The following is a 57671-nucleotide window of genomic DNA, read 5'->3' as shown; positions in this document are numbered from 1 at the left end:
CTTTGTACACCAATGAGAAACTGAAGGCGCAACTGCACAGCGGCTGGCAACAGCTCATGGAAAAGGTGATGGTGGTCAACCGCGACGTCGGCGACCGCTTCTTCAACGAGAATCTGGCGTTCGACCTCGACCCGGAGCAAGATCGACTCCGGATGATCATCGGTGGTCGTCAAGGTCCTACCTACACTCAGGGTAGCGGCCATGTTTGTTTCGATCTTGGTGTCGATGATGATCGTATCCAGGCGATTACCATCCAGGACGTCACCGCCTTCATGAGCGAGCGCGACGACGATCGCGTGTGGACAAGCTTGTTGGATCTTCTACGCGAAGTGCGCCGGGTCGAACTCCCCCCTGTCTCACCCGGTGCGGAACGCGCGGCCTTCGCCCGACATCTGTGGCAACTCTTGATCGCCCCATCCCCGCCATAGCAACATACGCCGCACCGTCCGGAGCCGCTGTGAACGGCTCTGCTGCCCCCAGCATCCAACACGCTGACACCATACTGTCAGCAGTCACCCGTCGCGTCGCGTAACGCAGCGGACGCCGGGAGCACTCTTCCCAACACGACCGATCGCCACCGTGTATATTTCCGCCACCATGGCGACCACGACCACGACGATCGAGCCCGTAGCGGCGCCGCCGCGCTTCCTCGGTATCCCCATGCCGGAGGCGCTGTCCGTGCTCGCCGAACCCGACTATCGCACCGTCTGGACCGGCCAGGCGATCTCCATGATCGGCACCTGGATGCAGATGGTCGCCCAGGGGCTGCTGGTCCTCGAACTGTGGGACTCCGAACTCGCGCTCGGCACGATGAACTTCGCGAACGCGCTCCCCAGCCTCATCATCATGCTCTTCGGCGGCGTGCTCGCCGACCGTGGCGACAAGCGGAAGATCCTGCTCGTTACCCAGGTGTTCATGGGCATGCTCGCGGCGATCGTCGGCGTGCTCATCCTCACCGACGCGGTCGAGTTCTGGATGATCCTCGTCGCGACGGTTTGCCTCGGCATCGCCTTCGGCTACGACATGCCCGCCTACCAGGCGCTGATGCCCGAACTCGTGCCGCCCGAGCGGATCAGCCACGTCGTCGCGCTCAACTCGTCGACGTTCCACGGCTCGCGCATGATCGGGCCTGCGATCGCGGGCGGCGTCATCGGCGGCTTCGGCCTAGCCGCGGCGTACTTCATCAACGCCGCGAGCTTCATCGCCGTAGTGTTGAGCCTGATGATCATCCGCTATCGCTCGAAGCCGCGCCCCGCTGGTCCGCAGATGTCGTCGATTGAAGGACTGAAGGCGGGCTTCCGTCACGCGCGCGGCCGCCCGAATCTCATGGTGCTGCTCGCGCTGACCGCGCTCAACACGACATTCATCTTTCCGACGATGGCCGTGCTCGCCCCCGCCTACGTGAAGAACGTGCTCGATGAGGGTTCCGGCGCCCTCGGATTGATGTTCGCGATGTCGGGGCTTGGTTCACTGTTCGGCGCCCTGATCCTCGTCTGGTGGCCGACGCAGGCGCGCAAGGAGCGCATCTGGATGGGCGCGATCGCGGCGCCGATCGCGCTGACGATCATGGCGATCTCGCGCGACCCGGTGGTCTCGATCATCACCGCGGGGTTCCTGTCGCTCGCGTTCTCCATGCAGCTCGGCGTCGTGCAGCAGATGATCCAGGAGTCGACGCCCCGCGACTATCGCGGCCGCGTCATGTCGCTGCACGGCATCACGTTCAACGGCACGATGCCCGTCGCGGCGCTGGGTTCATCCGTGCTCGCCGTCGCGATCGGCCTGCCTGCCGTAATGGCGGTGAGCGCCGCACTCTATCTTGCGCTGGCGTTCTTCATGCTGCGCATTCCGTCGGGCGGCATCGGCGAAGTCGTGAAGGCATCGCAATCCGAGTTCGAGATCGTCGCCGCGTCCGGCGGCTAGAAAAGCTGCCTCCATCTGCCGCATCTGCGGATACCCACGGTCGCTACGTCCCACACCGCATCAATGACGACACGCGAAGCGTGGAGAACACCCGCCCTCGGCTGTTCCGTCGCGCAGCGACGAAAAGGAACCGATCAGGAACGCGCTCGGCGTTCCTCTAACGGCTGAGCGACGCCAACGCCGACTCCGCGAGTCGCTGGACCGCCGCGCGCGACGCCTCCAGCGCTGTCACGTCCTCCGGGTGATGCTCGCGGTGCCGCGATGCCACACCCTCCGCGATGATGGCCAGCCGCCACGCCGCGAACGCCCGGTAGTACCCGAGCGCTGCGACGTCGCGCCCCGTCCGCGCGGCGTACCGTTCCAGCAACTCGTCGAACGGCGGAAATCCCCCGGCCGATGTCGGGTCGTTGGTTAGCGGCAGGGGGCGCGCCGGATCATGCCAGTACACGCTCAGGTGCCCCAGGTCTGCCATGGCATCGCCGAGTGTACACAGCTCCCAGTCGAGCACCGCCGCGATCCGCTGCTCCTCGACGGCGGCGGTGCAATTGCCGAAGCGGTAATCGCCGTGCACGATCGAGACGCCGCGCTGGACGGGCACGTCCGCCGACAGCCGCCGCTCGACCTCATCGATGACGGGCAGGTCGCGCGTCCGTGAGCCCGCCCACTGCTTCGACCAGCGGCGCAGTTGCCGCTCGATATACCCGTCCTGACGCGAGAGGTCCGCGAGTCCGACCTCGACGATGTCGACCGCGTGCAAGTCGGCAAGCACGTCGATCAGGTGATACGCGAGGCTGCGTTTCGTAGCATCGTCCAGCGCCGGAGCCTTCTCCGGCGAATCGAGCACGACCCCTTCGACGAAGCGCGTCACCGCAAACGGCGCGCCATTCACCGATGCGTCCTCGCACACGGCGACAGGCGGCGGTACCGGCACGCGCGTCCCGGCGAGCGCCGCCACGATCCGGTACTCGCGCGCGACGTCATGCGCCGTCGCGAGCAGATGTCCCAGCGGCGGCCGCCGCACGACGTATCGGTTGCCGGCGGCGTCTTTCGCCTCGTACGTCAGGTTCGAGCGGCCGCCCGTGATCAGCGCGTAGCGAAACGGCGGCGTCGCGTCGGGCACGTGCTCCGCCAGCCACGCGCTCACGCGCGGTTCATCGATCCCTTCAAGCGTGTCGTCGCTCATAACGAGCAGCATCGTAGCGGCTCATCTTATGAGCCGGAACCATCGACAGCGTCGCTTGTCTCTTGCGATGCAGCAGCTTCGCTCGCGGCGGCTGCGAGCGGAAGCCTGACGAACGTGAACAGCCGCTCGCCGCGTTGCAATGGCTTCGTCGGGCCCGCCAGCCGATGCACACCGACGCGAAAGTGGTCCTCATCCGGCGACGAGTCGAACGCGATCCGCTCGAAGCCGCGCGCCTCGAACCAGCGGCAGATGTCCGGCGCGATGTCGTGCTCCGCCGTGCCGCCGCGCGTCCAGATCACCGTCGCGCCCGGCACGCAGAGTCCAGGAAGCTGATCGACGGTCTGCTGGATGTCCGCGTCGCTGATGTTGCCGAAGACGCCGCACGCCACGACGATGTCCGCCGGTACCGCACCCGCGTAGCTGTCGGTGAGCGCCGCGTCAGCGCACCTGACCTCGACGCCGTCGAGACCGGCCGCGCGCGCCGCTGTTTTCGCGTTCTCGGCGAGCCGTGGATCCAGTTCGACGAGCAGCGCTCGCACGTCATCACGCCGCGAATGCCCGGCGAGCACGCTGATGACGTCGCGCCCCTCGCCCGCACACATGCTGACGATGCGGACCGCGCCCGCCCGCTCGTCCAGCGCTCGCCGCAGATGCGCCTGCACGATCCGCAGCCGGCGCGACAATCGCGAGTTTGGATCATCGTACGCGCGGTGCCACTCCACCCAGTCGCGTGGCTCGCGCTCCGCGCGCGTCGGCATATCAGCGCACCGCGCGGAAGTTCAGCACATACGGGTTGGGGTCGACGGTGACGTCCGAGAAGCCGGCGTTCTTGAGGCGCTCGGCAAACCCATCCGGCGGGATCGGCACGCAGATGTCTCCCACGTGCATCTGGCGGAAGCCTTCCCCGTCCAGGCTGTCGCAGCCGGCGAACGTGCCGCCTTTCTTGAGCACGCGGGCCACCTCCGCCAGCAACCTGTCCTGATCGGCCGGCGTCGGCACGTGGTGGAGCATGATGAATGACACCGCGCCGCTGAAGCGACCGTCCGGAAACGGCAGCGACGTCGCATCGGCGTTCACGACCTTGACGTTGGTGTTTGCCATGCGCGCGGAGAGCGCATCGGCGAGGTCCTTGTCGATCTCGACGGCGGTGAGCTTCGGTGTCATCTCGCGGAGCAAATCCGTCGTGCGGCCCGGCCCGGGACCGACTTCAAGCGTGTCGTCACCGAGATCGACGTTTTCCAGCGCCATGGGGACGATCCACTTGCGCAGGGCCGCCGCCCACTCCTCGCTCGAACAGTACTCCAGGTGCACCTTGTTCATGCCATCCCCCGACAGCGACCGCAAACGCCGCACACGCCATGCCCCCATCCATGCGCGATTGCCGTCTGTCGCTTGTGGTCTGTTGTCTGTTGTTTGTTGTCCGTTGTTTCCCGGCGTTTGCTGTTTGCCCGTTTGCCGTTTGCCGTAACCCAGCCTCACCCCAACAACTCCGACACCACCTCATTAATCGCCCGCCCGTCCGCCCGGCCCTTCATGCGCGCGATCGCCGCCGGCATCACCTTGTTCTTGTCCCCGGCGCCGCTCGCCCCCGTCTCGGCGATCACCTTGCGTACTTCCTCGGCGATCTCGTCACGGCTCAGTTGCTCCGGGAGGTACGACGACAGGATCTGCAGTTCGGCGGTCTCGCGGTCGACCAGGTCCTGCCGCCCCGCCTTCGTGAACTCCTCGATGCTCTCCCGCCGCTGCTTCGCCTGCTTCTGGACGACGTCGATCGTCTGCTCGTCGGTGAGGTCTTCGCGGCCGGCCGAAGCGTCCTTCACGTTGACGCGAGCGATCTCCGTGTTGCTGATCGCCGTCAGCAACCCTCGCAGCACGTCGCGACGCAGCGAGTCGGAGGCGCGCATCGCGTCCTTCAAGTCCTCAGCCAGCTTGGCCTTCAGTGCCACCGTTCAACTCTCACGCACGTTTCCAATTCGCGGCCAATCCATGACGCAAAGCGGCATCTCGCAGGGCATCGCATGGTGTCACATTGCGAGTTTCGCGGCCAGAGAGCCTATGAATGTCCCGCCGCGTGCCGACCATTTCCCTGTGACCGATGCACCTGCAGGAGACCAGCTCATGTTCAAGCGCATGCTCGTCCCGATCGATGGCAGCCACGCTTCTGCGTCCGTCGTGCCGTATGCGGCGGACCTGGCGAAGCGCCTCGGCTGCCGCGTCGACCTGCTGCTCGTCGAACCGCCGGCGGGCGCATCGATGCCGCACCCCGAGCACCACCGCCCCGTGCGCGAGAATGGCCGCGCCGCCACCATCGTCACCGGCACCGCGACGACCATCGAAGTGCGGCAGGCGAACGAGCGTTACGTCCAGCGCCACGTCGAAGAGTTCGAAGCGCTCGGCGTCGAGGCGTCGGGCAAGGTCGTCTGCGGCGACCCCGCCGAGGAGATCCTCAACGCCGCCCTCGCACTGCGCTCCGATGTCGTCGCCATGGCGACGCGTAAGCTCAGCAATTTCCAACGTCGCGACACCGGCAGCATCGCCGAAGAAGTCCTCTGGCGCTCGAAGCTCCCGGTGATGCTCGTCGCGCACGGTTAACGCCGAACCACTTGTCGCCGGTTCTCTGTTGTCTGTTGTTTGTCATCTGTTGTCCGCCGCGGCGCGACCAGCCACCAGCCACCAATCACCAGCCTCCGAATCCACCGGGAACAACCGTCGGTCTTCCGTCGTCTGGATGACGGTAAAGCGTCCGGCTTTGCGCCGCGGGCACAGGCATCATGCGGGTGTTCACGGCTACGTCTTCGGGGCGGCAACGCCTGCAGACGTACCGGACAGATCGGTGGGGCGCCGCAAGCGTCCTGGAGCCGCCAGCGAGTTGCCCTGCTGCCGGTGGCTCCTGATTGAAGCGCCCGACGGAGACGCCCGGCGCCCCACCGCATTGAAGAACCGAGAACCTCGAACCAAGAACCTGGATCATCGCACCCAAGTTCTGGGTTCCAAGTGTTCTTCGTGCATCTTGACGGGGATCTCTCTCCGTCCTACGCTGCAATCGAACGTATGACCTAGTTTGAACACGCCCGGAGGCCGCGCCCCTGGCCCGCACCCCGACCGAAGATCGCCTCCGCAAAGTCCTCGAGCTCGAACGCTCGAAGCGCTACGCCGACCGCGCCGTCACCTCCGGCCTCGATGCGTTTCTCCGCAACATCACCACCCACGAGGCGTCCCAACTCAGCAGCGACGTCTACGCGCGCGTGCAGGTGCTGCCGGTTCACGGCTATCGCTCGCTGACGCCAGCGCGCAGAAAAGACTGGCTCGATGCGACGCTCGCCCTGCTGCGGGCGCAGGCGAACGGAAACGGCGTCACTCGCACGTCACAAGCGGCGCCTGCCCCTGCCGCGAAGAAGACGGCACCCCGCAAGCCGCCGCAGCCGAAGCTCACGCCGGGGCCGCTGGCGAAACGCTTCGCGCCCGGCGAACTCGAAGGTCTCGGCGTTGAAGCGCCGATCTACGCGCTCAAGCGCGTGTCGTTTCCGCTCGCCGTGAAGTTCGACAAGCTCGGCGTGGGCACCGTGCGCGACCTGCTGCTGCTCTTCCCGCGCCGCCACGTCGACTACGGCGAACCGGTGAAGGTGTCGGAACTCGAGCCCGGCCGCGAACAGACCGTCCGCGTGCACGTGTGGGGCGCCAACGAGCGTCAGATGGGCTTCCGCATGCGCTCGACCGAAGCGCAGGTCGGCGACTCGTCCGGCATGGTGAAATGCGTCTGGTTCAACCAGCCGTGGATCGCGAAGCAACTGCCGGTCAACGCCGAGATCGTCGTCTCCGGCCGCGTCTCCGTGCGCGATGGCCGTCCCGAGTTCGACAACCCGGAGTGGGAGCTGTGGAGCAACGACCTCATGCACACCGGCCGCCTGGTGCCGATTTATCCGCTGACGCAGGGGCTGCAGAACCGCACCGTCCGTCGCGTCATGCGCGAGGCGCTCGACGCATACATCGACAAGCTCCCTGATCCGCTGCCAGAAGACATGCGCGGGCGCCTCGACCTTACCGGCATCGCGCCCGCCGTCTCGCAGATGCACTACCCGACGGACCGCGCAGCGCTCGAGCGTGCCCGCCGCCGCCTCGCGTTCGAAGAGCTGCTGCCCATCCAGCTCACTATGCTGCTGCGCCGGCGCCTGTTCCAGAAGTCCGCGCCCGCCGAGCCGATGCCGCTGTCTGCGGGCGCCGAGCGCGCGTTCAAGGAGAGCCTGCCCTTCACGCTCACCGGCGCCCAGGAACGCGTCCTCTTCGACGTGCTGAACGACGCCCGCAAGCCGCTTCCGATGAGCCGCCTCGTGCAGGGCGATGTCGGCAGCGGCAAGACCGTCATCGCCGCCGCTGCGCTCGTCGCCGCCATCGAAAACGGTCGCCAGGCCGTCATGATGGCGCCGACGGAGATCCTCGCAGAGCAGCACTTTCGCACGCTCAAGGATCTGTTCAACGCCAACGGCCTCGACAAGAACGTCGCGACGGCGCACCCGTCGTTTCTGTCCCTCCCCGTGCGCATCGCGCTGCTCACCGGCAGCGTCGCGGCGAAGGAGCGACAACGCCTCTACGCCGAGCTCGAGCGCGGCGAGATCGACATCGCATGCGGCACGCACGCGCTGATCCAGGGCGACGTGCGCTTCAACGATCTCGGCATCGCGGTTGTCGATGAGCAGCACAGGTTCGGCGTCATGCAACGCGCCGCCCTGCGCGAAAAAGGCTCGCAGAACGCCCACACGCCGCACATGCTCGTCATGACCGCGACGCCGATCCCGCGCACGCTCGCGCTCACGCTCTACGGCGACCTCGATATCTCCGTCGTCGACGAGTTGCCGCCGGGACGGCAGCGCATCAAGACGACGTGGCTGACGCCGAACGAGCGCGCCGACGCCGAGGCATTCGTCCGCGACCAGGTCGAACAGGGCCGCCAGGCGTTCGTCATCTGCCCCCTCGTCGAAGAGTCGGAGACGCTCGACGTGAAGGCGGCGAGCGCCGAGTACGAGCGCCTGCGCCGCGATGTCTTCCCGGACCTGCGCGTCGAACTGGTGCACGGGCGCATGTCCGGCAAGCAGAAAGACGCCGTCATGCGACGCTTCCGCGTCCGCGAAGCCGACATCCTCGTGTCCACCGCGGTCATCGAAGTCGGCATCGACATCCCGAACGCCACCGTCATGCTGATCGAAGGCGCGGACCGCTTCGGACTCGCGCAACTACACCAGTTCCGCGGCCGCGTCGGACGCGGCGCCGATCAGAGTTACTGCCTGCTCCTCAGCGAAGAGCCCAGCGAAGAGGCGCAGCGCCGCCTGCAACTCATGGAGCAGACCAGCGACGGCTTCCGCCTCGCCGAGGCCGACATGGAGATGCGCGGCCCGGGCCAGTTCTTCGGCACCAAGCAGTCAGGCCTGCCCGGCCTGCGCGTCGCCCGCCTGAGCGATGTGAAGCTCATCGAACTCACGCGCGCCGAAGCGGAGCGCATGCTCGACGCCGACCCCGGCCTCAAGCTCGAAGGGCACGCATCACTCAACCGCGCCGTCGCCCGCCTGATCGACTCGATCGTGGATGAGGAGCACTGAGCGAAAAATGACGAACAGGAGTCCGTAGACTCCTGTTCACCCGCCGTGGCCGGAGCGACGACGGGGTAGCTATAAAATAGTATCGTCAGGGGGGGCAGATGTCAAGCGCTTATACAATTCTCGGATGAAGCGCGTAGGCGTCTTCATCGACGGCCACAACGTTCGCTTTCGGCTCCGCGAATGCGGTTGGGAAGAGCTGTACGACGTCGGTCAGCTAGCGCGATCCGTCGCGGGTCCGCGGCAACTCGTTCGCGTCGAATTTGCCATCCGTTCGCGAGCAGCTCGGTGATGACAGATATGCGAGAGAACGCGCCTACCTGGATCGTGTGAGTCGGGACGACGCCGTAATCGTTCCTCCGGGTGCTTACATGACGAAGCGTGTTCGCAACGGCGTGAGCATCTGGCTCAAGAAGCAGACCGACGTCTTGCTCGCGAGTGGCATGCTTTTCTGCGCTGCTCGGCAAACGATTGACGTGGCGATACTTGCGACTGCTGACGCTGACCTTGTACCGGCTATAGCCAGATGTCGAAACCTCGGCGTCAAGGTTGAACTGGTCCGATTTCGAGGCGCAGTCCCAAGGATCTACGAACTCGAGAAGATCGCCTCATCGTCGATCCGCGCGCGGCCGTCTTACTTTGTTCGGTATCGAGCGCCGGTAACGTGAGCCAGGACCGACGCGAGGCGAACCTCGCTACGGTCCCCAAACCGGACTCGTCCCGTCCGTCAACAACAGCGGCCAGCCACCGCCCGGCGCGGCGATGAAGATATAGCCGCTGCTGCCGCCGCCATGCGACGAGAACGTCGCATAGCCGTCCGGCCCGGCGGAGGCGTTCGACGTCGCGATCGCGGGCACCAGCGACTGCGCCCCGGACGCCAGGTCCCACACCCAGATGCCGTTCGCGCCCGTCTCGCCCGAGTCGAAGCTGTACAGCACGCTGCCGCCGTCGCGGCTCCACGCGGCCGCCCACATGTTCCAACTGCCGCACTTGCCACCGATCTTGTCGCTCGCCTTCGGCACGCGCGCACCGGCGACGATGTCCCGCCGGTCGAGGTCGTACACCGCGTACTGCGGCTGCCCCTGCGCGCTGCCGGCGTGGAACATGATCCGGTCTTCCACCGGCGACCAGATCGGGCTCGCGTAATACGTATCCGCCGGCGCTTCGACGCGCGCGATCTCGTTGCCCTCCAGGTCCCAGACCATGAAGCGCGGCCCGGGGTCGTCCCCGTTCTCCCAGTCCGAGTAGGTGACCAGCAACTTCGTGCCGTCATGGTTGAACGATAGCGGCGCCTGCAGCCACGACCGCTGCGTGCCGTAGACGCGACGCTCGCCCGTGGCGGCGTTGACGACGGCCGGTACGCCATTCAGCCCGCTCATCCCTTCGACGCGGGCGTCGGCGACGGTGCCGAAGGTCACGCCATCCGGCGACCACGCGACGCCATACGCGTTCTCGATCACGGTCTCCGCCGCGCCATCAACAGGCAGGATGTGTATGTCCCACGCCGTCGGATCTGATCCGTCGAGCCGCGGCAACGAGAACGTCAGCGAGCCGCCGTCCGGGGACCAGCCGACGTCGCTCGGATGCTCGTTCGCGCGTCCCGCCCGCACCAGCCGCTGGCCGCTGCCATCGGTGTTCATCACCCAGATCGATGTGTTGTAGGCGGCGTCCTGTCGGAGGAACGCGATCATCCCGCGCCCCGCCAGTTCCGGCAGCGTCCGCGCGCGAATGTCGACGTCGCCGGCGTACTCCAGGTAGTCCTCCGCCACCCAGCCCGCGCCTGCGATGAACCACCACCAGTGCCCATCGGCGTTCTGCGCCTCGCCGCTGACGTAACCCTCAAAGCCATGCGGCAGGCAGGCGTTCACGATCACCCATTCGCTCGCCAGCGAAGGCTGGTTGCGCGCGTTCAGGCAGTCGCCTTCGCCGGCGTTCACGCGCACCCACGCGCCCTCGCCGAAGTCGCCGCGACGGGCCTGCGGTCCCGGCGTCGACGTTGCCGTCGGCGTCGATGTGGGTCGCTCGGTCGCGGTGCTCTGCGGGTTCAAGGCGTCGGCCGTGTTCTCCGCCGCGATCGCCGTATCCATCTCGCTCCAGAACGGGCTGCGCGTCGCCGTATCATCAGCCTCAATCGTCGCCGTCGCGTCGGGATCGAGCACCTGCGCCTGCCCCGTGAATGCGTACACCGCGAAGCCAAGCGCGACCGGCGCAATCAGCAGCAGACCGATGGGGAATCGTCGCTCGGACATCTCTCGCACCTCCACCGCCTCGAGTGTCGGCGCACCGCCGCCCCGCTACCCGACGCCCGATCTACGCAACCCCGCCGCAAGCCAGACAACAGCGATCAATCAGCACGAACGCCTTGTCTGCCGCGAACGTCATCCTGAACGAAGTGAAGGATCCCGTCCCGGAAACAATCCGAGCCCCTCGCAGCAACGTGGCATTACACGCCCCGCCAAGCGCCGTAACGAGCCAGGCCATCGAACCTCGCCGCGGCCTTCGACCTCCGACATCCCGCCTCACAACAAAAGGGCGCGCACCTCGCGGCGCGCGCCCTTCGCGTGATCTGCTGCGACCGGGGAAACTACACCTCCCGGTATTCGCCCTCCACGGTCCCCTCTTCCGCCGTCGCTTCGCCTTCCGGCGCGCCCTCTTGCGCGCCATCGGCGCCCGCCTGCGAGCCGTAGACCGCCTGCCCGATCTGCTGCATCGCCGCCGATAGCTCCTCGACGGCGCTGCGGATCGTCGACGCATCGCCCGACTGAAGTTGGCTGCGGACTGCCGCGATTTTGCCCTCGACCTCGGACTTCAGCCCTCCGTCGATCTTGTCCGCGTTCTCGCGCAGCGTCTTCTCGGCCGTGTACGCCAGGCTGTCCGCCTGGTTGCGGATCTCGATCTCGTCGCGGCGCTTGCGGTCCTCCTCGGCGTGCAGTTCGGCTTCCTGCCGCAGCTTCTCGACCTCTTCGTTCGAGAGCCCGCCGCCGGCCGTGATCGTGATCTTCTGCTCCTTGCCCGTCGCCTTGTCGCGCGCCGACACGTTGAGAATGCCGTTCGCGTCCAGGTCGAACGTCACCTCGACCTGCGGCACGCCGCGCGGGGACGGCAGAATGCCGTCGAGGATGAAGCGGCCCAGCGACTTGTTGTCCGTCGCCATCGCCCGCTCGCCCTGCAGCACGTGGATCTCGACGCTCGGCTGGTTGTCCGCGGCCGTCGAAAACACCTGGCTCTTGCTCGTCGGGATCGTCGTGTTGCGCTGGATCAGCGGCGTCGCCACGCCGCCCAGCGTCTCGATGCCGAGCGTCAGCGGCGTCACGTCGAGCAGCAGCACGTCGCGCACTTCGCCCTTGAGCACGCCCGCCTGGATCGCCGCGCCGATCCCGACGACCTCGTCCGGGTTCACACCCTTGTGCGGCTCCTTGCCGAAGAACGCCTTCACCTTCTCCTGCACGAGCGGCATGCGCGTCTGACCGCCGACCAGCACCACTTCATCAACCTGCGACGCGGTGACGCCCGCGTCCTGCAGTGCCTTCTTCACCGGCTCCAGCGTCCCTTCGACGAGTTCGCCGACGAGCTGCTCGAGCTTCGCGCGCGTGATGTTGATCGCCATGTGCTTGGGGCCGGCCGCATCCGCCGTGATGAACGGCAGGTTCACCTCGGTCTGCTGCGCCGTCGAAAGCTCGATCTTCGCCTTCTCCGCCGCCTCCTTCAGACGCTGCAGCGCCATCCGGTCCTGCTTCAGGTCAATTCCCTGCTCGCGCTTGAACTCCGTCACCAGGAAGTCGATGATCCGCTGGTCGAAGTCGTCGCCGCCCAGGTGCGTGTCGCCGTTGGTCGACTTCACCTGGAACGTGCCTTCGCCCAGCTCCAGGATCGAGATGTCGAACGTGCCGCCGCCCAGGTCGTATACGGCGATCAGCTCTTCGGTCTTCTTGTCCAACCCGTACGCGAGCGCCGCCGCCGTCGGCTCGTTGATGATGCGCAACACCTCGAGGCCGGCGATCTTGCCCGCGTCCTTCGTCGCCTGGCGCTGCTGGTCGTTGAAGTACGCCGGGACGGTGATCACCGCCTCCGTGACGGTTTCGCCCAGGTACGCCTCCGCGTCCGACTTCAGCTTCTGCAGGATCATGCCGGAGATCTCCGGCGGCGAATACGCGCGGCCCCCCATCTGCACCTGCGCGTCGCCGTTCGGCGCCCGCTCGATCTTGTAGCCCAGCAGGCTCAGGTCGCGCTGCACCTCGGCGTCTTCGAACTTGCGCCCCATCAGGCGCTTCACCGAGTACACCGTGTTGTCCGGGTTCGTCACCGCCTGCCGCTTGGCGACGGTGCCGACCAGCCGCTCGCCCGTCTTGCTGATCGCGACGACGGACGGCGTGATGCGCGCGCCCTCGGTGTTCGTGATGACGACCGGGTCGCCGCCCTCCATCACCGCCACGACGCTGTTCGTCGTCCCCAGGTCAATCCCGATTACTTTTGCCATCGTTCTTTCTCCTTCTCGATCGTTTCGTCCGGCCGGCTCTCCTGCCGCGCCGCGTTATCGGTCCTCTTGCTGCGGCACGCCGCCGCCCGTCCCGACGATCACCATCGCCGGGCGGATCACCCGGTCGCCGAGCTTGTAGCCGCGCTGCGCCACCGACACGACTTTGCCTTCTTCGCCCGGCACTTGGGCCACAGCTTCGTGCAGCGACGGGTCGAACGTGTGGCCGTCCGCCTCGATCTCCGACACGCCGGCCATCTCCAGCAGCGCCTGGAACTTGCGATAGATCAGCCGCATGCCGTCGACCCACGTCAGCCCGGCAAGATGCGTGTCGACGTTGTGCAGCGCGCGTTCCAGGTCATCGACGAGCGGCAGCAGGTTGATGATCAGGGAGGCGTTCGCGAAACGCGCCGTCTCGCTGCGCTCCTCCTCCACCCGGCGCTTGAAGTTCTGATAATCCGCGGCCGCGCGTTGCCAGCTCTGCATGTACGACTGCGCTTTGGCGCGCTCTTCTTCCAGTTGCGCCTTCAACGCCTCCGGGTCGTCCGGCAATGCCGCCGCGTCCGATGTCGCTTCATTCTCGCGTTCCGTGGTCATAGGCTGTCTCCTTCATCTTGTGTGGTCTATCTGTGAGGCGCCGCCCGAAACGCTGGACGCCAGCGCTATTCGGCGGGCTCTTCCGGCTGGCGTTCTTCGTCATCGCCGTAGAACGTCTGCAGCATTTCGCTCATCACGCCGGCCATGAAGCGCACCGTCGAGATCGTCTCCGAGTAGTGCATGCGCGTCGGCCCGACGACGGCCATCGCGCCCTGCACGCCGCCCTGCTTGCCGTACGGCGCCACGACGACGCTGTAGTCGCGCATCGCGTCCTCTTCGTGTTCCGCGCCGATCATCACCGTCACGCCGTCCGTCGAAAGTTCGCGAAACGGGATGATCTTCGGCAGGTTGCGCTGCTCGAGCACATCCAGCAGGTTGATCATCTTCTCGCTCGTCGCGAACTCCGGCTTCTTCATCACGTTGCGCACGCCTTCGAGGTACGCCTCGTCGTAACCGCTCGTGTCCGACGACGCCATGATCTCGCGCACGGCATTCGCGACGTGCCACTCGAGCTGCGTCAGCTGCACCTGCGACCGCGCGATCTCCGCCGCCGAGTGGCCCACAAACGCCTGCGTCAGGTGGTTCGCGATCGCCGTCAGTTCGTCCTGTTCGATCGGATCCGGAAATATCAGTACCTGCTGCTTCAGGCGCGCCTGCTGCAACACCAGCACCAGCAGCGCCGCCGTGTCCTGGATGCTCACCATCTCCAGCCGCTTGAGGCGCGCTTCAGGCGACCGCGGCAACGTCACCACCGCCGCGTTCTCGACCGCCCGCGCCAGGACCGCTGCCGCCAGGTGGATCCACTCGTCTTCCTCGCGGCCCGCCTGGTGGAACTGGTGCCGGATCATCTGCTTCGCATCGAGCGAGAGGTCGCGCTCCTTCATGAGCGCCTCGACGTAGTAGCGGTATCCCTTGTCCGATGGCACCCGCCCCGCCGACGTGTGGGGATGGCTGATGAAGCCCTCTTCTTCCAGGCGCGCCATCTCGTTGCGGATCGTCGCCGAAGAGAAGCCCAGCCGGTGCTTGCGGACGATCGCGTCCGACCCGACGGGCACGGCGCTATCGACGTATTCGCTGATGATCAGGCTCAAGAGCCTGGCTCTACGTTCAGTCAGCATGGCTCTCAGCTTCGATTTAGCACTCTCCCGGTTAGAGTGCTAATGCGAAAAGTGTAACCCTGCGCCGGAGGCGGGTCAAGGTTCCAGCCGCCGGTGCGACGCTCCGAGATTCCGGCGTCTTCGGCCGGCCTACGTGCTGGCGAGCTCGCCGCGCAGGTGGCGCGGGCGACCCGGCGGAAGCGCGCGTCTACGGCAATCTTCCTGCGCCACGATGAGCGCTACGCGCGCGCCGCGGCCGACGGGCGGAGGCGTCATGTCCGCAAGGCGGATCTCATTCGGCGGCCCTTCCCGGCGTTACTCGTGCTGGCGCTTGAAGAACTGGTACACGAGGTAGTCGACGGCGGGTGGGTCCGCGCGGATCTGCGCGAGCACGCTTGTGACGTCGCCGTGGTGGCCGCGCTCGTGCAGCAGGATGTGCGCGAGGAGGTCTGCTTTGCTCACCTGCATGGCCGGCGGCCCGTCCCACATCGGTTCCGTAAGGGGGTGGAGCTGCTTCGCCGGTCTCGTCGATGACGCGGCGGAGCCAGCCGCGGACCTTCTGCCGATGCGCCTCTATCTCGTCCCACGTGACAATCGCCTCAGGGATGACGTTGAGCGGGTCGTCGATGCCGAGCTGACGACGAAGCCCGTCATCCCAGGCCAGGGCGAGGTGACACAGCACTTGCCGTAGCGACGCCCATCCCGTGCCGGGCTGCTCGCGCGTCAAAGCTTCGGACGGCAGTTTGCGGACGGCGTTGCCGCAGGACGCCCACGTAAACGCGGTGTACTGGAACAGTTCGTCGAGCGCTTCGCGGTTCACCGGCGCCTTGCGCGATCTATACCAGGCGAGCCGTCGTGGCATCGGTACGCGGCGAGGGGCAATCGCTGCGTGGTCAGCCGCGACAAGCTGCGCGGAGCCTCACTTTCGACAGCTATCGTGATCTCGGGGGCGTTCGCGCGGCCTCCGGTACGCAATCGGATTGCATTGATCACGGGCGGGCGTTCCGAACCAATGGCTTAGCGCTTCGTCGTTGCATTGCGCCGCACTATGAACGCGGTGGCTGCGAGAGCACCAAGTCCGAGCACGACCAGCGTGGCGATCAACTGGGCGCCCGACGTCCGGCCGTCCTGCACGTCGTAAACGCCGGTCCTCGGCAGCGCACCGGGGGAGCGCACAGGCGTAGCGGTCCGCTCTCCGCCGAGCACGATGTTGACGCGGGTCGGCGTCGCGACGGCCGGCCCGGTGGTGCGGCTCGCCGCGGGGACGACGCCGGTGCGCGTTGTAGTCGCGGAGCGTGGCGTGGACGTGGCGCCACCCGCCGTGCCCGTCGCGCCGGGCGTGGCGGTCCGCGTGGCCGTCGACGTGTTCGTGGCGACGGCAGTCGACGTCCGAGTCGGCGTGCTGGAGGGCACGAAGGTGGCGGACGGCGTCGGCGTTTCGGACGCCTGTGGCGTGTGCGACGGCGAAGGCGTTGTCGTGGACGTGCGCGTCGGCGTCGCGGTCTGGGTCGCTGTAGGCGTTGCGGTGGCGGTCGCCGTGTGCGTGTTCGTAGCGGTTGGCGTCCGCGTCGAAGTCGCCGTTGGCGTATTAGCAGCGGTTGGCGTCTGCGTCTCAGTGGCCGTCCGGGTGTTGGTGGCTGTGGCGACGGCTGTGCGTGTCACGGTGACGACCACGGTGCGCGTGACGCCGGGGGTGCGGGTCACAGTGACGACCGTCGTGCGCGTCGCGTCAGGCGTGCGGGTTGCCGCGACGACCGTGGAGGTCGCGGTCCGCGTGTTGGTGGCGGTCGGGACGGCGGTCTTCGTCGCGGTTGGCGTGAAGGTACGCGTGCGCGTGGCTGTCGGCGCGGCGGTGCGGGTTGCCGTCGCGGTGCGGGTGTTGGTGGCGGTCGGGACGGCGGTCTTCGTCGCGGTTGGCGTGAAGGTACGCGTGCGCGTGGCTGTCGGCGCGGCGGTGCGGGTTGCCGTCGCGGTGCGGGTGTTGGTGGCGGTCGGGACGGCGGTCTTCGTCGCCGTCCGCGTCGCGGTTTCAGGCGCGCGCGTTGCCGTAATGGCCGCGGTGTGCGTAGCGCGCGGCGTGCGCGTTGCAGCGATCGCTGTCGATGTAGCGGTCTGTGTGTTGGTGGCGGTGGGCACAGCGGTGCGGGTCGCGGTAGCGGTGCGCGCTTCCGGTGTCGCCGTCGCGGTAGGCGTCCTGGTGGCGGCGGGTGTGCGACTGGCGGTTGCGGTGCGCGTGGCTGTCCGTGTGGGTGAAGGCGTTCTGGTTGGTGTGCGCGTCGCCGTTGCGGTGGGCGTGTGGGTCGCCGTCGGGACGGCGGTGTTGGTGGCGGTGGCGATGGCGGTGTTGGTCGGCGTGGGCGTGTGGGTCGCCGCCGGGACGGCGGTGTTGGTGGCGGTGGCGATGGCGGTGTCGGTCGGCGTGGGCGTGCGGGTCGCCGTCGGGACGGCGGTGTTGCTGGCGGTGGCGATGGCGGTGTCGGTCGGCGTGGGCGTGCGGGTCGCCGTCGGGACGGCGGTGTTGGTGGCGGTGGCGATGACGGTGTCGGTCGGCGTCCGGCTCGCCGTTGCGGACGGCGACGGGGTCGCTGTGGACGGAATTACGGGCGTGGTCCCCGGTGGAGGAGTCTGCGAAGGAACCGGCTTTTGGCACGTGCTTCCATTGCGTCCGTACACGAACTGCAGATCCTTGATATCGATGTCGTCGTCGGTGAACGACGGTTCAAGATCGTAGTAGGGCTGGTACCAGAGGTTTCCGGGTCGCGCCAGATATCGGACGGAGATCAGTTGATCATCGATCACGTTGACGATGCAGTCCTTGTTCAGATCGCCCTCGAGGGCGCGCACGGCGATTAAAGCATCGCCCACGGATCCGGCATCGAGCGCATCGCCGGACGCGTCGAAGAGACGGACACCGGTTCGCACATTGTCAAGAACGGTGAGAACGCCGTTCTCCCTCGTTGGGCGCAGCATGAGCGAACTATCGGGGTAGACGCTCAATATGGCGATGACGCCTTCGCCAGTCGGACCAGCGGGAGGATCGCCGTCGAGCGCGCACGAGAAGACGAACCGGTTACTCGCAAGGCTCGTCTTTGTACAGGTCGTGTCGAGTCCAGAGCTCTGGAGGAATGGGCCCTCAGCAACGTCCACGTCGACGACGCCGGAGTGATAGGCCACTTCGACTTCGAACGACGCAAGTCCCGGTTCAGTCACTATGGCGATCCTCTCCTCAATGACGAGTTGAGGGCCGCCGATAAAGAGGTTTGCTGACGAAGGTGACTTGAACACCGCGACAACATTAGCTGCACTCAGCTTCAATTGTGCCGGCAGCGTCATAAAGACAAGTAGCAGTACGGCGGCCGTCGCTGCACCGGATAGAGGGCGGAAGAGTTCTCGAGGCGCGTACGTCCAGAACAAGGCGATCGCTGCGATCAAGGCAGCCGTCGCCGCGATCGTGAGCAACGCCGCGCGATAAGGATGCCGCGTAGGTTCGGATCGAATTGCCGGATTCAAGTCGATGTCAGCGTCGGCGGAGAGCGGCGGCATGACGAGTTTCATTTGTCCGGCGGCGTCCTTGGCAGCGATAGCGCCAGGAGGTTTGATTCCGGGGCCGGGAGTTCCAGCGCCATGCGAACGGATCAATCCACCGGCGGTCGTTGATCCGGAACCCGCAGCCGGAATGGTCACGGTGGTGTCACCCGAGACCGTGAATGGCAGCGGCGCGCCCAGCGGATCGCTAAGACCGCCGGTCAGCGGATCAACCGCGATCAACATTGGGCGCGTCGAAGGCTTTAACACGCGAAATCTGACGGTCGCGAGGACGCCTGCTCCCGCGGGACCCGGCGGGTTAGGCCCGGTCGTGACGCATCCCACCCGCACGCTTATCGAATCGATGGCGGGGTCGAGACAGGTGGCGATCCTTCCGGAGCTTTCCAAGAAGGGACCGTCCGTAAATTGGACAAATTCAAGTACGCCGAACTCGACCTCACCCAGCTCATTGAAGGCCGTACGCAGCAGGACTTCGTACGAACCAATGTTTGCGCTGTTGGAGATCAACACATCTACGTAGAATTCTGTGCCCACCGGGGCAGTGAGGCTCACCGGCGCTACACCAACCTGCGACACGCCGCCGGGCGTAGCGGTCGGCGTAGGTGTGCCGGGTGTGGGAGTTGACGTGGGAGTGGGGCAGGTGCCTGGACACGGATCGATCGTGACGGTGCCGGATTCAATGACTCCGATTGACGCCGGGTTGGCCGCGACGTCCGCCAGGATCGGAGCGCTGAGCGTGAGGTCAGACGTGCCTGTCTGGATGCCGGTGAAGGTGAACGTAACGAGGACGCCTGTCCCGGATGCGCCAGGAGCAACCGAGCCGAGAGTTGCGCAGCCAAAGCGGACGCTTCCGGCACCATCTGAAAACGATGGACAACTCACTTCGCGCCCGGTACTACCCAGAAACGGACCGTCGACCGCCGAGACCAAGGAGATCAAAGCAGAATCGTAGAGCAGGCCGATCTCGTAGGCGCCCAGGTTGACCACGTTCTCCACAACGACATCGACCGCAAAACTCAGTGAGGCCAACTCGTTCTGGGACACAGGGCTGACGCGAAGCGCGAGCGGAACGGTCGTGGTGGGTGTAGGAGTCGTGGTGGGCGTAGGCGTAACAGTGAACGTGGGCGTCGGCGTGTCGGTGGGACATGGTCCGGCGCAGGGGGTGCTCGTCGACGTCTCGGTCGCGGTATTGGTGGGCGTCGGTGATGGTGTTGAAGTTGGCGTGGATGTCGGCGACGGACAGACACCCAGGCACGGCAAGATCGTCCGCGTTCCATCGACGGCGGCTGCGGGGATCACTCGTCCAGACGGATCCGTCAGGGTCACGTCCTGAAGATCGAGGATCGAAAAACCCTCTTCAACAGCGGAGAACTCGACGAACGCAAGGATGCCGTTGCCGGAAGCACCGGCGATGGGTGTATCCCCAAGCGTCACGCACGTGAACCGGACGAGCCCGTCTGAGAGCACCGGGACAAGGCAATTCACGGCTCTACCCGAGCTAGAGAGGAATGACCCTGGGACCGCTCCGGTTGCGCTCATAACCTCCGGGTCGTAGGCCAGCTGAAATTCGAAGGCGCCGAGATTTGCGCCGGCCTGCATTGCAACGGCGGCGGTAAACAACGCGCCCTTTGCGTGCGAGTCATCCTGTGGGAGGAAGCAGACGGTCGCGCCGCTTGGGCCGCAGTTGATCACGGGCGTGCTTGTCGGGCTCGGCGTCGGCGTATCCGTGGGACAGCTGCCGCCAGGACATGGGGTGTTCGTTGGCGTGGGGGTGGACGTCGGTCCATCGCTGACTTCAACACTCGCGCTGAATCCGGTAGCGGGGATATCGTCGCCCAACTCATTCGCGAGCGACGGCGCGAGAATTAGGGCACTGGTGCCCAAGGCGACTGCGTCCCAATTGATCGTCGCGAGCAGGCCCGCACCGTTCGGGCCGGCGGGCGTTGTCCCTGTCGTCACGCAGCCGAAGCGAAACTGCAGGATCGTGCCGGATACGAGGGTAGAGGATGGCGCCGGACAGAAGACGCTCCTGCCCGTGCTTCCCAGAAATGTACTGTTAATCGCGGTCGTCGGACTTACGACGGCGCTGTCATAGTTGACGATCGCCTCGTACGCACCGAGATTCGGGACCTGTTCAACGGTGATGTCCGTGCTGAACGTCCCAGGCAGCGAGATGACCTGGTTCGTAGGAAGAATTCGCTGTATCGGTCCTGCAACGCTTGCTGTAGCCGTCGCTGTCGGGGTTGCCTCCTCCAGCACCATGACCGTCTCGCCCGCGTCGTGATCTTGCAGCAATGGCGTCACGAGCAGGATCGACGCGAAACCCGCTACTTCATTCGTCTCCTCATTTGCTCCGCCGGGGTTGATGACGATGGTGTCGCCCGTCGTGAAACCCGCCGTATCGGCGACGGCGATCTCTGTTGCGCCTGCCTGTACGGATGCTGTCAGCGTCGTCTGTCCAGCGGGTTGCGGCGTGGCAGTGTCCGTCGGCGTTTCGGTGGCGGTCGGTGTTTCGGTCTCGGTGGCCGTTGGCGTTTCGGTGCCGTCAGGCGTGGCGGTCGGCGTGGGCGTGTCGGTGGCGGTCGGGACGGCGGTCGCCGTTTCGGTAGCGGCGGGCGTCTCGGTCTCGGTGGGCGTTGGCGTCGGCGTTTCGGTGCCGTCAGGCGTGGCGGTCGGCGTGGGCGTGTCGGTGGCGGTCGGGACGGCGGTCGCCGTTTCGGTAGCGGCGGGCGTCTCGGTCTCGGTGGGCGTTGGCGTCGGCGTTTCGGTGCCGTCAGGCGTGGCGGTCGGCGTGGGCGTGTCAGTGGCGGTTGGGACGGCGGTCGGCGTTTCGGTTTCAGTAGGCGTTGGCGTCGGGGTATCCGTCGCGACTGCCGTCTCGGTCGGCGTAGGCGTGTCGGTGGCGGTCGGGACGGCGGTCGCTGTTTCGGTGGCGGTAGGCGTTGGCGTCGGGGTATCCGTCGCGACTGCCGTCTCGGTCGGCGTGGGCGTGTCGGTGGCGGTCGGGACGGCGGTCGCTGTTTCGGTGGCGGTAGGCGTTGGCGTCGGGGTATCCGTCGCGACTGCCGTCTCGGTCGGCGTGGGCGTGTCGGTGGCGGTCGGGACGGCGGTCGCTGTTTCGGTGGCGGTCGGCGTTTCGGTTTCCGTAGGCGTTGGCGTTGCGGTATCCGTCGCGACTGCCGTCTCGGTTGGCGTCGGCGTGTCGGTGGCCGTCGGGACGGCGGTCGCCGTTTCGGTGGCGGTCGGCGTTTCGGTTTCAGTAGGTGTTGGCGTCGGGGTATCCGTCGCGACTGCCGTCTCGGTTGGCGTCGGCGTGTCAGTGGCGGTTGGGACGGCGGTCGCCGTTTCGGTGGCGGTCGGCGTTTCGGTTTCCGTAGGCGTTGGCGTCGGGGTATCCGTCGCGACTGCCGTTTCGGTTGGCGTCGGCGTGTCAGAGGCGGTCGGGACGGTGGTCGCCGTTTCGGTGGGCGTCGCCGTATGGGTCGGCGTTGGAATCGATGAATAAAAGATACGCACCGCAATCCAGTCGAGGTGGAAATCGCGGGCGGGATCGTCGCTACTGGCGGTGACGCGCACGCTGAGGCTTTCGAGTTCCTGCGGCGACCATGATCGTCCCCATGTGTCGGCGGGACCGCCGAGGATGTCGGTGCGCTCACTTGTATCTTCGAGTGACGTGGCCTGAGTTGACGTCCAGCTCGCGCCACCATCCCAGGACAGATCGATCGTCAGGTTGCTCGTCCCGTCAACCGAATCCATCCACCAGTCGGCGCGGATCTCGACACCTTCGACGAGCGTTGAGGATGGCAAGGCGATGGGATAGCCGAAGTAGAGATGGCTGTCGCCCGCACCATCGATGTTGGACGCGGCGATACCGTCATCCATGAAGGCGTTCTCGGGATTGGCTTCGAACCCATCGCCGCTTCCTACGGACTCGAGTGAAGGACTGAGAAGACCTGTATCGTCAGGCGATGCTTTGAGGGAGGACGTTGAGGTGAAGAGCAGCCAAGCGAGCGCCGTCGCGGCGGCGAGCAGCAGGGCGGCCGGAAGCATCCGCCGCGTTGCGCGCGACGAGCGCGCCAACATGGCGCCAGCGAGTCGCCAAAGCATCGATCCGAATAGCAACCGTCAACTACCCCACCAGCTTCCTTGCTAATGCCGAGTCCTAAGAAGCAGAACGTGATTCACCCACGGTGATTGCGAACCGCGGGCTCTCGGAAAAAAAGGGAAGCCTTCTGGCTCCCCCTGAAGAACAACGTTGTGCGGCGGGACCTGTGAAACAGGCTAGCCAAACGTACTTGAGGGCAGCCATTCTGTCAATAGACACGCGGCCCATCCCAATGCCCCGGCCTATGGATGACTGCGTTCACAGCGCCGGGGTTTCTTTACGTTTGGGCGGACGAACTTGACGCGTCTGGGTTAGAATCGAGCGGGTTCGGCGCAGATCCCCGGCCGGCGTTTCGGGCCGGCGCGGCGTTTTCTGCAACGCCTCCTTCAGGTTGTACGTTTCTGGCTTTGTTCGGGATCGGTACGCCGGCCGCCTGGCAGTTGGGAGAACGCATGCCCGCGAAGACGGTTGTCTTCACGTTGACGCTCATGGTGCTGGCGGCGCTCGCGCTGGTGCCTGCGCGCGCGCCTCACGAGGTTGAGGCCGCGGCCGGCACGTGGACAGGCACGTTCTACAACAACCTGACCGTCAACGGGACCGTGCGTCACACGGCGGACTACGGGGCGGATCTAGACGAGTTCTTCTCCGGATCGCCCGGCGGAACGACCACCGCGGACAACTGGAGCGCGAAGTTCGAGCGCGCCGATAGCTATGCGAACGCCATGTATCGGATTACGGTCACCGCCGACGATGGCGTGCGCGTGTACGACGACGGCGTGCTCATTCTCGACGCGTGGGTCGACCAGGGGCCGACGACGTACTTCGTCGACCGGCAGCTCAGTGGCGCGAACACGATCAAGGTTGAACTTTACGACGTCGTGAACGCCGCGACGATCATCGCGACGATTCAAGACGTGAACACGATCCCGCAGGGATGGCAGGCGGAGTACTTTGACGACGCGAACCTCGTAGGCACGCCGGAACGCACGCGCAACGACGGCGAGGCGATCGCATTCATCTGGAACGACACGGCACCGGGATCGCCGTTTCCCGGCGTTATCGCAAACAACACGTTCAGCGTGCGGTGGACGCGCACGATGGCGTTCCAGGAAGGCGTCTATCAGTTCAACGCACTGAGCGACGATGGCGTGCGCGTGTACGTCGACAGTGAGCTGATCCTCGACTACTGGATCGACCAGGGGCCCACAGAGCATTCGGCCAATAAACAGATGACGGCCGGGAATCATACGGTCGTCGTCGAGTACTACGAGAACGCGGGCGGGGCGCAGATATTTTTCGATTTCGAGTTCCGTCCGGACCTGGGCGGCTTCGTGGAGGACGTCGTCGTCGACAACTTGCCGGCGTTCATTCCCACGGTCTTTGAGTTCGCGCCCGACGGCCGCATCTTCATCGCCTACCGGTACGACGAGGTGAAGGTGTGGGACGGGACGACGCTCCACAACTACTACACGGTGCCGGACGTCAACGACGTACAGGACCGCGGGCTGCTGGGCATGACGCTCGACCCGGACTTCGCGACGAACGGCTGGGTGTACCTGGCGTACACGCACGAACACAATGAGAACGACCCGAACGGTCCGAAGACGAACAAGGTGATGCGCGTCCGCGCCAACACGCCGTCCGGAAACGTGGCAAACCCCGCGACGCGGGAAGTGCTGCTGGGCACGTTCGCGACGACGGCGGCCGACCCCTCGTGCGACGAGATGAGCGGTGGCGAGCGCGTCTGGCCGGAAAACATCGACTGCATTCCGGTCGATCACTTCAGCCACGCCATCGGCAATCTGCGGTTCGGTCCCGACGAGATGCTCTACGTCACGACCGGCGACGGCGCCAGTTACGTGACCGTCGACTCGCGCGCCGTTCGCGTCCAGGACGTTACGAGCCTTGCTGGCAAGATCCTGCGCGTGAACCCGGACACGGGCGACGGGTTGGCGGACAACCCGTTCTGGACGGGCGACGCGAACGATAACGAGTCGAAGGTGTGGGCGATGGGCCTGCGTAACGCGTTCCGCTTCAATTTCCAGCCGGGCACGAACGTCATCTTCAGCGGTGACGTCGGGTGGAACGACTGGGAAGAGATCAACGTCATCAACGCCGGCGACAACCTTGGCTGGCCATGCTACGAGGGTCCCTTCGAGCAGGACGGGTACGCCGCGTTCTCGGAATGCCAGGACCTTTACGACCTCGGCACGGCAGAGTTGCCGCTCCACGCGTACGAGCACCCGCCGAGTTCAGCCGTCGTCGGCGGTCAGTTCACCGGCGTGAACGGCTACAGCGCGGCGTTTCAGAATACGTATTTCTTCGGCGACTATGCGCGCGACGAGATCAGCGTGCTCAAGGTCGACGCGTCGAACAACATGATCCCGGGAAGTGACGACGTTTTCACGAGCAACGGGGCCGGACCGGTGCAGATCGAAGTTGGCCCCGGCGGTGACGTCTACTACCTGGCGCTTGACGGCGGGGAGATCCGGCGGATCCGCTTCATCGGTGACAACCGGCCGCCGGTGGCCGTCGCCGGTGGTTCGCCCACCTCAGGCGATGCGCCGCTGACGGTGAACTTCACGAGCGCCGGATCCGGCGATCCCGATGGCGGGCAGGCGATCACCTACGATTGGGACTTCGGCGATGGCGCGACATCGACCTTGCCGAACCCGTCGCACGAGTACACGGACGACGGCGACTACACCGCGACGCTGACCGTCACCGACCCGCTCAACCTGACTGACAGCGCCATCGTGGACATTTCGGTCGGCAACAACGCCCCGACGGCGGACATCGTGACGCCGACTGATGGCGGCCGCTACGACGTCGGCGACATCATCGCGTTCAGCGGTACGGGCACGGACCCGGAGGACGGCACGCTGTCCGGCACCGGCCTGCAGTGGACGGTCCTCCTTGAGCACTGCAGCGAGGTGGAGTTCATCAACTGCCACAATCACCTCGAGTCTCAGCCGACCGGCAGCGGCGGTCAGATCGGCGCCGACGACCACGGCGACTTCACGTTCTACACGATCACGTTGACCGTGTCGGACAGCGGCGGCTTGCAGGACAGCGAATCGATCTCGATCACGCCAAACCGCGTCGACCTCACGCTCACGTCGAACCGGACGGGAATCCAGATCACCGTCGATGGCACGACGCAGACGGTACCGTTCACGCGCAGCGTGCCGCGGAACTCGGAGCACACGCTGTTGGCACCGTCGCCGCAGAATCCGGGCGGCGGCAACGTCTATTTCAGTGCGTGGTCGGGCGTACACGGATCGTGCACGCCGCCGATTGTCGGCTGCGTCATCATCACGGCGGGCGCGACCGCGACGTATAACGCGACGTTCGTCGATCCAACGCCGACGGCTACGGCCACTCGGACTCATACGGCGACGGCGTCAGCAACGCGCACGGCGACGGTTACACCGTCGCCGACGCGCACGAACACGCCGGTGCCGACCGCGACGAACACGCCAGTGCCGACGGCGACCAACACGTCGCAGCCGACCGCGACGAACACGTCTGTGCCCATCGCGACCGCCACGCCATCGCCGACGCACACGGCCGTCGCCACCGCGACGGATACGCAGACACCAACGGCGACGGCGACGGACACGGCCGTGCCGACGGCGACGGACACTCCGACCGCGACCAACACCGCGGTACCGACCTTCACACCGACGCCGACGGTGGTGGAGCACACACCGACGCCCACCGTGACGAGCACGCCGGCGCCCGACACGGACGGCGACGGCATCGGCGACGATGTGGACAATTGCGTGCTGGTGGAGAACGCCGACCAGGCGAACTTCGACGCGTTGCCACACGACAATGGCCCGGCGACGGCATCAATCGACACGACGGTGGCGAATGCGGATGCGCTCGGTGACGCCTGCGACCTGGACGACGACAACGATCTGCTCCCGGATGACGCCGAGGACCCACTGGTGTGCGGCGCCTTCACGGGGCTGGCGGCCGGACACCCGAGCCCGGCGCGCGGGGACCTGACGAATGACGACGACGGTGACGGCGACCCGGCGCCGGAAGACGGCTTCGACACAGGAGACAACGGGCCTTCGTGGGATACGGATGGCGACGGCGCGCTCGATGGTTACGAGTGCGCACAGGGGACAAACCCGCGCGATCACACGTCGGTGCCGGCGGAGCCTGCCGACGAAGATCTCGACGACGACGGCGACGGGCTGCTCAACGGATGGGAGCGGCGTGGCTGGGGCACGGATCCGGCGCTGGTGGACACGGACGGGGATGGCATCGGCGACTGCCAGGAAGTGCTGGACGTCGACGGCACGGGGACGGTGAATTCGACCGGTGACCTGTTGATCTATGCGAAGGCGATGTTCAACTTCCCGGTGAAGACGATGCTGTACGACCTTGACAAGAACGGCAATGTGAACACGACGGGCGACTTCCTGCAGATGGCGCGCCGGATCTTCAGCTTTGTCCCCTGTCTCTAGGAGCCGGCTGAGGCTTCGGAGACGGCCGCTTCCAGCCGCTCGCGTGCGATCGTCGAGAGTTCCTGCGTGAGCGCCAAATCGAGGACCGTGACATCGGCCCTTGCTCCGTGGACGAGTTCCGTGACGAATTGACCGGCGTGTGACAGCACGACGTGGGACGTCTGCGACAGGCCATCGGCGTAGGTGACCGCGACGTGGAAGGCGACCGCACCATCAGCGCTCGCATCGGGAAGCGGAGCGAGCGTCCACTCCGATGTGGTGCCGCGATCGTCTCGTTGGGACCAGCGGCGGCACTCGGTTGCGATGTCACTCATCTGCTCCATGAAGCGGGTGGCGCCGTCATCGGCGAAGGCGCGCACGGCGGTGATGACGAAGGGGCCCTGGGCGGTGCGCTGAAAGCCCGCCTGGACGCTGGCGGCCGGGGTGGCAGCGAGTTGCTGATTGCAGTAGCCGAAGATCGGTTCGCCGGGCTCGGCGGCGGGCGGCGCGAGGGCGGCGTTCTCGCTCCAGTCATCGGGCAGGTCGGCGAGGGCGAGTGCGGAGCGTTCGAGCACGGGTTGCAGGGCGGCGGCGTCGAAGTCGTTGTCGTCGCCTTTGCAGGCGATGGCGAGTGAGGCAAGCGCCATGACCACGCAGAGGCGCAGGCGCATCCTACTGACCCAGCGGCACCTGGCCGGTGTTGGCGCGACGCCGGCGGTAGAGCGACAGGCCCGCGATCGCTACGACGCCGACGAGCACGACGGCACCGCCGATCGCCGCCCACATGGCCCAGCCGCCATCGTTGTCTTCGGCGGGGATGACGATCTCCCCAGGCTCCCACGTCGTGTCGATGGGGTCGCCCTCCGGGGTGGCGAGTTGGGCGCGGGTGAAGTCGAGCGTCGTGCTGCCGCTTTCGTTCGCCGTGAAGAAGATGCTGGCGAGCAAGCCGCTGCCTTCGGCGCCATCGGGCGGTTCTTCTCCCAGGGTGACGCAGTAATAGCGGAGCGCGTTGGCGTCGATGACGGTTTCGGGACAGAACACCTCGCGGTCCGACGACGCGAGGAATTCGCCGATCTGGACGGTGTTGTCCTCGGTGGGATGTACGACTTCGCCATCGAAGTTCATGACGAACTGAAAGGCGCCGAGGTTCGACACGTTCTCGACGGAGACATCGATGCGAATGACGCGCTCACCGTCGCGGTCGACTTCTTCGGTGGTGGTTGTGATGGATGCGGCGCCCTCCTGTGCCGCGAGGGCGGAGGCTGTGAGCAGGGCGGAGCAGGCGATGGCAGCGAAGATGAGAAGCAGATTGGCGAGGCGGTTCATGTTACTCCACGGGGCACAGCGAAGGGGGACCGTCCCTCCCCTGTCCGCGGCGCATTATCCACACTGTGGCGGGGCGGGGCAAACGGCGAGTTGCGGGCGCGCTGCGCGACGTGACTTGACGCGGTGCGACGAAGGGCGTTGCAATCTGTTGACAGTGCGGGGCGCTCCCACGCTATACTTGCGCGCCGGATACCCGCATCTGGTGACCGACCCCCGCCGCAAGAAGGTTGACGAGACGAGCATAGCCCGCCCGCGTTTTGTTGTGTACGCGTAATGTCAGGGATGCTACTACGTTCGACGAGTATGGGTTCGGGAATGAGAGGCGGCAGGCATGTCTAGGCGTAAGCGCGTTGTCATCGGCATTCTCCCGTTGGCGGTGCTGGGGGCGATCCTGGTGCTCGCGATCGCCCGCATGGGTGAAGCGCAGGGTCCGCTGACCATGAGCATTGACGCGGACCCGACGAACGGCACGCGTCCCTGCGACCCGATAGACCCGATCGCTACCGTGCCACTGAACACGACCCACACGGTGGCCATATGCCTTGAGCACTATCTCACCGAGTTTGGTTCGCCGAATGCCTTCGACTCGCGTATGAGCTACAGCGTGCTGAACACGGCGCCTGAAACGCCGGACGCGGCGCCGGCGTTGAATGACAACCCGGACGCGAACGACGGCGCGGGCCCGAACTCGCTCGGGATCAACTGGGACTGCACGAGCTTCGGACAGTCCTTCCCGAAGGGAGATAATCCCAACACCGTGGGGGTCCGGGACGCGACGATCTTTTGCCAGGGGCTCAATGGTACCATCGAGCTTGCAGCAGAACCCGGACTCCTTGCCACGATCACGTTCCAGTCGGGGAGTGTGCCAGGTATCGACCCCTTGACGTTCATCGCTGGAACAAACATCTACTCGCTGGACTGCCCAGCCTTTGGCGGCGACGGCACGCTGACCTGCACCGGCGCGACGATCACGAAGGGGGCGCCGGCGACCGCCACGGCGACGAACACCGTCGCGGCGGCGACGAACACTTCGAGCCCGACGGCGACGCGCACGAATACGCCGAGCCCGACGGCGACGCGGACCAGCACGGCGACGCCAACCGCGACGAACACGGTGGCGGCGACGGCGACGTTCACATCGACTCCGACCGCGACCAATACCGCGATCGCGACGGCGACGAACACGGTGAGTCCGACTGCCACGAATACCGTGGCGCCGACGGCGACGTTTACGCCGACTGCGACCGCCACCAATACGGCGATCGCGACAGCGACGAATACGGTGATTCCGACGGCGACCAGCACGGTCGTGGGGGAAGCGACCGCAACGGCGAGTCCGACCGAAACGGCAGTGCCGACATCGACGAATACGCCGACGCCAACGCCGACGAGTGAGGCCACGGAGACGGCGGTGCCGACATCGACGAATACGCCGACGCCAACGCCGACGAGTGAGGCGACGGAGACGGCGGTGCCGACATCGACCAACACGCCGACGCCTACGCCAACGACGGAGGCGACGGAAACCGCGGTGCCAACATCTACCAACACGCCGACGCCGACCAATACGGCGCAGGCGACGAACACGGCGATTCCTACATCGACGAACACCGTGATACCGACGGCGACGAACACCGTGATACCGACATCGACGAACACGGCGATTCCGACGGCGACGAACACGGTGGCCGCGACGGCGACGAACACGACGGTGGCGGCGACAGCGACGGCGACCCGCACCGCGACGGTGACGCGCACGGCGACCGCGGTGCGCACAGTGACGCGGACGCGCACGCCGGAGATGACGCGCACGGCGGTGGTAACGCGCACGCCGGAGGTGACGCGCACGCCGGAAGCCGAGTGCCTGACGTTCGGCGAGAAGATCAGCCTGGCGATCGGCATCATCCTGCGCTTCGGCAGCGAAGAGGGTGAGCGGCGTTACAAGGCGAAGTACGACGTGAACGACGACGGCGTCATCGACTTCGATGACCTGCGGCAGGTGCTGGAGACGCCCACCTGCAAGAAACACAAGAAGCACCACCACTGGTGGTAATGAGCAACGGTGATTAGAGAAGAGGGCCGCGCGCATGCGGCCCTCTTTGTTGTGTGACGAGCAACCGGCGCGGGCGGACGCTGCGTTGCATAGGAAGAGGGCCGCAGCCATGCGCGCATGACGGCGGAAAACGCGACGTTGGCCGCATTGACGGCCCCGTTGTCGGCTGGGCGCCCATGGGTTAGACTGCGGCTCCCGCTCAACATTGGCACTATGGCACTGGAGCAACTGCATGCGGCTCTTGATTGGCTTCGGCGCCGTTTCGTCGGTCGTGGTCGCGGCGCTGGTCATGTTGACGGCATCGGCGTATGTCGAGCGCGAGAGCCGCGCCGAAGCGGCGACGACCGTGAACGTGTCAACCGTCGACTACGTGTTCGCGCCAAAGGTCGTGACGATCCAGGCGGGGGACACGGTGCGGTGGCTGAGCAATAATCTGGCGGGCGGCGACATCAGCAACCACACCACGACGTCTGACCCGGGCGTGGTGCCGGCATGGCATGGCGAGCTGCCGCCACCCGGTACGGAGTACAGCGTCACGTTCAACACGCCGGGCACGTACACGTACCACTGCGAGATCCACCCCGTGACGATGAAGGGCACGGTGATCGTCGCGGCGCCGACGGCGACGCGCACGCCGACGAGGACGGCTACGCCGAGCATCACGCCGACGGCGACGGCGACACCGGTTCCGAACGCCAACCCCTCGGTGACGGCGCAGGTGGACCCGATCGGCGGGCCGGACCCGCTCGACGTGACGCTGGACTGGTCCGCTTCGGACGCTGACCTGGAGCCGCTGGACGCGAACATCAACTGGGGTGACGCGAGCAGTGAGTCGACCGTCGTGGCGCCGCCGTACGCGCCGCAGAGCAGCCTTCACACCTTCACGGCGCCGGGCTCGTATCAGATCACGCTTGACGTCATCGACGGGGCAGGCGTCAAGGCGACGGTGAAACGCACGGTGTTGGTGGGGCCGGATACCGACGGGGACCAGGTTCCCGATGCATACGACAACTGCCCGCTGGTGGTGAATACAGGCCAGCAGAACGCGGACAACAGGCTGGACAACGGTCCGAACTTACATGGTGATGATCTCACCGTGCCCAACGCGCTCTCCGATAGCGAGGGCGACGCGTGTGAGACGGACGGAGACATCGATAACGATGGCCTGCCGGATGCCGACGAGAGTCCGCTCGCGAACTGCGGCGCGTTCGACGCCATCGTGGCGGCACATCCTTCGCCGGGGGGCGGCGACGTGACGAACGACGACGACGGGGACGGCGATCCGGCGCTGCCGATGGGCACAGACGCCGGCGACAACGGCCCGTCGTGGGACACGGACAACGACGGCGTCATGGATGGCTACGAGTGCGGGCAGGGGGCGAACCCGCGGGACCGGCTGAGCAAGCCGGTGGCGCTCCCGGACGACCACCTCGACTCGGACGGCGATGGGCTGCCGAACGGGTGGGAGCGCCGGGGCTGGGGCACGAGCATCTCATCGACGGACAGCGACGGTGACGGGCTGGGAGACTGCCGGGAAGCGGTAGACGTCGACGGGAACGGGGCGGTGAACTCGACGGGAGACTTCCAGTCGGTGGCGCGGGCGGTGTTCAGCTCGGCGGGAGCGACGCAGGCGTTCGACATTGACAGGAACGGGACCCTGAACTCCACGGGGGACGTCATCGAGTTCGCGCGCCGGGTGTTCCAGCAGCAGGACTGTGTGTGAGGCGCCACGGATGCGCTTCCCGCCGGCAAGCGTGGGCTCCGGGATTTGCAGACACGACGGGGGGTCTTCTTTCCATAATCAGGAGCGCGTCAATGACGAGATTCTTGGGGGCGCGTTTGTAATGGTATTGACATTGCGGCCCCCTGGGCCGCAGAATCGCCCGCAGGTTCCCCGCCGCAGCAGACCGTAGTTGAGGATGCCCTTCGGCCGGAGTGATCTCCGGAAGATGAAGGGTGCATGGGGGGCCAATTTGCTCGGTTCTCACCGGGTCAGGAGCGTCGTTGCGGCGATAGTCGTGTGCGCCGCGACGTTCGTCGTGTATTCGATCGCCTCCGTGGAGAACGATCCTTCGGTGACGACGGACGCGCCGTTCTACGTCCCGTTCAGCACGGTGTATGTCACCGGCACGAACATGGACCCGAACGTCTCCTATGACATCGTCACGGTACGGCCGGACGGCAGCGTCGTCAGCGGCGACGCAGCGCACAATCCGATCCCGCCGGCACCGTACGACAGCGTGGTCGCCGACGAGAACGGCACGTTCAACTACGAATACCTGCTCACTGATCTGGAGGGGTTCTACGACGTCAACGTCTACCGCTCCTCGGACACGAGCCACGCGACGCTGATTGCGACGACGACGTTCGAGGATGCGATCGTGGTAAACCTCGACCAGTGCTCGAACGGTTCGCCGAAGTTCCTGGATCTGCACTGTGACTGGCAGAACGGCAACCTGAACGGCGGCAACTCGACGTACGCGGAAGGCGACTCGGTGCCGTTCCGCTACGAGATCAAGGGTCTTCCGAACACGCCGGGCACGCACACGTTCGTGATCGCCTACGACTTCTCGCGGAACGGGATCAAGGCGTACGACTTCCTGACGAAGTACAACGTCACGCAGACGGGCGCCGACCCGTGCTCGGGGAGCGCCGCAGCCCCGGACCTGTGCCCTGGCCTACCGTTGAATCCGCCGCAGTGCTTCGCGTTCCCGAGCGACCCGTTCCTGGCGCCGGCGCTCAGTGTCGCGGGTGCGGAGACCAACTCCGGGCTCACGCGCTGCCTGGGGATTTACGGCGGAACGATCACCGCGATCAGCGTGCCGACGCACACGCCGGCGGTCTTCGACAACAGTAATTCGATGGCCGAAATACTCGTGACGTACACGAACGCCGGTTCGAAGGTGGTGTTCGTGTGGGGTGGGCACCTGGCGTACAGCGGTTACTGGGGCGCCGGTCAGGGCGCCGGGAGCCATTCGGGCTCTTCGTTCCATATGTTTGCGGAGAAGCCCGACGGGCAAGGCGGCAAGCAACAGGACCGCAGCATTCAGCTCAGCGCGATTTCGACACCGACGCCGAACCCGACGAACACCGCGACGCGCACGCCGACGAAGACGCCGAGTCCGACGAAGACGGCGACGGCCACGGCGACCAAGACGCCGACGCCGGTGACGCCAACCGCCACAAAGACGGCGACCGCGACGCATACCCACACGCCGACGAACACCGTATCGCCGACGCACACGCCAACGGCGACGAATACCCACACGCCGACGAATACGCACACGCCGACGCCGACGAATACGCACACGCCAACGCCGACGAATACGCACACGCCGACACCGACGAATACGCACACGCCGACACCGACGAACACGCACACGCCGACACCTACGGATACGCACACGCCGACCGCCACGGCGACATTCGCGCCAACGCACACGCAGACGCCGGTGCCGACGGCGACGAACACGGCGACGGCGACGCATACGGCGGAGGCGACGGCGACGAATACGGCCGTGCCGACGGCGACGGTGACTCAGACGCCGGGTACGCCGACGGCAACCGGGACGCCGGTCGGGGACGGTGACGTGAGCCTGAACAAGGACGCTGACCCGTCGGACCCGGACATCGATGACGTGGTGAATCTGTGGCTTTGTGAGCCGCCGTATGACGGCACGTTCGCGGAACCGAATCCGCCGGGTTCATTCACGATGGGATCAGCGCCCTGCGAGAACAACGGCGAAGGCCGGCTGCTTCTGGCGGAGGTGCTGGTGAACGTGACGGACCCCGAGGGTCTGGGGGCGTTCGAATTCCAGGTGAAGTTCGACCGCGAGGTCTTTGACATTGAAGTGTCGTCGACGGGCTTCCTGTACAGCACGGGGCGGATCGCCGGCATTGGCGGCTGCGATTACAGCGTGATCAACGAGAACGCGATCCTGTTCGGCTGCGTCTCGAAGGATGATCCGAACACGCCGGGCGTGGGCCTGGGTCCGATGGGTGCGGGCGTCGTCGCGGTGCTGGAGATCGTTCCGGAACCGGACATGAAGTACAGGCTGCACCCGGGACAAGAGAACGGGGTGACGCGCGTGATCCTGGACGAGAACTGTGAGGCGGCGGACATCTACGGCGACCCGCTGGCGTCGGCTTTCGGCGTGCCGTTGCCGGGGATTGTGACCGGCGGGCTGATCGAGGAGTGCGGCGACGTCAGCGTGACGGTGCGCATCCTGGAGGGTGACCTGAACCTCGACTGCAGCGTGAGCCTGTTGGACGACCAGGGCATCGCATGGCGGTATGGTGCGTTCTTCGGGAGCACGCGGTATGACCCGTGGTACGACCTGGAACCGGCGCTCAAGGACTTCGACATTGATGTGAAGGACGTTCAGAAAGTATTCGGGCGCAACGGCAGCACGTGCGAGGATCCGATTCCAGAACAGCCGCCGGTGAACGGCCTGTCTAATACATCGCCGTAGTTCCCGGTCGACTACGACCCCCGAGTCGCCTTCACTTCCGTTTATGTTCGTGCCTGTGGCATACTGCGGCACATTTATGCGACTGCTTCTTATGTCCTTGCTCTTTGGCGCCGTGTTCGTGCAGGCTTCGTGCACCGACGATGGCGATGACGACCCTGACGACGGCGGGGACACCCGAACGACGGTCGCCCGCGCGGACCCTACGGTGATCGGTCAGGATGTCAGTTTCCCATCGAAGGGGTACAGCGCGCGGATCCCGCAGGGCTGGACATTCGACCCGAACGCCATCGTCTTCGGTAATCTTTCGTCTGACCTGTTCCTGGCGCCGGCGGGAGCGGACCCCGTCCAAGCGAGCATCGCGGTCACCTGCGAAACGATCCCGGCAGCTCTTTCGCTGCAGGAGTACGTGGAAGCAAAAACGGCTACGCTTGAGGAGCTGACCGGAAGCGAGCTTACTCCGAGGACGGTTCAGGTATCGGGACAGGAGGCTTCGCAGGTCGAGTACGGCCAGACGCGCGAAGACATTACGCTCTCGAGACGGGATGTGATCACGGTCGAGGACGAGTGCGCGTGGTCGATCTCGCTTTCCGCGCCGGGCGGTCAGCTCGCCGATTATGAGGACGTATTCAACTCCTTCCTCGCAGAGTTCGTGTTCACCTAGGTCAAACACCTCTCAGCTTCTTCAGGAGGACAGGGCATGAAGGCTTGGCGGCTCATCGCACTCGCGTTGGTGCTGGGGATGCTCGGCGCGATCCCGGCGGCGCGCTCCGACGCGCAGGAGGAGCCGGTCATCTTCATCAGCATTGACGCGAATATCGATAACGGCGCGTGCAGGACGGACGGCGGTCAGCCGAGCATCGACAGCGTGACGGAAGTGGCCTCGGGCGCGACGTACGAGGTAGGCGTCTGCATCTCCGGCCACCAGATAGCGCCGAACGCGATCGAGATCCGCGTGCTCTACGACCCAGAGGCGACCGAGGTGCCGGAAATCGAAGACCAGGCACCGGCACTGGACGACAACCCCGATGCGAACGATGGAGATGGTGGAACGGAAGGTGTGCGGCTGGGTGAGGGGTGGGACTGTTCGATCCCGCCGGCGGAGGTCTTTCCGAAGGGGGAGGATCCGAATACGCCGGAGACCGACGCCTTCATCTTTTGCTTGACGTCGTTCGTGACGCCAGACACGGACCTGACCGCATCGCCGGGACTGCTCGCGACACTGACACTTCGGGCAACGAGCGATGGCGTGGAGACGTTGGAGCTTGGACCGCGTACAAACGTGTTTGGTGTGAACTGCCCGACACCAGGGCAAGTGATGTGTGAGAACGCCACGATCTACGTCGGAGAGGATGTGCCGCCCGAGGCGATCGCGACGGAGACGGCGGCAGCGGTAGCGGAGGCGGAGACGGCGGTCGCAGGCGGGTCGGCGACGGCGGTCGTCAGCGGTGGTACGGAAACTCCCGACAGTCAATCGACGAGCGCGGCTGCGACGAGCGTGGCGCAGCGGGGAGCGGCGACGGCGGGCGCTTCGCCTGACGGGCGACCGACTTCGAGCGGCGACGACGCTGCAGATGGTGAAGATGACTCTGACTCCGAGTCGGACACCGACTGGGTCGTGCTGGTGCTGATCCTCGTGGGCATCGGCGCGGTAGCCGTCGCGGGTGTGCTCGGCTACCGCTTCTGGATGCGCCGGGGCTCCTGACCTAGAGGCAGGGCCCCGGCCCGAAGACTACGTTGGCGATCAACGCCAGGTCGCCCGTGGAGTTGACCGATCCGTTCTTGTCCAGGTCGAAGTCACCGCTCTTGGTCGGCGGCGATGGGAAGAAGATTGCCTTCGCGACCGCTTCAAAGTCGCCGGTCGAGTTGATGGTGCCGTTACCGGTGACGTCGAATGCCTCCCGGCAGTCGCCCAGCCCGTCGCCGTCAGTATCAACCTTCGATGGGTCGGTGCCCCAGCCGCGGCGTTCCATGCCGTTGGTGAGGCCATCGCCGTCGTCGTCCAGCCCGTCTCCAGGTGCGGCCGGCGGCTTCAGCAAGGGGTTGGCGGGGTTGGCCCCGTGGCTGCACTCATAGCCATCGAGGACGCCGTCCCCGTCAGAGTCCCATGATGGTCCATCATCGGAGAGGTCGTTGTCTCCCCCAATCGGCCCGACCGGGTCACCGTTCCCGTCATCGTCGTACGTGACATCGAGCGTTGGGAAGCCGGGGTCGGTGGGTGGGAAGCCGCAGCCGGATACTTCCTGGAGATCGGGCAGGCCGTCGTTGTCGGCGTCGCTGTCGCAGGCATCGCCGAGGGCGTCCTGGTTCGGCACGGTGCCGTCATTGCCGGCGACGCCGGGACCGTTATCTATAGGAAGAAGAAGCGTGTTCGTCTGCAAGGGGTTGTAGACGGACGGGCAGTTATCCGTCGCATCGCCGATGCCGTCCAGATCGCCATCGCCGGGCACGAACGGCTGCGGCGGCGGACAGGAGTTGGGCAGGAACACGGCGGCGAAGAAGAACGGGAGGTCGCCGGTGGAGTTCAGGGTGCCGGACTTATCGCGGTCCATGACGCCGCTCTTGGTCGGTGGGCTAAGAATGAAGACTGCTTCAGCGACGTAGGTCATGTCGCCGGTGGAGTTGACGATGCCGTTTCCATCGATGTCGGCGATCTCGTGGCAGTCGCTGAGGCCGTCGCCGTCGCTGTCGGTCAGATGAGGCAGCGTGCCCCAGCCTGCGCGCTCGGAGCGGTTGGAGATGCCGTCGCCGTCATCGTCGTTGTTGTCGCCGGCTTGCGCGGCGGGCTTGAGCAGCGGGTTGTTGGGGTTGCTGCCCAGGCGGCATTCTTCGCCGTCGAGGACGCCATCTCCGTCGGTGTCCCAGGAGGGGCCGTCGTCGGAGAGGTCGGAGTCCGTGCCCAACGGGGGCACGGGGTCGCCGTCGCCGTCATCGTCGTAGGTATCGTCGAGCACCGTGGTGCCGGGATCGGTCGGACCGAAGCCGCAGCCGATCAGTTCGAGCAGATCATGCAGGCCGTCGTTGTCGCGGTCGGCATCGCAGGCGTCACCGATGTTGTCGTCATTGGGTACGGTGATGTCGTCGTTCGGGGTCGGCCCGTTGTCGATGGGTGAGATGGGCATGTTCTCCTGGCCGGGGTTCGCCACATCGATGCAGTTGTCGTCCACATCGAGCACACCGTCGCCGTCGATGTCGGAGAGGGAGGCGGGCGTCGATGTGCTCGTGGGTGTCGCCGTGTTTGTCGGGGTGGGCGAAGGCGTGCTCGTCGGCGGCGTGGAGCCCTTGGTGATGGTTGCGCCGGTGCAGACGAGGTCGCCGAGGTTGCAGTCCAGTGCGTAAATGTTCGTGCCCGAGATGAAGGCCAGGGAGTCGATGCCGTTGGTATTGCCGGACTGGAACGTGATCGTAGCGAGCAGGCCGGGCTCTGCTTCGAGCTCCAGGCTTCCTCCGTTGCAGAAGATCGTCGCGTCACGGGTACCCACGGTGTTCGGGTTGTCTCCCTTCGGGAACGACTGTCCGAAGCTGGTGCAATCCCAACTGGTGCCAAGTGAGTTGGGGCCAGCGCCGTCGTTGGCGTTGGGGTTGTCGTTCAGCGCCGGCGCCGCGTCGGCGACTTCCGGCGCGGTGTTCAGCGTGGTGTAGCTGACGCGCGCGTCGAACGCGTTCGGCGAACCGAAGTCCGTGAAGTAGTTGCTCAGGCAGACCGCCACTGTGTGCGTGGTGTTGAGGGGGACGGTGGTGGTGGCGTCGATCGGGTCGCAGGGCCCGGAGCCGTTGGCGGGGTCGGCATCGAGGCTCAGCTCGAGCGGCGGAGCGCCGGCGCGCGCGCCTTCACGGGCGACGAGCCATGCCGAGCCAACCGCGAGCACGGATACGACGAGCACCGCGATCTTGATGTGTTGTGATGTGAGCCTCATCATCGCCTCCTGCGCAGACGCCCGGAGGCAATCTCCCGGCGGTGCGGCGATTATAGGCCCGTGCCGATGGGATGAGAACCCCTAATCTGCCATTGGCTCGCCGGGGATGAACATGGCGCCGTCCCAGCGGTAGATCCGCCGGTACGGGCTGCCGGGCGCGTACGGATCCGTGGACGCGAGACCTTCGATGACGATCTCGCTGATGCCGTCGTCCTCCAGATCCTGGACTGAAGCGGCGACGCCCCATGGCTCGAGATCGTCCGGCATTTTGGGGATGAGGTCGGCGTACAGGTCCTGGCCGCGGCGGCCGCCGACGGCGTAGACCGTCGGGAAGCACTTCGCGTCGATGCACTGGTGCGTGACGAAGACGATCTCGCCGGAGCCATCGCCGTTGATGTCGCCGGTGCTGAGCAGCGAGCGCTTCGTGTCGCGTTGGGGCACGAGCGCGCCGTAGTGTGGCAGCGTCTCGAAGGCGATGCGCATCTCTTCGTCGGGGACGGCATCGTAGACGACAACATCGGTGGCGAGCAGGAGGTCGCCCTCCATCATGCTGACGACGATGACCATCTCGTCTTCGGGATCATCATCGGTGTTGGCGTGCGTGCAGCGGGGGGCTTCGCCGATCTCCGGCATGTCCCATGCCTGGAGGATGGCGTCGGGACAGGCATCGATGGTGGCGCCGGTGTCCTTCATGTACGTGAGGATGACCTTGCCGAGATCGGTGAAGCCGCTGAAGTCGGTCTTGAGCGGAGGGATTTCGACCTGGCTCTCGGTGTCATCGCTGCCGCAGCCGGCGGTGAGCGCGGCGGCCGCCAACAGCAGGACGAGCGCGCGGCGGATCATTCGTCGCCGCCCTGGGCGATGGGCTGCTGCACGAGATGGTAATCGACATCGAGGAAGGTGCCGCGGGTGTCGCTGAAGCGGACGATGCACTGCTCGATGGCCGCTGAGTCCGGCGTCGAGAGCTCGAACGAAGAGACGGCGGCGGGAGCGAGCACGGGGGTGTTGAGGGCCTGCGTCCGCTCATCGACGAGCTGGCCGCCGTTATCGATGAAGGAGGCGACGGCTTCGAGGCTTTCGAGCGGCGTGTCGGTCATGTTGCGGACGGTGCCGGTGACGGTGACGTTGCGGGTCTCCTGGTTGGAGGCGCAGCGCTGGGTGACGATCTGGAGGTCGTAGGCGATAGCGGTTGGCTGGGGCTCGGGTTCATCGTCGTCGCCGCCGCAGGCGAAAGAGGCGGCGGCGAGCGCGAGGGCGCAGGCGGCGAAAGCGAGTGGTCGGAACATCGAAAACCCATCCCCAATTTTACGCCGCGCAACCGCGTTCGAGACGGGCTGGATACCACATGGCACGGCAGGCGGTCAAACGGCGAGCGGGCGGCGGGTGACCGGGATCCGAACATATCAAATCCGTCTCTAATCCGCGGCGAAATATCGGCTTTTTAGATCCTTGACGGATAGGCGGTACCTGTTGACATCGTCCCGTAACAGTGCTGTAATAACGCCCGTCCCCGCCATTACGTCTGATTGCCATCGAGTGCCTGCGCGCTGCGAGCGTAGCGGGGTGTGCATTGCACGCTGTTTCCCCCCGTCTGCCCTTCGGCGACTGATCCGTGAGTGTGTCCGACAAGGAGGTACAGGGCTGAAGCAAACCTAAACAACCGCAAGACGGGAGTCCCACGAACGGACAATGCAGGAGGTTCTACCTTGCGATTCTTTAAACTGGCGTCGGTCTTCGGACTGTTCGCTATCGCCATAGCGGCGGGGCTGAGCGTTTCGGAACGCTCCTTCGCCGACCATGGGCCGGGAGTTCAGACGTTCACCATCGACGGTGGAAACTGTCTGAACGACACCCTGCCCTTTACGGAGGCCCAGGCAGAGGCCGGCACCATCGCGGTGCCGCTGGTCCCGGTCTGCGGCGCTGAGACCAAGACGATTGGCAGCAGCCCGGGCATTACGGCGTACAACACGATCGGCCTGGGCACGCGCGCCGGCCTGCCGTTGACGTACACCGGCCCCGGCTGGGTCGTCGACAACGATGCAGCGATCGTCGATAATTCGATTTCCGGCGACATCATCAGCTTCATCGACCTCTTCTGCGACTCCACGGTCGATGCGTTTGCCTCGCCAGGCGGCACGGGCAGCACCGGCGAGGACTACAGGGAGCAGACGACGGCGTGGTCCACGACGAGCGGGCCGCCCGACGTGACGATCAACGGCAAGAACGTGCAGGGCTTCGCCGACGAGACATTCCTCGACACGGCGATCCCGAGCACGAGCGTGTACGACAAGATCGTGCGCTTCCGCGCGGACGCGACGACGGTGTGGATCGGCGGCGACGGCGGCATCAGCAACCAGCTGGGCACGATCACGCCGATCAACCTGATCACCATGCACCCGCAGTTCTCTCCGGCGGGGACGCAGGTGAGCCTGGCGCTGCTCGGCGGCGCTCCCTCACCGCCCGGCACGCAGTTGCTGTGCCTGGACACGCCGCAGGCGAGCATCACGCACACCGATGGCGCCTACACGGCGAACCCGGCGGCAAACGGCCTGTACGCGCGGTGGACGGCGATTATCAGCGCCGGCGACCCGCACACGGGCGACGCGCACGCCAAGGTGATCACGAACTGCAAGGCGATCGGCATTTCCTTCACGGACGCCGACGGTGACTGTCTCTCGCCCACGTCGAACGCGGGCGCGAGCGCGACGGACGCCGCTGACGGCGACCCGGACCAGGACGACGACGGCCTGCTGGACGGCGTCGAGGTTGCGTGGGGCACGAGCCCGACCGACTCCGACTCGGACAACGACGGCCGCTCGGACTGGGAAGAGATGCTGGGCCCGAACCAGTTCCTGACCGACCCGACGGACACGCAGTCGGTGCTGCCCGGAGACACGGACGGCGACGGCGACGCGGACGGCGGCTTCTGCCTGGACGCGGGCGTCGATGGCATTCCGGACTCGCCGGACTCCAACGGCGACGGCACGCTCGGCGACCTGCACAGCACGAACTTCGACACGAGCGGCGATGGCAGCAGCCACGTCATCTCGGGTGCGCAGCTCGTGGAGTGCGCCGGCGGCGACACGACCGAAGGTGACAACTGCGGCACCGTTTCGAATGGCACGCAGGACAACTTCGACGGCGCAATGCCGAACGGCGACCGGCTCGGCGACGCCTGCGACGGCGACGACGACCAGGACGGCGTCAACGACAAGCTGGACGGCGGCGTACAGCCCATGTACTTCGATGCGCTCGCCGCACCTGTCGGCACCACGGGCGGTGCGAGCCGCTGCCACAAGGACATCCGGCCGCTCAAGAACGTGAACAGCGCATCCAACGCCACCCCGATCGTTGTCGGCGTGACGGGCCACGGTTACTCGAATGGCGACTCGGTGACGATCACCGGCGTCCTGGGTAACACGGCGGCGAACGGCACGTTCGTCATCTCGGCCGTGGGCGCGAACACCTTCACGCTGAATGGGTCCGCCGGCAACGGCGTCTACATCAGCGGGGACGCCGACAAGGCGCAAAAGCAGGCTGACCTGCCGGAGATCGGAGCGTCGCTCGGCGCCCTGGACCCGGACAGCGACGGCGACGGGTACCTGGACGGCGCGGAGTGCGCCCTGGGCACCAACCCGGCCAGCCTGGCGAGCGTACCGGGCTTCCCGGGCGCGAACGACAATGACCGGGACGGCCTGCTTCCGGACGTGGAGCGGTTCTACCGGACGGGCACGTTCAGCGGCACGGCCAACGAGGACGTCGACGGCGACGGCCCGGCCGGCTGCAGCACGGCGACCCCGACGATCTGCGGCACAGAGGACGTCGACAGCGATGGCGACGGACTGAAGGACCGCATGGAAGCGACGATCCTGGGCACGAGCCCGTTCAGCGTCGACAGCGACAATGACGGGATCAACGACCCGAACGAGACGTTCCCGGGCTCCGAGTGCGGCCTGATTGCCTACGGCAACGCGCACGTGAAGGAGTTCTCGGTCACCCGCATGGGCTTCGAGGACCTGACGGTGCCGTGGTGGGACGGCGGTCCGACGGAGTGCGGCGTCACGTGGCGCGGCTTCGTGGACGGCGACGGCGACGGCCTGGTGGACACGGGTGAGCCGACGGGCGCGAACTGCGCGGGCGTCATCACGCGGTCACCAGATCTGGACGTGACGTTCGACGACGACCTGGACGGCAACACCACGGCGGGCACGCTCGGTGGCAACGACCCCGACGGCTCCCCGGGTGGCGACGACCTGGGCGGCGACAACGGCACGGCGACCGACAGTGACGGCGACGGCCAGATCGACGGCGCCGAGTGCAACCCGCCGAACGGCGGCGCTGCCACCAACCCGAACCTCAACACCAGCAGGCTGACGCTTGTGCAGTGCGGCCCTTCGGCAAGCGCTGACACGGACGGCGACGGTCTGCTTGACCGGTGGGAGAACTGCAAGTGGGGCACGAACCCGGCCGTGGCGGACACGGACGGAGACGGCGTGGGCGACTGCAAGGAAGTGCTTGACGTGGACGGCAACAAGAGCGTCCAGACGACGGGTGACTTCCTGGCGATCGCCAACGTGCACTTCAAGAGCGGCACGACCGGCAAGGACGGCGTGTACGACCTTGATGGCAACAACAGCGTCCAATCGACCGGAGACTTCCTGGCATCGGCCGCGAGGATCTTCGGTACGGGTGGCCAGCCCTGCCTCTAGGGCAGGGACACGAAGGCAGCCAGCAGCCCCGCCGTGGGTGGGAGACATCCCATCCACGGCGGGGAACCGCAAAGCGAGGAGGTGACGGCAGAGCACAACAAGCACAGCAGAGGTGGAACAAAACGGAAGCCCTAACCCCGAAGGCACCCCGCCGTATGGAGGTTAAGCAAGGTTATGCTTCATTCATTGAGGCAGTGGACGCTGGTGCGACCGATCATGCTGCTCGCGGTTGCCGCGATCGTCATGGTGACGCTCAGCAGCGTCCATGTAACATCCGGCAAGAACACCGCCGAGGCGGTGGGACAGCTGGAGCTGTACTTGGACGTCGTCAACGACGGCGACGACTGTGACATCGCGGACAGTGCGACGGCCGTATTGGTCGGCCAGCAGCACGATGTCCAGGTCTGCGTGCGGAACTACATTTCGGCGATTACTGCGTTCGACGCGCGCGTTGAGTACGCCGGTGGTGGTGTACCAGCGAACCAGTTGAACACGGCGCCGGAAGTGGCCGACGCGGCACCCGCGGTCGACGACAACCCGGACGCCAACGCGGGCGCAACGGGCGTCGCGATGGGCGGCCTGGGCGCGGGCACGGACTGCACGGGCTTCGGTGCACAGTTCCCGAAGGCGGAGAACGCGAACACTGTGGCGGCCACGGACACGATCATCTTCTGTTCGGGCGCCATGGGTGACGCGGCGCTGGCATTCGAAACGACCGGTTTCCTGCTCGCGACGATCGACATGACCGCCATTGACAACGGTGTCGATGCACTGACGTTCGCGGCGGGCACGAACATCTCCGCGTTCGACTGCGGCACTGTCGACCTGACGTGCACGGGCGCCTTTGTCCAGAAGCTGGACTCGGCCGACCTGAGCATTACGAAGACGTCTAACCCGACAGTTCCCCTGGCGGGGCAACCCCTGACCTACACGGTCACGGTGACAAACGGCGGTCCGGCGGCTGCGCCGAACCCCACGGTTATCGACGACCTGCCGGACGACCAGGTCCTGACGGCATGCGTGATCAACCACCCGGACCTTCCGCCGAACTACGACGGATTCAGCGGTACGCCGCTCTGCAACGTCCTCGATGCTCCCTCTAACCAGTGGACCATCGGTGGCGGCGGGGCGTTGAACCTCGACCCGGGTCAGAGCTTTACGGTTGACCTGACGGTCGACATTCCGCTGGAGGCAGCGGGCAAGACGCACCTCAACGTAGCGGCCGTTATCGACTTCGTGCCGAACGTGCTGCCGCCGCAGGTTGGCGTGCCCGACCCCGACTTCCTGCAGCACCTGATTGACGCAGCTGCGATCTTCCCGAACCCGCTCGACGCGTTGGAGGCGGCGATCTTCAGCTGTCTCAACGAGCGGCTCGCGAACGTCGACCTCAACGGCGACGGCCAGATCTGCGACAACGCTACGGCGCTTCAGCAGACGGTTGCGCCGGCGGACCTGACGGTCACCAAGGAAGCGGACGCGGCTTCGGTCGGCGTCGGCAGCCAGGTGACGTGGACGGTCACGGTTGACAACGACGCGGCCGCATCGACGGCCTCGGCGATTTCGGTCACCGACACCGTTGACATCAACCAGTCGATCGTATCGGCTAGCGGTACGGACTGGACGTGTGCAGCACCGGTCCCGGCGAACCCGGCACCGGGCAACTCTGTCACGTGCACCTACGACCTGACGGTCGCGCCAGGCGCATCTGCCTCGTTTGACGTGGTAGCGGACGTGCTTGACTCGCCCGCGAACATCACGTGCGAGAACACGGCGGTCGCCACGTGGGCGGACCCGGTCGAAGCGACCGGCACCGGCGACGTGTTCTGCCTGCCGCCGGACGTGGCGATGTACAAGGACAAGCACCCGGAGACTCCGGAGCGCGACAACGTGGTCAACCTCTGGATCTGCGAGCCGCCGTACGACGGCGTGTACCAGAACGCGCCGCCTCCGTTCGGCTCGTTCGGACCCGGCTCGACGATTTGCAACGAGAACGGCGAAGGCCGCTTGCTCCTGGCCGAAGTGCTGACGAACATCTTCGACCCGGAGGGCCTTGGTGCGTTTGAGTTCCAGGTCAAGTTCGACCACAAGATCTTCGACATCAACGTGACGCGGACGGACTTCCTCTACAGCACGGGCCGCATCCCCGGCATTGGCGACTGCAACTTCAGCATCGTCAACGAGAATGCGATCCTCTTCGGCTGTGTGTCGAAGGAAGACCCGAACGTGCCAGGCATCGAACTCGGCCCGACGGGCAGTGGTACGGTGGCGATACTCGAAGTGACTCCCGAGAGCGACATGAAATTCCGGCTCCACCCGGGGCAGGAAAACGGTGTTGTTCGCCGGATCCTCGACGAGAACTGTGAAGCAGCCGACATCTTCGGTGACCCGGTCGCCGACGGACTCGGCAACCCGCTTCCTGGTATCGTCACCGGTGGTCTTATCGCGGACTGCGACGACGTCGATGTGACGGTGCGCATCCTCGAAGGCGACCTGAACCTCGACTGCATCGTCGACGTGCTCGACGACCAGGCGATCGCGTGGCGCTACGGTGCCTTCTTCGGCAGCCTGCGCTACGACCCGTGGTACGACCTTGAGCCGGCGTTGAAGGACTTCGACGTCGACATCAAGGACCTGCAGAAGGTATTCGGACGCAACGGTTCGACGTGCTCGCAGTCCGGTCTGCCTGAGGACGGGACATTCCCGGCTCAGCCGCCGGTCGAGGCACTCTCGAACGGTCCGCTCTGATGAGCTTCTGATCTCGGAGGGGAGGCCCTATACTGGGCCTCCCCTCTCGGGGAAAAGACACACGTGGGGAGCTGTGCCTGTTTCGGCGGGCTGGCTCCCCACGCTTGTTCTGAAATGCGTGGCAGTTGGACACGTTTGAAGTTGGATGGTGGTTGGCGAGGAGTGGGTTCCCAACAGATGGTAAAGCTGATGAGACAACACGCCCTGACGTGGTTGGGGTTGGGGATGCTGGCGGCGGCGTTTGTCGTAGGTTCGAGCGCCCGGCACCTGGACGCGGCAGGGACGACGGAGCTGGCGCTGACGCCGGCATCGCAGAACCGATCCGTGGGGGACGAGTTCGAGATTCAATTTTCGGCACAGAACTTTCAGAACATGGGGGCCTTCGAGGTCCGGGTGGGATTTGACCCGGACATCCTGGAGTTTGTAAGCGCTACGCCGACCGACCTGATCACGAGCACGGGGCGGATGAGTTCGTGCTCGAAGTACCTGGGCGACGACTACATTCAGTACGGCTGCAATACGACAGGGAGCGCTGACTCGGGCGTCAACGGCGGCGGCGAAGCAGCGACGTTGCGCTTCAAGGCGATCGGCGCGGGCACGAGTTCGCTGGTGTTCCGAGGGTGGAATCTGGCTTCGCCGCTGGGCGACGATGCCTGGGGCGAAGACAACGATGGCGACGGGCGGTTCAATGAGGATCCGACGGACGGCTTCGACTACGACGACGACGGACAAATGGATGAAGACGGCCCGGAATCGAACCTGATCCGGCTTGCGGAGTCCGTGGTGCGCGTAGTGGGAGAAGGCGAACCAACGCCGCAGAACCTGCCATCGACGCCGACGCCGAACGCGGCGAACCTCACACCAACGGCGATCCCGGGGGCGAACCAGTCCGGCACGCAGCGGGAGTACCTGCCTTCGCAGTCCAACGGCGGGGATGATGACGGGAGCGGCGTTGCGGGCAGTCGCACGGGACGCGTCGCGCCACGGTCGAACTCCGGTTCGAGCACGGGCAGCGCGGACGGCGCGGCAGCGGGGGACAGCGATTTTCCGATTGCGGGACACGGTCCGGGTTCGGGTGACAAGCCGGCGGCGCCGTGGCTTCCGGTTGCAGCACTGAGCATCGTTGGTTCGGCGCTGGTGTTCTTCGGTTGGAGATCATCGAGGAGCGCACGGACAGGCTAGTTTATCCAACCTCTCGCGGATTCGAGAGCCATGCAGGTGGGAGCTAGCAGGGCATCTGATTATGGGTTCATATCGGAGAATTCTGGCGACCACGTTCGTCGTACCGGCGATGGTGGCACTCACGCTGATCGTGGGTTCGGGAGTGCGAGCGGTGCAGCCGCCGGCTTCGGTGGCCACGGGCGATCCGCCGCAACAGATCATCTATCCGCCTGTGGGCGGGATGCGAAACAGCGGCGCGACGGTGAGCAATCCTGTCGGCACGCTCGAGACCGCGATCCTGGTGAGCGATACGAAGCTGTTCCGTGCGGGCGGTCTTGTGCGCATCGACACGGAACTGATGCGGATCACATCGGTAGACGTGACGGCGATCGTCGTGCAGCGGGCGTTTCGCACGCCGGCGATGGGGTGCAACTGGTGTACGACCGGTCCGGCGACGCACGCGATCGGCGCGCAGGTCTTGACGGACTACACGGAGATGCGTCTGAACGCATCGGCGGTGACGCACCTCGAAACCGGCGTGACGTTGGCATCGCCGATCGATGCGGTGACGTCGGAAGCGAGCAGTGCGGTGCTGGGTCAATCGGCGACCGCGGCGAACACGACGTTGATGGTGAGCGACGTATCACCGCTCGAGGGATCGGCGACCGTCGCATTCGAAGGGGTGGCGCACAACTCGACAACGAACGGTTCATTCCTGGGATCCACAGGTCGCGATACGTCGTTTTGCGGGATACAGGGTGCGTCGCCGAACCATGTGTGGTTCGCGTGCACGACAACGGGAGATAACCCGCCGAACGGTCCGAACGGAAACGGACTGCTGGCAACGGTGAGCCTGAACGTGAAGCCTGCTTCGGTCGTGAACCTGGATCTCTTCGACGTGGAGCTGGCACACCCGCAGCCGCCGGACCCGCAATGTCCGCCCGAGGAGTGCCCGCCGCTGATCGCGCAGGAAGTGCTGGACGGCTGGATCGCGGTCGGCGGCGCGACGGCGCCGAGCAGCTCTCCGAGCCCGACGCCCGGGCTGATCTCCGTGTACCTGCAACCGGCGGGACAGATCGCTGGTCTGAACGCGAATGTGAACGTCGAGGTGCGCATTCAGAACGTGACGAACCTTGGCGGTTACCAGTTCAAGCTCAAGTGGGACCCGGCGCCTGAAACGTTGACGACGACAGGCATGCGACGGGGATACCTCACGGACGCCGGGGCACCGTGGGATCGCGGCGTAACGCTCTCGGGCGCGATCGATGACACGCAGACGTCCATGGGGGTTGCGAATGCGAGCGCGCTGCAGCCGGGCTGGACGGCGATGGCAGATAACGAAGAGATGCTGATCGCGAGCGTTGCGGCGCCGAATATCACCGTCGTGCGCGGGTACCGCGGGACGAGCGCGGCGAGCCACGCCAATGGGATCCCCGTATATGCAGGGCCGGAGCGCGTGTTTGTGACGCGCACGATCGGCGCCGCGGTGCCGCACACGGCGCTGGCGGAGCTTGTGGCGCCAAACCGCGTCATCCGCGTGTCGAATGCGGCGCCGCTCGCGGGTCAGAACTCGTTGAAGATCGGCACGGAACAACTCAAACCGGCGCAGAATCTCGCGCGGACGTACCGGTCGAACGTGGGCACGCTATCGACGGGGATGAATGCGTCGGCGACGTCGGCGACCGTGCCGAGTGCGGTGACGGTGGGCAGCGTGATGAGAGTGGATCACGAACTGATGGCGGTCACGGCCAAGAGCGGCAGTTCCGCGACGCTTGTGCGCGGGTTTTGGGGTTCGAGCGCGGTTTCGCATTCGCCGGGCGCCGTCATCGGCGTGATAGGGCCGGAAGCGAACAGCGTGCGCGTGGCGCGCGCGGCGTACGGCACAACGGCGGCGGCCCATGCCACGAACGACCTGGTGTATGACGCGGACGGGCTCGGCGCGTTCGCCTACACGGTGGGAAGCACGTTCCCGGCGACGGGACAATTCGGGGGGAGCCAGGCGCCGCCGACGGTGCTTTCTTCGGCGGTGGACGGCGTTGTGACGACACTGCCGGTGAGCGACATCAAGGCGATCGTCGACAACGACAACGACGGCCTTGTGAACGAAGACCTGCCCGACCTGATTGATAACGACCTGGATCTGTTGAAGGATGAGGATCCGGCGTTCGAAACGGGTTGGACGCTGGTGATCACCAGCGGTGGTTTACGCGAATACGTGCGGCTCGTGTCCGCAACCGGCGACGGCCCGGGCGGCGCACAGGACGTGCTGGAAGTGCAACGCGGTTACGGTACGCCTGCGATCGCGCACAGCGCCAGCGACACGGTGGGTCCGGTGATCCTGGAGATGCCATGGGCGACCGATGGCGGGTGGCTGGGTTCGACGGGGCGCACGTCGTCCTGTGTACGCACGAAGGCTCCCGCGCTCGACTCGATCAATGTGAGCTGCACAACGACCGGAACGGCACTTGGTCCGGCGGGTGCGGGCGTCCTCGCGAACACGCGCATTTCGGTGTCTGAGATGATGCCACGCGTGGGGGCGCGGCCGGCGACACTCTCGGGCGTGACGTTAACGGATGTTACGGGGACATCGATCCCGCTCACTGCGACGAACGGGATCGTGCGGCCGGTGCGCTGTCCCGATTTCGACGGCAACGGCAACGTGAACTCGACGGGGGACTTCCTGAGCCTGGCGAACGTGTTGTTCAAGGGGCAGACGGCGCTGCCTCAGCACGACATGGATTTGAACGGCACGCTGAACTCAACGGGAGACTTGATCTCGGCAGCCTGGATTATCTTCGTGAGCGCGCCGCAGCCCATTCGGTGCGCTCCGCTGGGGTCGTGGTGACGCGGCGAACGTGAACTTGACAAGGCATTGCGGCAGGAAGCCGCTGTGACAATCTGTTGACTTAAGGAGAGTACCTCCTGTATACAAGTCCGGCAGTTTGACCCGGTGGCGGGTCATTTATCCACGCCTTCACGAACACATTGATGGCAGCAGGCATCGGGTCAAGGAGGAGAGCCATGCGCAAACTGTGCGTTGTCACAGCGGCGGCGGTCGTATCGATAGTGATGACAGCCGTGCTTGCGGGGATTCCCGGGTCGAGAGAGCCGGCATCCGCCGGCCTGCCAACCGGGGTCATCTTGAGCATCGACGCGAACCCGGGGAACGGCACGCGGCCGTGCGATCCGATCGACCCGACTTCGTCGGTGGCACTCAGCACGAGCCACTCGGTGGCCGTCTGCCTGGACAACTATCTTCAAACGCAGGGCTCGCCGAACGCATTCGACGCACGCGTTCAGTACAGCGCGATCAACATCGCACCCGAGGCCCCGGATGTCGCGCCGGCGTTGAACGACAACCCGAACGCGAACGATGGCGCAGGGCCGAACAGCCTGGGTCCGGGTTGGGACTGCACGGCCTTCGGGCAGTCATTCCCGAAGGGCGACAACCCGAACACGGCGGGTGTCCTCGATGCCACCATCTTCTGCAACGGTGCCACGTTAGAGTTGACCGCGGAGCCCGGTTTGCTTGCGACGATCGACTTCCAATCAACGAGCACGAGCGGCACGGACATTTTGAGTTTCCTTGCGGGCACGAACATCTACGCGTTTGACTGCGGCACGGTGGACCTGACCTGCACAGGCGCGACGATCACGAAGGGCGCGGGCGGTACCGCTCCGACGGCGACTTCGACATCGACGCCGGGTTCGGTGACGCCAACGAATACGAAGGGTCCGGGCGGCACGGCAACGCCGACGCCGACGCCTCCTGGCGCGGGCGGGGAGACGCCGCCACCTTCGGGGACGACGGAGCCGCCGCCGCCACCGCCGCCCGGAGGCGGTACAGCGCCCACGACGACGGGCGGAGGGACGGGCGCCGGCGGCGTACGGCCTCCCTCGACAGGTTCGGGCGGCGAGTCATCGATGGTGAGCACGCAGGGCCTGCTGATCGCGCTGATGGCGGTCGTAGGCGGAGCGGCGGTGACGGGCGCGGGCTGGCGCATGCGACGCGGCAAGCGGCAGTAACGCGCCGAGGCGACACGTATTGGACGGTACAGGAGGGAGCCCATGATGACCTGGCGAACGCTGACAAAGATTAGCGCCGTTGGACTGGTTGCAGCCGTAGCGCTGAGCGTCGCTTCGCTGGGAGGCGCGCCCAGGGCGAGCGCGGTGCCGACGCAGGTCGTGACGTACTCGCCCGACGTCTGCACGATCCTGCTCGCGGGTACTGCCGGTGAAGGTGCGGCACAGGATGTCCCTCACTTCGCGGCCGGGTGCAACTTTCCGCACGCCGCTGGCGGGCTGGGGGCCGGATACACGTACGCCGGCATCTTTCCTGAGAACATCGTGATCGTCGCCGCTGTGGCTTCACAACGAAACGACCGTGACGACAAGTTCGCGATCCCTGACCCGAACTTCGGTCAGTGCAACCAGGTGACGGACGGAACCGACGACACGAACGAGGACGACCTCGGCGAACTTCTTTGTTCGCTGGATGCGCGAGACGGCACGATCGACGCGAAGTTCACGCTCCGTCCGGCGGACTTCGCAGGCATCGACCTGGAAGCGAACATGATTCACGAAGTCGACGGCGGGACCGTCGCCGTGGCCTTTGTGAATGACGACTCGCCGGTCTTCTGGGAGTTGGACCTCGACGGCGCGATCTTCGACGTGGGGGACTCGCAGGACCTGTTTTGCGCCGGCGTCGCCGGTCCGAACACGGTCGTCGACACAGACTGTGACGGCATCGGTGAAGCCGGTAACGGTGTCGCCGTGGCCCAGATTATCGCCGGACCTGCAGGGATCGACGAAGGGCCGGGGACGGTGAGCGCGGAGCAAGAGCTGGTGATCCTCCACGCGCCGATTATCGGCGTCGGCGAGCCGGGCGAAGTGACGTTCCGGGTGCTGACAGAGGCGACGATTGAGCCGGCGATCCAGACGGGCCTGGACGCCACTGACTGCCCGCTGCCGGGAACGGCGGATGAATTCATCGCCGAGCTTGGCAAGCCGGAGAAGACGATCCTGGTGGCGCGCGTGGCGGATTCGGACGACCGCGACGTCACGGGCGCACTGGTGAAGTGGGAAACGGACGATCCTGACATTGCGATCGTCGCGGCGCCGCTGACGCCGACGATTGACCTGGGCGGCTTCGGGATTGGAGCGCCGAACATTCTGTGCGGCACGGACGACCCGGGGACGGTGACGATCACCGCAACGCTGCTCGATGGACCGGGCCAGGCGGAGGAAGCCGGGACGATCATCGATGGCGCGAGCGGCGGCGACGTGACGGAACTGGAATTCACGGTGCTTGGTCCGCCGGCGTCGCTGACGCTGGCTGCCGCTCCGGCGACGATCGACTGCAACGGGACGAACACGGCGTCGGTGACGGCGACGGTGTCGGACGCCGAAGGGAATCCCGTCGTGGATGGCGTCGAAGTGCAGTTCAGCGTGCAGGTGCTCGGTACTGCCAACCCGATCATTGTCGATACGGCGGCCGGCGTCGCCACATCGACCATCACGCCGCTCGCGGCGACCGAGGGTGTGCCCGTGGTGGTGACGGCAGGAGACGCGATCGGTTCGATCCTGGTCGGCTGCACGCCGGGCGGGGCGGCTCCAGGCACGCCGCCAGACGGCGGCGCCGCACCCGGCGGCGCCCCGATAGGCACGATTCGGCCTCCGGACACCGGTTCGGGCGGCGACCTTGATGGCCGCGGGGCGTTGAATGTGTGGATGGCGGTGGCGCTGTTCGCAGGGGCCATGGGGCTCGTGGGGGCGCGGCTGCCGCTGAGGCGGGCATAGCCGGCAAGGCATCCCATGGGACATGAAATAAAGAAAAGAGGGGCTCGTGAGAGCCCCTCTTCGGCGTCCGGGCGCGTTCGCGGGCGCAAGGCGCGACATAACGTCAGCAGTAGACACCGATGGCTTACCAAGCACGGCTTTAGGGGTAAACCCTGATGAAATTTCCCGATCGACGCGGTTAACCTTTTGCCGCCGGAGGACGTTCTACGGCATGGCAGCCCCCCACGGGAGGGCGGCCGCTTCTGATGAAGGGCCCCGCAGGGAAGCGGACGAGCGACCTCGCCCGGTTGGAGGAGGAAAGGAGGGCAGGAGGCCTCGACGAAGCTAGAAGGGCCAGCGCCCCCCGCGTCGCGGAACTCGGCCGAGGGCGACGCGGACCCGCGCGGTGCAGACACCTTCGCTTTGAGGCATGAAGCCAAACAACACAATCGCATATCGGCCGGAATACGTGGCTGACTTGAGGAAAGCGGCACACGTACCGAAACAGGAGGAACCCTAAGTGGCTAAATTTGGACTTGCGGCTCTGGCAGTCGTTGCGGCTCTGGTATTGAGCTTCAGCGCCAGCTCGAGCACGCCCACGGCTCACGCCGAAGTCGACTCCAGCGTTGCGATCTGGTGCGGCTTCCTCGCGAGCAGGATCGATGGCGACCCGGCTGACGCAACGACGGCCGGTGACTTTGGCGCCGCTTGCGACGGCCTGACCGAGGCCGAGATCGCGCTCATTTCGGGCGCGAACACGGACATCGGCGACGAGGACGGGGTCCTCGAGGCCGGTGAACTGGACGACCTGGACCTGGACGCGAACCAGGTCACGATCGCTCCGAACAATCCTGCTACTAACCACAGCACGATTTACATCATCGCCTTCGTCGATGACGACGGCCTGACCACGTTCGACGCCCAGAGCGGCGTTTCGGTCGTGGTCAGCGAAGATGGCGGCGTGGACGAAGCGGCACCGGCCGCGGATGCCGACCCCGAGACGTGCACAGGCGACAACGACGAGGACTGCGGCACGACGGACCCCACCAACGGCGACGGCGTGGTCGTGGCTCTGATCACGGCGACGACCGCCACGGATGGCGCGGCGGTCGTCGTTGACGTTGACCAGGAAAGCGTCGGCGACTCGCAGACGCTGGACATCGTCGGCGTTGCGTTCAGCGTGGAAGTGACGCTCGTCGAGACGACCATCCAGTCGGACGCCGCCACCACGTGTGCGGCCGGCACCGACCCGGAGGTCACCGACGACGGTGCGCTTTCTGACGCCGAGTCCACCATCGCGATCGCGGTGGTCACGGACAACGACGACCGGGCGCTGACGCGCATCACCTCGCCGATCACGTCGGACGAGACTGACGTCGCCGAAGTAGGCGACCAGACCGGTGCAACGGTGGATGCTGGCGACTCGGGCATTGCCGCCTTCGCGGTTATCTGCGGTGGCGACGACTCGGGCACGGCCAACATCACGGCCGACATCGGTGCGGACGACGACTCCGCAGAGATCACAGTCGTCGGGCCGCCGGCGACGATCACGCTGACGGCGGCTCCCGCGCAGATTGCGTGCGACGGCAGCCAGACTTCGACCGTGACGGCGACGATCGTTGACTCGGCCGGCAACAACGTCGCGAACGGCACGGATGTGACGTTCAGCGTCGTTGCGCTGGGCACGGCGAACCCGATCAACACCACGACGACGGACGGCACGGCCAGCAGCACGATCACGCCGCTCTCCGGCGCAGCGGCTGGCGTCACCGTCATCGTCTCGGCGGGCGACGCCTCGGCCTCGACCCGCGTGGACTGCTCGCTGCCGATCCCGACCGTGGTAGCGCCGGGCGCAACGCCGACGAGTGACGTTGGCGTGACGCCTCCGGACACGGGTACCGGTGGCTACCTTGGTCAGGACAGCTCGGCCGGCTTCCCGCTGTGGACGCTCGTCGCGCTGGCCCTGGGCAGCTTCGCCCTGGTCGCCGGTGGCATGGTTACTCGCCGCGCAGGCCGGTAATCAGGCGTAATCGGTAACGCATCGGGGGGCTCTCGAAAGAGGGCCCCCCGAACAGCATCCGGCGCGCTTCGCAGATACGAAGCGCCCCGAAAGGGAGCCCTCGCCGGAGCGCCGGCGGGGGCTTCGTTCGTGAAATCTGGCAATATGGGCGGGGCGGAAGCAGCGACGGTCGCATACAGGCGCCACGCGGGAGGAGGACGTGAGGAGATGAGCGGACGCATGGATGGAGCGGGGGGGTTCTTGGCGCGCCTGCGCCAGAACGAGACGATACAGAAGCTGAGCCGAGGCCGGCCTGACCTGATCATCTTCGGCGCGCCGATCGCCGTGCTGGCGGTGATCGCGGTCGTGGTGATCGCGCTGGTCACGATGAGCGGGGACGGCAACGCCGACGACGAGCAGGTGCGCGGAACGGCGACCTCGGGAGCGTCCGCCACGGCGCGCTCGACGGCCACTGGCGTCAGCGGCGGCTCAAAGACGCCGATCGCCTTTAGCGAGGGCTCGGAGCTGACGCCGGCGGACCTGGCGCTGCGCGGCGCGGGTGAGCCGGCGCGCGGCGATTTCACGGGCGACCGGTTGATCATTCCGAAGCTCGGCGTCGATGCGCCCTTCACGTACAAGGCCGTCGGCCCGGACGGACAGATGCCCAACCCCAACGGCCCGAGCGACGTCGCTTACTACGACTTCGGTCAGTGGCCGGGTCTTGGCGGGCTGCCGAACGCGGGCGGTAACGTCATCCTCGCCGGACACGTCGACTACATCAATGTCGGACCGGCGGTGTTCTGGGACGTCGACACGCTGGCGCCCGGCGACATCATCCAGGTGCGCATGCAGGACGGCACGATGGTTGAGTACGCCGTCGAGTTCAACAAGTGGGTCGATCCCGGCAATTCTGATTGGACGGAGATCGTGGCAGGCACGGGCGACGAGTCGATCACGTTGATCACGTGCACGGGCGAATTCTCCGCGGGTCACTACGACAAGCGGCAGATCGTTTGGGGCCGTCGCGTCGTATAGGCCTGTAACGTAGGGCTTTACATTAGGCGCCTCGCCGATTGCCGACAGCGCGCCGCTAGCCGTATAACGTGCGGAGGGGGAACGGATGCCGGGCAGTGAGCGCATCAGCACGTTCTGGAAGAGCGCATCACCGTTCAAGCGCGCGGCCGCGGTCGCCGTGCCGGCGGTCATCGCGGCGTTAGCCGTCGCGGGTATCACGTTCGGTGCCATCAGCATCAGCGATGATGGCGGCGAGGCTAGCGCCGTCGTGGCGAATACGCCCGGCCCCTCACCGACGCCTATCACACCGACGCCCAGCGTCGGCGACGTGCTGCGCTACTTTGCCGCAGTCCTGCCGACAGCCACGGCCACGCCCGAGTTCGTCGGCGGTGGCGGCGGAGGAGGCGGTGGCGGTGGACGACCATCGGCGCCACGCGCGGGGCTCACGGGCCCCGGGCCGATCGTGACATCGGACATCCGCCTGCAAATCCCGAAGATCGGTATGAACACGGGGGTGCATTCGCGCGCCGTCGGCACAAACGGCCAGATGGGCGATCCCAGCGGCCCCTGGATGGTGGTCTGGTATGACTTCCGCTCGTTCGGCGGGCACGTGGGCGGGTATCCCGGCGAACCGGGCGCGAACGTCGTCATGGCGGGACATGTCGACTACATCAACGTCGGGCCGGCGGTGTTCTACGGGCTGCAGAGCCTGGCGCCGGGCGACGTGATTACTGTGTCTGGCGCCAACGGGCCGGTGTCGTATTCGGTACATTGGAGCCGGATGGTTTCACCCTCTCAGGATTTCACACAGTACGTACAAAAGTACGCGCACGACACGGTTACGCTTGTGACATGCATCGGCGCGTTCAGCTCCGGCCATTACTCGAGCCGCCTCGTAATCCACGGCGTGCGCATCTGACGGCCTTCGGCGACGATGTTCGACCGGGTGGTGAGGAACACGTTGGGTAGATGAATTCGAACAAGCTGTCGATCGCGCTCATTTCCATCGGCGCCGCGCTGATCGTCGCCTCGCTCGTGATGTTCGTCGTGTGGTGGCAGGCCTATAGCGACGCACAGGGCAACAGCGATCTGGAGACGGTGGTCGGCTTCGGCGAACCGATCCAGACGCCGACGCCGGGGCCGTCGCCGACGCCGGCTGCCAATTACCCGCCGGCCTCCGAGGCGCCGATGGTGAGGCTGCAGATCCCGATCGTCGGGATCGACGCGCCGGTGGTGGTGAAGGGTGTCGATGCGGCGGGCGTCATGCAGGCGCCGGACAATGCCTTCGATACGGCGTGGTACGACTTCAGCGCGAAGCCAGGTTACGGCGGTAACGCCGTGTTCTCGGGCCACGTCGACTACATCAACGTCGGCGAGGCGGTGTTCTGGGACCTCAAGGACCTGACTGCCGGCGATGAAATCCAGGTCCGCTTGGAAGACGGCACCGTGTATCGCTATGCGGTGAACTTCAAACAGCAGTACGACGCCGCGACGGCGCCGGTTGAGGAGATCGTCGGGCCGACGCCGCGC

The 57671-nt window shown here is 65.9% G+C and carries 37 protein-coding genes (1 of these 37 cut by a window edge); 20 read left to right on the top strand and 17 right to left on the bottom strand.

Annotated features, from left to right (window positions below; genetic code table 11):
• The first annotated feature begins 2 nt into the window (after window positions 1-2).
• Together WEB52_05415 and WEB52_05410 are read left to right on the top strand one after the other, a co-directional pair.
• On the top strand, window positions 3-428 hold the full coding sequence (locus WEB52_05415) for a hypothetical protein (protein ID MEX2225873.1): 426 nt from the start codon (window positions 3-5) through the stop codon (window positions 426-428).
• Window positions 429-597: 169 nt separating this feature from the next.
• Window positions 598-1920 (top strand): MFS transporter, encoded by a 1323-nt coding sequence (locus WEB52_05410; GenBank protein MEX2225872.1) that lies wholly within the window; start codon window positions 598-600, stop codon window positions 1918-1920.
• A gap of 157 nt (window positions 1921-2077) precedes the next feature.
• Here WEB52_05410 and WEB52_05405 read toward each other — a convergent pair whose 3' ends face one another.
• The 4 genes from WEB52_05405 to WEB52_05390 all read right to left on the bottom strand — a co-directional run bounded on the left by WEB52_05405 (window position 2078) and on the right by WEB52_05390 (window position 5049).
• A complete protein-coding gene (locus WEB52_05405; GenBank protein MEX2225871.1) occupies window positions 2078-3103 on the bottom strand; it encodes a phosphotransferase family protein in 1026 nt (341 codons plus the stop codon).
• Between the two features lie 26 nt (window positions 3104-3129).
• A complete protein-coding gene (locus tag WEB52_05400; protein ID MEX2225870.1) occupies window positions 3130-3861 on the bottom strand; it encodes a class I SAM-dependent methyltransferase in 732 nt (243 codons plus the stop codon).
• A 1-nt stretch (window position 3862) separates the two neighbouring features.
• A complete protein-coding gene (locus tag WEB52_05395; protein ID MEX2225869.1) occupies window positions 3863-4423 on the bottom strand; it encodes a class I SAM-dependent methyltransferase in 561 nt (186 codons plus the stop codon).
• A 155-nt stretch (window positions 4424-4578) separates the two neighbouring features.
• Window positions 4579-5049 (bottom strand): GatB/YqeY domain-containing protein, encoded by a 471-nt coding sequence (locus tag WEB52_05390; GenBank protein MEX2225868.1) that lies wholly within the window; start codon window positions 5047-5049, stop codon window positions 4579-4581.
• A gap of 142 nt (window positions 5050-5191) precedes the next feature.
• On the opposite strand from WEB52_05390, the gene WEB52_05385 reads away from it, so the two are divergent.
• On the top strand, window positions 5192-5695 hold the full coding sequence (locus WEB52_05385; protein MEX2225867.1) for a universal stress protein: 504 nt from the start codon (window positions 5192-5194) through the stop codon (window positions 5693-5695).
• A gap of 494 nt (window positions 5696-6189) precedes the next feature.
• Window positions 6190-8694 (top strand): ATP-dependent DNA helicase RecG, encoded by a 2505-nt coding sequence (gene recG / locus WEB52_05380; protein ID MEX2225866.1) that lies wholly within the window; start codon window positions 6190-6192, stop codon window positions 8692-8694.
• Window positions 8695-9386: 692 nt separating this feature from the next.
• Here the strand turns inward: recG and WEB52_05375 are convergent.
• The 6 genes from WEB52_05375 to WEB52_05350 form a co-directional block, all read right to left on the bottom strand.
• The gene (locus WEB52_05375) at window positions 9387-10940 is read right to left on the bottom strand and encodes a hypothetical protein (GenBank protein ID MEX2225865.1); all 1554 of its coding nucleotides are present in this window, start codon (window positions 10938-10940) and stop codon (window positions 9387-9389) included.
• A 335-nt stretch (window positions 10941-11275) separates the two neighbouring features.
• Complete coding sequence (gene dnaK, locus WEB52_05370) at window positions 11276-13168, bottom strand: molecular chaperone DnaK (GenBank protein MEX2225864.1); 1893 nt, start codon at window positions 13166-13168, stop codon at window positions 11276-11278.
• Between the two features lie 54 nt (window positions 13169-13222).
• Window positions 13223-13762 carry a nucleotide exchange factor GrpE gene (locus WEB52_05365; GenBank protein MEX2225863.1) on the bottom strand — a complete coding sequence of 180 codons (540 nt, stop codon included), beginning with the start codon at window positions 13760-13762 and terminating at the stop codon, window positions 13223-13225.
• Window positions 13763-13827: 65 nt separating this feature from the next.
• Entirely contained in the window at window positions 13828-14880 is a 1053-nt protein-coding gene (gene hrcA / locus WEB52_05360) for a heat-inducible transcriptional repressor HrcA (protein ID MEX2225862.1), read from the bottom strand.
• 294 nt (window positions 14881-15174) lie between these two features.
• Window positions 15175-15348: a DinB family protein gene (locus WEB52_05355; protein ID MEX2225861.1), complete on the bottom strand. Its 174-nt coding sequence runs from the start codon at window positions 15346-15348 to the stop codon at window positions 15175-15177.
• A 528-nt stretch (window positions 15349-15876) separates the two neighbouring features.
• The gene (locus WEB52_05350; protein MEX2225860.1) at window positions 15877-22488 is read right to left on the bottom strand and encodes a cohesin domain-containing protein; all 6612 of its coding nucleotides are present in this window, start codon (window positions 22486-22488) and stop codon (window positions 15877-15879) included.
• A gap of 474 nt (window positions 22489-22962) precedes the next feature.
• On the opposite strand from WEB52_05350, the gene WEB52_05345 reads away from it, so the two are divergent.
• A complete protein-coding gene (locus tag WEB52_05345) occupies window positions 22963-26991 on the top strand; it encodes a PQQ-dependent sugar dehydrogenase (GenBank protein ID MEX2225859.1) in 4029 nt (1342 codons plus the stop codon).
• Here the strand turns inward: WEB52_05345 and WEB52_05340 are convergent.
• The 4 genes from WEB52_05340 to WEB52_05325 all read right to left on the bottom strand — a co-directional run bounded on the left by WEB52_05340 (window position 26988) and on the right by WEB52_05325 (window position 30144).
• Window positions 26988-27617, bottom strand: coding sequence for a hypothetical protein (locus WEB52_05340; GenBank protein MEX2225858.1), 630 nt, complete (start codon window positions 27615-27617; stop codon window positions 26988-26990). The two genes, WEB52_05345 and WEB52_05340, sit on opposite strands and share 4 nt — an antisense overlap.
• 25 nt (window positions 27618-27642) lie before the next feature.
• Window positions 27643-28296: a cohesin domain-containing protein gene (locus WEB52_05335; protein ID MEX2225857.1), complete on the bottom strand. Its 654-nt coding sequence runs from the start codon at window positions 28294-28296 to the stop codon at window positions 27643-27645.
• Between the two features lie 597 nt (window positions 28297-28893).
• Window positions 28894-29094 carry a hypothetical protein gene (locus WEB52_05330; GenBank protein MEX2225856.1) on the bottom strand — a complete coding sequence of 67 codons (201 nt, stop codon included), beginning with the start codon at window positions 29092-29094 and terminating at the stop codon, window positions 28894-28896.
• Between the two features lie 108 nt (window positions 29095-29202).
• The gene (locus WEB52_05325; GenBank protein MEX2225855.1) at window positions 29203-30144 is read right to left on the bottom strand and encodes a hypothetical protein; all 942 of its coding nucleotides are present in this window, start codon (window positions 30142-30144) and stop codon (window positions 29203-29205) included.
• Here WEB52_05325 and WEB52_05320 point away from each other — a divergent pair.
• The 5 genes from WEB52_05320 to WEB52_05300 all read left to right on the top strand — a co-directional run bounded on the left by WEB52_05320 (window position 30113) and on the right by WEB52_05300 (window position 36523).
• Window positions 30113-30349, top strand: a complete 237-nt coding sequence (locus WEB52_05320) for a hypothetical protein (protein ID MEX2225854.1) — start codon at window positions 30113-30115, stop codon at window positions 30347-30349. The two genes, WEB52_05325 and WEB52_05320, sit on opposite strands and share 32 nt — an antisense overlap.
• Window positions 30350-30581: 232 nt before the next feature.
• Complete coding sequence (locus tag WEB52_05315; protein MEX2225853.1) at window positions 30582-32072, top strand: plastocyanin/azurin family copper-binding protein; 1491 nt, start codon at window positions 30582-30584, stop codon at window positions 32070-32072.
• Between the two features lie 334 nt (window positions 32073-32406).
• On the top strand, window positions 32407-34821 hold the full coding sequence (locus tag WEB52_05310) for a hypothetical protein (GenBank protein ID MEX2225852.1): 2415 nt from the start codon (window positions 32407-32409) through the stop codon (window positions 34819-34821).
• Between the two features lie 76 nt (window positions 34822-34897).
• A complete protein-coding gene (locus tag WEB52_05305) occupies window positions 34898-35482 on the top strand; it encodes a hypothetical protein (protein MEX2225851.1) in 585 nt (194 codons plus the stop codon).
• Between the two features lie 36 nt (window positions 35483-35518).
• Window positions 35519-36523, top strand: a complete 1005-nt coding sequence (locus WEB52_05300) for a hypothetical protein (GenBank protein MEX2225850.1) — start codon at window positions 35519-35521, stop codon at window positions 36521-36523.
• A gap of 1 nt (window position 36524) precedes the next feature.
• Here the strand turns inward: WEB52_05300 and WEB52_05295 are convergent, their stop codons facing one another.
• The 3 genes from WEB52_05295 to WEB52_05285 all read right to left on the bottom strand — a co-directional run bounded on the left by WEB52_05295 (window position 36525) and on the right by WEB52_05285 (window position 40021).
• Window positions 36525-38735, bottom strand: a complete 2211-nt coding sequence (locus tag WEB52_05295) for a thrombospondin type 3 repeat-containing protein (GenBank protein ID MEX2225849.1) — start codon at window positions 38733-38735, stop codon at window positions 36525-36527.
• An 81-nt stretch (window positions 38736-38816) separates the two neighbouring features.
• Entirely contained in the window at window positions 38817-39578 is a 762-nt protein-coding gene (locus tag WEB52_05290; protein ID MEX2225848.1) for a hypothetical protein, read from the bottom strand.
• A complete protein-coding gene (locus tag WEB52_05285; GenBank protein ID MEX2225847.1) occupies window positions 39575-40021 on the bottom strand; it encodes an FxLYD domain-containing protein in 447 nt (148 codons plus the stop codon). Before WEB52_05285 ends, WEB52_05290 begins: the two co-directional genes overlap by 4 nt.
• A 420-nt stretch (window positions 40022-40441) precedes the next feature.
• Here WEB52_05285 and WEB52_05280 point away from each other — a divergent pair, with 420 nt between their 5' ends.
• From WEB52_05280 to WEB52_05235, 10 genes are all read left to right on the top strand, one after another.
• A complete protein-coding gene (locus WEB52_05280) occupies window positions 40442-43444 on the top strand; it encodes a hypothetical protein (GenBank protein ID MEX2225846.1) in 3003 nt (1000 codons plus the stop codon).
• A 186-nt stretch (window positions 43445-43630) separates the two neighbouring features.
• Entirely contained in the window at window positions 43631-46189 is a 2559-nt protein-coding gene (locus tag WEB52_05275) for a DUF11 domain-containing protein (protein ID MEX2225845.1), read from the top strand.
• Between the two features lie 189 nt (window positions 46190-46378).
• A complete protein-coding gene (locus WEB52_05270) occupies window positions 46379-47371 on the top strand; it encodes a cohesin domain-containing protein (GenBank protein ID MEX2225844.1) in 993 nt (330 codons plus the stop codon).
• Between the two features lie 61 nt (window positions 47372-47432).
• The gene (locus tag WEB52_05265) at window positions 47433-50195 is read left to right on the top strand and encodes a hypothetical protein (GenBank protein MEX2225843.1); all 2763 of its coding nucleotides are present in this window, start codon (window positions 47433-47435) and stop codon (window positions 50193-50195) included.
• A gap of 176 nt (window positions 50196-50371) precedes the next feature.
• Window positions 50372-51376, top strand: coding sequence for a hypothetical protein (locus tag WEB52_05260; protein MEX2225842.1), 1005 nt, complete (start codon window positions 50372-50374; stop codon window positions 51374-51376).
• A gap of 42 nt (window positions 51377-51418) precedes the next feature.
• Entirely contained in the window at window positions 51419-53149 is a 1731-nt protein-coding gene (locus WEB52_05255; GenBank protein ID MEX2225841.1) for an invasin domain 3-containing protein, read from the top strand.
• Between the two features lie 499 nt (window positions 53150-53648).
• Window positions 53649-55148: an invasin domain 3-containing protein gene (locus WEB52_05250; GenBank protein ID MEX2225840.1), complete on the top strand. Its 1500-nt coding sequence runs from the start codon at window positions 53649-53651 to the stop codon at window positions 55146-55148.
• Between the two features lie 207 nt (window positions 55149-55355).
• On the top strand, window positions 55356-56162 hold the full coding sequence (locus tag WEB52_05245; protein MEX2225839.1) for a class F sortase: 807 nt from the start codon (window positions 55356-55358) through the stop codon (window positions 56160-56162).
• Between the two features lie 85 nt (window positions 56163-56247).
• A complete protein-coding gene (locus tag WEB52_05240) occupies window positions 56248-57060 on the top strand; it encodes a class F sortase (GenBank protein MEX2225838.1) in 813 nt (270 codons plus the stop codon).
• A gap of 50 nt (window positions 57061-57110) precedes the next feature.
• Window positions 57111-57671, top strand: partial view of a class F sortase gene (locus WEB52_05235; protein MEX2225837.1) — the 5' portion only. Its footprint extends 114 nt past the window's final position; the window shows 561 of its 675 coding nt (coding positions 1-561); it begins with the start codon at window positions 57111-57113; its stop codon lies beyond the right edge, outside the window.

This window comes from Dehalococcoidia bacterium (assembly GCA_040902535.1).
In the GTDB taxonomy this organism is placed as follows: Bacteria; Chloroflexota; Dehalococcoidia; order DSTF01; family JACRBR01; genus JBBDXD01.
The sequence above is the reverse complement of the archived record's forward strand: the minus strand, read 5'-3'. Positions and strand labels throughout refer to the sequence as shown.

Excerpts from the sequence above, each read along its gene's own strand:
- WEB52_05365 (MEX2225863.1), bottom strand. The coding sequence starts at position 13,762 with ATGACCACGGAACGCGAGAATGAAGCGACATCGGACGCGGCGGCATTG.
- WEB52_05265 (MEX2225843.1), top strand. The coding sequence starts at position 47,433 with ATGGGTTCATATCGGAGAATTCTGGCGACCACGTTCGTCGTACCGGCG.
- dnaK (MEX2225864.1), bottom strand. The coding sequence starts at position 13,168 with ATGGCAAAAGTAATCGGGATTGACCTGGGGACGACGAACAGCGTCGTG.
- WEB52_05285 (MEX2225847.1), bottom strand. The coding sequence starts at position 40,021 with ATGTTCCGACCACTCGCTTTCGCCGCCTGCGCCCTCGCGCTCGCCGCC.
- WEB52_05255 (MEX2225841.1), top strand. The coding sequence starts at position 51,419 with ATGATGACCTGGCGAACGCTGACAAAGATTAGCGCCGTTGGACTGGTT.
- WEB52_05375 (MEX2225865.1), bottom strand. The coding sequence starts at position 10,940 with ATGTCCGAGCGACGATTCCCCATCGGTCTGCTGCTGATTGCGCCGGTC.
- WEB52_05290 (MEX2225848.1), bottom strand. The coding sequence starts at position 39,578 with ATGATCCGCCGCGCGCTCGTCCTGCTGTTGGCGGCCGCCGCGCTCACC.
- WEB52_05345 (MEX2225859.1), top strand. The coding sequence starts at position 22,963 with ATGCCCGCGAAGACGGTTGTCTTCACGTTGACGCTCATGGTGCTGGCG.
- WEB52_05300 (MEX2225850.1), top strand. The coding sequence starts at position 35,519 with ATGAAGGCTTGGCGGCTCATCGCACTCGCGTTGGTGCTGGGGATGCTC.
- WEB52_05355 (MEX2225861.1), bottom strand. The coding sequence starts at position 15,348 with ATGTGGGACGGGCCGCCGGCCATGCAGGTGAGCAAAGCAGACCTCCTC.
- WEB52_05400 (MEX2225870.1), bottom strand. The coding sequence starts at position 3,861 with ATGCCGACGCGCGCGGAGCGCGAGCCACGCGACTGGGTGGAGTGGCAC.
- WEB52_05260 (MEX2225842.1), top strand. The coding sequence starts at position 50,372 with ATGCGCAAACTGTGCGTTGTCACAGCGGCGGCGGTCGTATCGATAGTG.
- WEB52_05270 (MEX2225844.1), top strand. The coding sequence starts at position 46,379 with ATGAGACAACACGCCCTGACGTGGTTGGGGTTGGGGATGCTGGCGGCG.
- WEB52_05305 (MEX2225851.1), top strand. The coding sequence starts at position 34,898 with ATGCGACTGCTTCTTATGTCCTTGCTCTTTGGCGCCGTGTTCGTGCAG.
- WEB52_05245 (MEX2225839.1), top strand. The coding sequence starts at position 55,356 with ATGAGCGGACGCATGGATGGAGCGGGGGGGTTCTTGGCGCGCCTGCGC.
- WEB52_05395 (MEX2225869.1), bottom strand. The coding sequence starts at position 4,423 with ATGAACAAGGTGCACCTGGAGTACTGTTCGAGCGAGGAGTGGGCGGCG.
- WEB52_05340 (MEX2225858.1), bottom strand. The coding sequence starts at position 27,617 with ATGGCGCTTGCCTCACTCGCCATCGCCTGCAAAGGCGACGACAACGAC.
- hrcA (MEX2225862.1), bottom strand. The coding sequence starts at position 14,880 with ATGCTGACTGAACGTAGAGCCAGGCTCTTGAGCCTGATCATCAGCGAA.
- WEB52_05240 (MEX2225838.1), top strand. The coding sequence starts at position 56,248 with ATGCCGGGCAGTGAGCGCATCAGCACGTTCTGGAAGAGCGCATCACCG.
- WEB52_05350 (MEX2225860.1), bottom strand. The coding sequence starts at position 22,488 with ATGTTGGCGCGCTCGTCGCGCGCAACGCGGCGGATGCTTCCGGCCGCC.
- WEB52_05410 (MEX2225872.1), top strand. The coding sequence starts at position 598 with ATGGCGACCACGACCACGACGATCGAGCCCGTAGCGGCGCCGCCGCGC.
- WEB52_05335 (MEX2225857.1), bottom strand. The coding sequence starts at position 28,296 with ATGAACCGCCTCGCCAATCTGCTTCTCATCTTCGCTGCCATCGCCTGC.
- WEB52_05315 (MEX2225853.1), top strand. The coding sequence starts at position 30,582 with ATGCGGCTCTTGATTGGCTTCGGCGCCGTTTCGTCGGTCGTGGTCGCG.
- WEB52_05405 (MEX2225871.1), bottom strand. The coding sequence starts at position 3,103 with ATGAGCGACGACACGCTTGAAGGGATCGATGAACCGCGCGTGAGCGCG.
- WEB52_05295 (MEX2225849.1), bottom strand. The coding sequence starts at position 38,735 with ATGAGGCTCACATCACAACACATCAAGATCGCGGTGCTCGTCGTATCC.